The 57,671-nt window shown below is 48.8% G+C and carries 44 protein-coding genes and 1 tRNA gene (2 of these 45 cut by a window edge); 17 read left to right on the forward strand and 28 right to left on the reverse strand.

Annotated features, from left to right (window positions below; genetic code table 11):
- Nucleotides 1–535, reverse strand: partial view of a glycoside hydrolase family 32 protein gene (locus C9I98_RS07790; RefSeq protein ID WP_107271817.1) — the start only. The gene continues 980 nt to the left of window position 1, outside the view; 535 of the gene's 1,515 nt are visible here — the first part of the coding sequence; its start codon is at nucleotides 533–535; the stop codon falls past the left edge of the window.
- A 324-nt stretch (nucleotides 536–859) separates the two neighbouring features.
- Here C9I98_RS07790 and C9I98_RS07795 point away from each other — a divergent pair, with 324 nt between their 5' ends.
- Nucleotides 860–2,191, forward strand: coding sequence for an aspartate aminotransferase family protein (locus C9I98_RS07795; protein ID WP_036818704.1), 1,332 nt, complete (start codon nucleotides 860–862; stop codon nucleotides 2,189–2,191).
- Nucleotides 2,192–2,227: 36 nt separating this feature from the next.
- A complete protein-coding gene (locus tag C9I98_RS07800) occupies nucleotides 2,228–3,064 on the forward strand; it encodes a beta-keto acid cleavage family enzyme (RefSeq protein ID WP_036818706.1) in 837 nt (278 codons plus the stop codon).
- Nucleotides 3,065–3,099: 35 nt separating this feature from the next.
- On the opposite strand, the gene C9I98_RS07805 is transcribed toward C9I98_RS07800, so the two are convergent.
- The 12 genes from C9I98_RS07805 to C9I98_RS07860 form a co-directional block, all read right to left on the reverse strand.
- Nucleotides 3,100–3,996, reverse strand: a complete 897-nt coding sequence (locus C9I98_RS07805; RefSeq protein WP_036818708.1) for a LysR substrate-binding domain-containing protein — start codon at nucleotides 3,994–3,996, stop codon at nucleotides 3,100–3,102.
- Between the two features lie 215 nt (nucleotides 3,997–4,211).
- Nucleotides 4,212–4,403, reverse strand: coding sequence for a hypothetical protein (locus tag C9I98_RS07810; RefSeq protein WP_036818710.1), 192 nt, complete (start codon nucleotides 4,401–4,403; stop codon nucleotides 4,212–4,214).
- Between the two features lie 257 nt (nucleotides 4,404–4,660).
- Nucleotides 4,661–5,671, reverse strand: coding sequence for an OmpG porin family protein (locus tag C9I98_RS07815; RefSeq protein WP_107271818.1), 1,011 nt, complete (start codon nucleotides 5,669–5,671; stop codon nucleotides 4,661–4,663).
- Between the two features lie 222 nt (nucleotides 5,672–5,893).
- The gene (locus C9I98_RS07820) at nucleotides 5,894–7,033 is read right to left on the reverse strand and encodes an ABC transporter ATP-binding protein (RefSeq protein ID WP_036821907.1); all 1,140 of its coding nucleotides are present in this window, start codon (nucleotides 7,031–7,033) and stop codon (nucleotides 5,894–5,896) included.
- Between the two features lie 23 nt (nucleotides 7,034–7,056).
- Nucleotides 7,057–7,692: a beta-phosphoglucomutase gene (pgmB, locus tag C9I98_RS07825; RefSeq protein ID WP_036821905.1), complete on the reverse strand. Its 636-nt coding sequence runs from the start codon at nucleotides 7,690–7,692 to the stop codon at nucleotides 7,057–7,059.
- On the reverse strand, nucleotides 7,685–10,027 hold the full coding sequence (locus tag C9I98_RS07830; protein ID WP_036821903.1) for a glycoside hydrolase family 65 protein: 2,343 nt from the start codon (nucleotides 10,025–10,027) through the stop codon (nucleotides 7,685–7,687). The genes pgmB and C9I98_RS07830 overlap by 8 nt, the downstream gene beginning before the upstream one ends.
- A 15-nt stretch (nucleotides 10,028–10,042) precedes the next feature.
- Nucleotides 10,043–11,455, reverse strand: coding sequence for a carbohydrate ABC transporter permease (locus tag C9I98_RS07835; protein ID WP_107271819.1), 1,413 nt, complete (start codon nucleotides 11,453–11,455; stop codon nucleotides 10,043–10,045).
- Complete coding sequence (locus tag C9I98_RS07840; RefSeq protein WP_036825410.1) at nucleotides 11,448–12,542, reverse strand: carbohydrate ABC transporter permease; 1,095 nt, start codon at nucleotides 12,540–12,542, stop codon at nucleotides 11,448–11,450. Before C9I98_RS07840 ends, C9I98_RS07835 begins: the two co-directional genes overlap by 8 nt.
- Before the next feature lie 13 nt (nucleotides 12,543–12,555).
- Nucleotides 12,556–13,791, reverse strand: coding sequence for a type 2 periplasmic-binding domain-containing protein (locus C9I98_RS07845; protein WP_036825408.1), 1,236 nt, complete (start codon nucleotides 13,789–13,791; stop codon nucleotides 12,556–12,558).
- 178 nt (nucleotides 13,792–13,969) lie between these two features.
- Complete coding sequence (locus C9I98_RS07850; protein ID WP_107271820.1) at nucleotides 13,970–14,941, reverse strand: LacI family DNA-binding transcriptional regulator; 972 nt, start codon at nucleotides 14,939–14,941, stop codon at nucleotides 13,970–13,972.
- A 237-nt stretch (nucleotides 14,942–15,178) separates the two neighbouring features.
- Nucleotides 15,179–15,523, reverse strand: a complete 345-nt coding sequence (locus C9I98_RS07855; RefSeq protein ID WP_211318310.1) for a DUF202 domain-containing protein — start codon at nucleotides 15,521–15,523, stop codon at nucleotides 15,179–15,181.
- Between the two features lie 17 nt (nucleotides 15,524–15,540).
- Nucleotides 15,541–15,888, reverse strand: coding sequence for a YidH family protein (locus C9I98_RS07860; RefSeq protein WP_107271822.1), 348 nt, complete (start codon nucleotides 15,886–15,888; stop codon nucleotides 15,541–15,543).
- 172 nt (nucleotides 15,889–16,060) lie between these two features.
- On the opposite strand from C9I98_RS07860, the gene C9I98_RS07865 reads away from it, so the two are divergent.
- Nucleotides 16,061–17,011 carry a LysR family transcriptional regulator gene (locus C9I98_RS07865; RefSeq protein ID WP_107271855.1) on the forward strand — a complete coding sequence of 317 codons (951 nt, stop codon included), beginning with the start codon at nucleotides 16,061–16,063 and terminating at the stop codon, nucleotides 17,009–17,011.
- Nucleotides 17,012–17,303: 292 nt separating this feature from the next.
- Entirely contained in the window at nucleotides 17,304–18,320 is a 1,017-nt protein-coding gene (locus C9I98_RS07870; RefSeq protein WP_036821947.1) for a DUF1214 domain-containing protein, read from the forward strand.
- Between the two features lie 97 nt (nucleotides 18,321–18,417).
- Here the strand turns inward: C9I98_RS07870 and C9I98_RS07875 are convergent, their stop codons facing one another.
- Nucleotides 18,418–19,137 (reverse strand): hypothetical protein, encoded by a 720-nt coding sequence (locus tag C9I98_RS07875; RefSeq protein ID WP_051902171.1) that lies wholly within the window; start codon nucleotides 19,135–19,137, stop codon nucleotides 18,418–18,420.
- Nucleotides 19,138–19,426: 289 nt separating this feature from the next.
- On the opposite strand from C9I98_RS07875, the gene C9I98_RS07880 reads away from it, so the two are divergent.
- Entirely contained in the window at nucleotides 19,427–19,984 is a 558-nt protein-coding gene (locus C9I98_RS07880) for a YceB family lipoprotein (protein WP_036821949.1), read from the forward strand.
- Nucleotides 19,985–20,032: 48 nt separating this feature from the next.
- On the opposite strand, the gene trpB is transcribed toward C9I98_RS07880, so the two are convergent.
- Entirely contained in the window at nucleotides 20,033–21,256 is a 1,224-nt protein-coding gene (gene trpB, locus C9I98_RS07885; RefSeq protein ID WP_036821952.1) for a tryptophan synthase subunit beta, read from the reverse strand.
- Between the two features lie 310 nt (nucleotides 21,257–21,566).
- Here trpB and C9I98_RS07890 point away from each other — a divergent pair, with 310 nt between their 5' ends.
- Complete coding sequence (locus tag C9I98_RS07890; protein WP_107271823.1) at nucleotides 21,567–21,779, forward strand: hypothetical protein; 213 nt, start codon at nucleotides 21,567–21,569, stop codon at nucleotides 21,777–21,779.
- A 41-nt stretch (nucleotides 21,780–21,820) separates the two neighbouring features.
- On the opposite strand, the gene C9I98_RS07895 is transcribed toward C9I98_RS07890, so the two are convergent.
- Nucleotides 21,821–33,109 carry a T1SS-143 repeat domain-containing protein gene (locus C9I98_RS07895; RefSeq protein ID WP_107271824.1) on the reverse strand — a complete coding sequence of 3,763 codons (11,289 nt, stop codon included), beginning with the start codon at nucleotides 33,107–33,109 and terminating at the stop codon, nucleotides 21,821–21,823.
- Nucleotides 33,110–33,299: 190 nt separating this feature from the next.
- Between C9I98_RS07895 and C9I98_RS07900 the strand changes: the two genes are divergently transcribed.
- From C9I98_RS07900 to C9I98_RS07930, 7 genes are all read left to right on the forward strand, one after another.
- Nucleotides 33,300–34,667, forward strand: a complete 1,368-nt coding sequence (locus C9I98_RS07900; RefSeq protein ID WP_036832669.1) for an HlyD family type I secretion periplasmic adaptor subunit — start codon at nucleotides 33,300–33,302, stop codon at nucleotides 34,665–34,667.
- Between the two features lie 73 nt (nucleotides 34,668–34,740).
- Entirely contained in the window at nucleotides 34,741–36,051 is a 1,311-nt protein-coding gene (locus C9I98_RS07905; protein WP_081879163.1) for a TolC family outer membrane protein, read from the forward strand.
- A 10-nt stretch (nucleotides 36,052–36,061) separates the two neighbouring features.
- Nucleotides 36,062–36,670, forward strand: a complete 609-nt coding sequence (locus tag C9I98_RS07910) for an OmpA family protein (protein ID WP_051902752.1) — start codon at nucleotides 36,062–36,064, stop codon at nucleotides 36,668–36,670.
- 28 nt (nucleotides 36,671–36,698) lie between these two features.
- On the forward strand, nucleotides 36,699–37,358 hold the full coding sequence (locus tag C9I98_RS07915) for a transglutaminase-like cysteine peptidase (RefSeq protein ID WP_245907112.1): 660 nt from the start codon (nucleotides 36,699–36,701) through the stop codon (nucleotides 37,356–37,358).
- A gap of 13 nt (nucleotides 37,359–37,371) precedes the next feature.
- Nucleotides 37,372–39,348, forward strand: a complete 1,977-nt coding sequence (locus C9I98_RS07920) for a bifunctional diguanylate cyclase/phosphodiesterase (RefSeq protein ID WP_107271825.1) — start codon at nucleotides 37,372–37,374, stop codon at nucleotides 39,346–39,348.
- Nucleotides 39,341–41,530 carry a type I secretion system permease/ATPase gene (locus tag C9I98_RS07925; protein ID WP_107271826.1) on the forward strand — a complete coding sequence of 730 codons (2,190 nt, stop codon included), beginning with the start codon at nucleotides 39,341–39,343 and terminating at the stop codon, nucleotides 41,528–41,530. The genes C9I98_RS07920 and C9I98_RS07925 overlap by 8 nt, the downstream gene beginning before the upstream one ends.
- 452 nt (nucleotides 41,531–41,982) lie before the next feature.
- Nucleotides 41,983–42,702, forward strand: a complete 720-nt coding sequence (locus C9I98_RS07930; protein ID WP_036823709.1) for a PEP-CTERM sorting domain-containing protein — start codon at nucleotides 41,983–41,985, stop codon at nucleotides 42,700–42,702.
- Between the two features lie 82 nt (nucleotides 42,703–42,784).
- Here C9I98_RS07930 and gltS read toward each other — a convergent pair whose 3' ends face one another.
- A complete protein-coding gene (gene gltS / locus C9I98_RS07935; protein WP_420848096.1) occupies nucleotides 42,785–43,981 on the reverse strand; it encodes a sodium/glutamate symporter in 1,197 nt (398 codons plus the stop codon).
- A gap of 168 nt (nucleotides 43,982–44,149) precedes the next feature.
- Entirely contained in the window at nucleotides 44,150–44,719 is a 570-nt protein-coding gene (locus C9I98_RS07940; RefSeq protein WP_036823708.1) for a dioxygenase family protein, read from the reverse strand.
- 308 nt (nucleotides 44,720–45,027) lie between these two features.
- On the opposite strand from C9I98_RS07940, the gene cspE reads away from it, so the two are divergent.
- The 3 genes from cspE (at nucleotide 45,028) to C9I98_RS07955 (ending at nucleotide 49,130) form a co-directional block, all read left to right on the forward strand.
- Complete coding sequence (gene cspE / locus C9I98_RS07945) at nucleotides 45,028–45,240, forward strand: transcription antiterminator/RNA stability regulator CspE (RefSeq protein ID WP_036823707.1); 213 nt, start codon at nucleotides 45,028–45,030, stop codon at nucleotides 45,238–45,240.
- Between the two features lie 290 nt (nucleotides 45,241–45,530).
- Nucleotides 45,531–48,707 (forward strand): HD domain-containing phosphohydrolase, encoded by a 3,177-nt coding sequence (locus C9I98_RS07950; protein WP_036823706.1) that lies wholly within the window; start codon nucleotides 45,531–45,533, stop codon nucleotides 48,705–48,707.
- A 171-nt stretch (nucleotides 48,708–48,878) separates the two neighbouring features.
- Nucleotides 48,879–49,130, forward strand: a complete 252-nt coding sequence (locus C9I98_RS07955) for a hypothetical protein (protein WP_036823705.1) — start codon at nucleotides 48,879–48,881, stop codon at nucleotides 49,128–49,130.
- A gap of 96 nt (nucleotides 49,131–49,226) precedes the next feature.
- On the opposite strand, the gene C9I98_RS07960 is transcribed toward C9I98_RS07955, so the two are convergent.
- The 10 genes from C9I98_RS07960 to C9I98_RS08000 form a co-directional block, all read right to left on the reverse strand.
- Nucleotides 49,227–50,495: a CHRD domain-containing protein gene (locus C9I98_RS07960; protein WP_036823704.1), complete on the reverse strand. Its 1,269-nt coding sequence runs from the start codon at nucleotides 50,493–50,495 to the stop codon at nucleotides 49,227–49,229.
- Nucleotides 50,496–50,843: 348 nt separating this feature from the next.
- Nucleotides 50,844–50,934, reverse strand: a tRNA-Ser gene (locus C9I98_RS07965).
- A gap of 106 nt (nucleotides 50,935–51,040) precedes the next feature.
- Entirely contained in the window at nucleotides 51,041–51,733 is a 693-nt protein-coding gene (locus C9I98_RS07970; RefSeq protein ID WP_036823702.1) for a DUF4336 domain-containing protein, read from the reverse strand.
- 147 nt (nucleotides 51,734–51,880) lie between these two features.
- Nucleotides 51,881–52,051, reverse strand: coding sequence for a hypothetical protein (locus tag C9I98_RS26500; protein WP_158262670.1), 171 nt, complete (start codon nucleotides 52,049–52,051; stop codon nucleotides 51,881–51,883).
- Nucleotides 52,052–52,267: 216 nt separating this feature from the next.
- Complete coding sequence (locus tag C9I98_RS07975; protein ID WP_036828617.1) at nucleotides 52,268–52,909, reverse strand: HAD family hydrolase; 642 nt, start codon at nucleotides 52,907–52,909, stop codon at nucleotides 52,268–52,270.
- A gap of 62 nt (nucleotides 52,910–52,971) precedes the next feature.
- A complete protein-coding gene (locus tag C9I98_RS07980) occupies nucleotides 52,972–53,361 on the reverse strand; it encodes a VOC family protein (RefSeq protein ID WP_107271827.1) in 390 nt (129 codons plus the stop codon).
- Nucleotides 53,362–53,449: 88 nt separating this feature from the next.
- Nucleotides 53,450–54,217: a DeoR/GlpR family DNA-binding transcription regulator gene (locus tag C9I98_RS07985; RefSeq protein ID WP_051902234.1), complete on the reverse strand. Its 768-nt coding sequence runs from the start codon at nucleotides 54,215–54,217 to the stop codon at nucleotides 53,450–53,452.
- A 251-nt stretch (nucleotides 54,218–54,468) separates the two neighbouring features.
- Nucleotides 54,469–54,798 (reverse strand): AzlD domain-containing protein, encoded by a 330-nt coding sequence (locus tag C9I98_RS07990; RefSeq protein ID WP_036823412.1) that lies wholly within the window; start codon nucleotides 54,796–54,798, stop codon nucleotides 54,469–54,471.
- On the reverse strand, nucleotides 54,795–55,514 hold the full coding sequence (locus C9I98_RS07995) for an AzlC family ABC transporter permease (protein ID WP_211318311.1): 720 nt from the start codon (nucleotides 55,512–55,514) through the stop codon (nucleotides 54,795–54,797). The genes C9I98_RS07990 and C9I98_RS07995 overlap by 4 nt, the downstream gene beginning before the upstream one ends.
- 77 nt (nucleotides 55,515–55,591) lie before the next feature.
- Nucleotides 55,592–56,428, reverse strand: a complete 837-nt coding sequence (locus C9I98_RS08000) for an AraC family transcriptional regulator (protein ID WP_107271828.1) — start codon at nucleotides 56,426–56,428, stop codon at nucleotides 55,592–55,594.
- Between the two features lie 235 nt (nucleotides 56,429–56,663).
- Between C9I98_RS08000 and C9I98_RS08005 the strand changes: the two genes are divergently transcribed.
- Nucleotides 56,664–57,671: the 5' portion of a lactonase family protein gene (locus C9I98_RS08005; RefSeq protein ID WP_036820321.1), read on the forward strand. 27 nt of this gene lie beyond the right edge of the window; 1,008 of the gene's 1,035 nt are visible here — the first part of the coding sequence; its start codon is at nucleotides 56,664–56,666; its stop codon lies beyond the right edge, outside the window.

A 57,671-nucleotide genomic window follows, 5' to 3' on the forward strand; every position in this document is an offset into this window, starting at 1 on the left:
CAATATGCTGCCCGCATGACACTACCATTACCCATGCTTGAGAGGCTTGATGCCAAATCACTTTCGGGTCTCGGAAATCCGGATTACCTCGTGCAGGAATGATCGGTGCCCCATCCTGATATTTATGCCATACCAACCCGTCTTGGCTATAGGCCAGTGACTGCTGTTGAATGGGATCTTCGATTTCACGCCCGTCGGCCAGCACCACCTTCGGTTGGATGAAGGACGTATAAAATGCCAACAAGCCAGGTTTGTCCGTCTCGAACAAACCCGAGGTATTTTCCCAATCAACAATCGCACTGCCAGAAAAACACATCCCAGATTCATCGGGATATAGTGCGGGCTCCAACTCCTGCCAATGGATCAAATCCTGGCTGATCTTATGGCCCCAGTGCATTGGCCCCCACACCGTATCGTGCGGGTAGTACTGATAAAACTGATGAAAATACCCATTGAAATACACCAAGCCATTTGGATCATTCATCCATCCTTGGTCTGGCGTCATATGAAGTGAAGGACGGTATGCCTTTGTCATGTCTCGCTCTGCTATAAATTCAATCCATCTTGTGGGGTTGAATTATGCACCAATAACGTAAACGCTTACGTTAAACAGATCACAAGAAATAAGAACAAAGTAAAGAATTACGATAAAAGCATCACTTTTAGTCATTTACCTAGTAACAACAGCCTTCAGGCCGCCATAAATTAGGGAAAACATAACCAACAAACGTAAATTCAACGTAAAAGAATTTATTATTTTTTCTCATACCCCTAAAACTTTATTCGTTTGCACCATTCAGTGTTTGATCCAACAATCTTATGCATCGGTGTCACCTTTATCGTATACAAGGACAGACTTATGACGCATGTTTTCCATCGCCATTGCCATACCCAGTTACCAACAGTGGCTTGGGGAAGCGGTGTATACCTGATAGACAGCGAAGGTAAGCAGTACCTCGATGCTTGTGGAGGTGCAGCAGTATCGAATCTCGGCCACAGCCATCAAAGGGTAAAAGAGGCCATCTCGCATCAGCTGGCTCGCGTGCCTTATGCCCATTCCGGCTTTTTCACCAGTGAAAGCAGTGAAACCTTGGCGAAACGGTTAACGGAACTGGCCCCTTCCGATTTAAACCACGCCTATTTTGTCAGTGGTGGTTCAGAAGCAGTTGAAGCGGCGCTAAAACTGGCTCGGCAGTACTTTGTTGAAATCGACATGCCCCAAAAATGCCAATTTATCGCTCGCCGGCAGAGCTACCACGGCAATACCTTAGGTGCACTCTCGGTGGGGGGGAATACATGGCGACGTGAACCCTTTAAGCCTATTCTTTCAACTTCGCATCATATCGCCCCTTGCTACGCCTATCGTGAGCAGCTTCATTTTGAGTCAGAGCAAGCATACAGCCGTCGAGCGGCCGATGAATTGGAGCAAAAAATTCTTGAGCTCGGCGCGGAAAATGTAATGGCCTTCATCGCCGAACCGGTTGTTGGTGCTACTGCTGGTGCAGTGCCTGCCACCGATGGCTACTTCAAGCGAATAAGGGAGATTTGCAACCGCTATGATGTATTACTGATCCTTGATGAAGTGATGTGTGGTGTTGGCCGAACCGGCACCTTTTTCGCGTTTGAGCAAGAAGGTATCGAGCCGGATATTATCGCCGTTGCCAAAGGCCTTGGTGCAGGATACCAGCCTATTGGGGCAACTCTAGTGCATGACAAAATCTATGCGGCCATTGCCAATGGCTCAGGCTTTTTCCAGCATGGGCATACTTTTATGTGCCATCCAATGGCATGTGCCGCCGCACTTGCCACTATCGACACGATTATAGAAGACAATCTGCTAGCAGTCGTTCGCTCACGAGGAAGCCAGTTGATGGAAAAACTCCATCAAGCCCTTGGCTCCCTTCCCTATGTTGGTGATATACGCGGCAGAGGGTTGTTCATTGGTATTGAGTTGGTGGCTGACAAGCAGTCTAAGTCACCATTACCGGCAGCCTCAAAAGCCCACAAAGCTATCCAGTCAACAGCCATGGCAAATGGGCTCATGTGCTACCCGATGTCAGGCACGATCGATGGTCATCTAGGACACCATATTTTGCTCGCCCCGCCTTTTATCATCGAAGAGCACCAGCTTGATGAGCTCGTCGCCAAGCTGGAAAAGTCGCTGCTCACCGCTTCCACACACTGGATGTAGCGTATTAGTACCCTCACTCTAGGTTGGGATAAAACAATGGAAGAAAATACACAACTGGGCCAAACCGCCATTATCGTGGCCCCTAACGGCGCCAGAAAAAGCCGGGTAGATCACCCGGCACTGCCAATCACGCAACGACAGATAATCAATGAGGTTATCGCCTGTCGCGATGCCGGGGCTGCCATGGTTCACCTACATGCCAGAGATCATAATGGTAAGCACTCGCTGGATATCGACGATAACATCCGGCTCTACCAAGCGCTCAAAGAGCAGGTCGGCGATAGTATTATTGTCCAACTCACGACAGAAGCGATTGGCCAGTACTCACCAGAGCAGCAGATGACGTTAATTAAAGAAGTAAAGCCCGAAGCTGCCTCGTTTGCACTCAGTGAACTGCTTCCGGATGCCAGTTATCTTCACCAAGCCAGTGAGTTTTTCCATTGGGTAGCATCGGAACGGATCATCGCCCAATACATCCTCTACAGCCCCGAAGATCTAAAGCGTTACTTTCACTTGCTCACCCAAGGGAAACTCCCAACCAACACCCATCACCTGCTACTGGTGCTTGGTCGTTACCAACAACAGCAAACGGCGCTGCCAAGTGATCTAGCACCGTTTCTGCAACAGCAACTGTTTGACCACAAGCAGCGCTGGGCGGTTTGCGCATTTGGAAAATATGAACACCAATGCCTAGCAACGTCTATGCTTATGGGTGGTGATATTCGAGTTGGGTTTGAAAATAATCATTTGAATCATCTAGGTACGTTAGCAAAAAACAATGCTGAGCAAGTGGTTCAACTCAAACAGACCGCCGCACAGCTACACCTCAGCATCCTAGATGCAGATGCGTTTCGCCAACTCCTCATCACCTAGCCAATATGGCCTCTAGGGTCTGTTGTTTTATCGGGCTACTTCTCGTCAAAAGCTTTTTTTAACCACTGGGTAAACAGATATACCTTTCTTGAGTTCAATTTATAGTTAGGCACCATGACATAGTATCCGTAATGGCTTTCAAACTCGGCATGTAGCGGGTTTACCAATTGCTCCTGCTGCATTCGCTCTCTCACCATAAAATCAGGCAAAAGCGCCAACCCTTGCTGATGCTTCACCGCTTCTAACGACATGTAAAAATGCTCAAAGCCCACACCATAAAACTCGATATTATCTTCAATATAATGCTGGCTCTTTAATTGCTCCCAAAGCTGCGGCCTAGTCACTTGCGGTAGAAATACGTGCTTACCTAAGTCTGCGTAACACTGAATGGGAGCAGATTTAACTAACGCCTTCGATGCCACTAATTTTAGCCTCTCACGGCATAGCAACGTCGCATTCTCATAATGCTTGGCTAATGGCAGGCATCGGATAACAATATCATTTTCGCCACTAATATCGTGCAATGCCCCATCACCGGTTTTCAGGCTAACCTGAATATTAGGGTACTGCTCTGTAAAGCGATGAATGGCAGGAATTAGCCAAAGGCTTGCGAAAGAAGGCGTAACATTTACCGTCAGAATATCTTCTACCTGCTCCATCTGACGCAGGCTAGCCGTTGCATTTTGCAAGACCTCAAGCGCTTCCGCTATCTGTGGCAGGTATTGCTGACCAATGCTGGTTAGCTTGATACCGTTAAGATGGCGCTCGAACAAGGGTTGCCCTAACTGTTGCTCCAGTGCTGAAACTTGCTTACTCACCGCTCCCTGAGTGACCGATAACTCTTTCGCCGCTTTTGAAAAGCTTAGGTTATTTGCCACCGCAATAAAGGTTCTCAATGCCTTTATCGAAGGCAGTTCTTTTAAGTTGAGCAAGGGCGAATATCCTAATCCGGTAATGACTAGTTATTAATTTATGCCTTTAGTTATTCATATTCAATATATAGTTGCTATTTCGCTAGATAGCTTAAATAACAAGTCAGGGAGTAAATAAAATGGCTTTATACCCAAGTATCAGCATGAAGTAATACTCACTAAAATAACTTGGGTATAAATTGATTAAGGAATATTGCAGCGATGAATTAGAGTATTTATTGCGGTTTAACTAAACTACCGCCAGAGGCGTAGCACATATTGCGCTGCAACATCACAGCTTTGCCATCTAGGTAGCAAACCTGGTATGTTTCTGAATATTGGCCAGACTTACTGCCAGATGTTGACGAAGACGCAATTACTCCAAATGCTGGCAAAACTAACGCTAGGGCCACTAATAGTTTTTTCATTATACACCTCACATCCGAATAGTTGATGAGATTACCAACCTATTCATATTGTAGCGAACTAATGGATGTAAGTTTGACGTAAATTCAATGCTTTTCTGCGTAAATTACAATTCGTTGCAAATATCACTTTACGCATTTAACCTGATTCTATTGATTGTTTTCTCTATAGCTTTCAAGTTAACTCTCTATTTTTTCTCTAAATAGTTAAATCAGGCTGAGTAAACAGCCTGATTTAAGGATAGAAAAAGAACTAAAACTTAGAAGCTATAGTTAATGCCAATCATACCGAACGGCAAGTAACCATCAAATTCAGTTTTGTCGGTATTTTCAAATTTCACGCTCTTATAGCTCACTTCACCCACTAGGCGAAATTGCTTCGATAGCGGGTAGTTAGCAGATACCCCCAACTTCCAGTAGTCTTCTTTCCATAGGTGTGCACCGGTACGGTCGTTTTCTTTTTCAAACTGACCGAACTCACCCCAAAGCGAAGCACTCAACTTGCCAAAGCCATACCAAACACCCGGCTTGATAATAACTTCTGTTTCCACTTCCTTATCAAAGTCGCCGTTTGGAACCCATGTACCGTGCTGGTAACGGAAGTTCAGCCATGCACCCATGTTATCGGCAATCTGGTAACCAAAGCCAGGTTCAATTTCAAAGTAGTTAAAGTCACCATGACCGCGCTTGTGCTCAACGTGGTATAGGGCATAACCGTGTACATCCAGCTTGTCAGTAATACGGTAGGTACCAAAACCTTTGATTTCCGGCATCCAGCGGTCATCGGCACTTTCTGAGCCCAGCTTAACGCCCCAACCGATATTACCCCAGTCTTTGTTGTAATTACGGTTAGCGTAAACTTCTAGGATTGAGTTATTTGCTTGGTAGTCTTGATCAAACGGTTCGCCTTCAAAGATATCTTCGCGTGAGCTGTGGAAGCCAAAATCCCAACCAGGAAGATCGTCGTGACGGAAGTTACCTTCAGCCAGTACATACTTCAACTTACCGCCGTTACGCATACCTTCTTCTTTACTAGTATCGTCGTAACGCCATTGTTCTAATTCAATTTTTGAAGATAATGTACCGTGCAAGCGGCCTTCTTTTTTTGGTGGCGGGTTAACAGCGGTGAGCAAATCTGCCGTGGATACCTGACTTTCCAAGGCAGTTAAGCTAGGCGTCGTTTCTTTCTTTTGCTCTGTCTGTTCAGTTTCTGCTAAGGCGCTTGCAGAGAAAATAACTGCCAGAGACATCGCCACGACTGTTTTTTTCATAATTATTCCCTATTATAATTTTCGTACAGTAGATGTTTTGCCCGCGCCAACGGGCATTATGTCGTTGCCTGGCTGATTGCTAGAACGTCGGCCAGACAAATTTTTCAACTTGCGCCAACAAGTTGAGAAATACTTCAAAGCGATTTGTTTAAGCTTTGGATAAATAGCCCGCCGCCAAGCGGGCTTTTTATTTTGTGTTTCAGACGCTATTGCTTGGTGACACTAGCTCGCAGCTTGCTGCTTAAGTTGCGGTGGCAGTGTGATTAAGTCATCTAGCGTGAAACTGCGGGTAAATGCCTTGCCCTTGCTATCGAACAGGTGACATTTTTCAGCTGGAATATGAATATTGAGGTGCTGGCCTACCTCTACATGCACCGTGCCCGGTACACGCACCAATACTTCCTGCCCACCGCGTAACAGGGTGGTATAAAGCAGAGATTCCGTCCCCAAACGCTCCATACCCTCGACACGCACACCCACTCCCTCTTCCGATAAGTGGATGTCTTCCGGACGAATACCCAATGTCATCAGTGCGCCTTCAGTTGCTGATTCAGCATTTACTTCTGCAGCGAAGGTGTAGTCTCCCACTTCAACCGTTGCGCAATCCGGGGTGGCTTGCTTGAGTGTCGCTGGCAACAGGTTCATCTTCGGTGAACCAATAAAACCGGCAACAAACATGGTTTGCGGGAAGTAGTAAAGATCCAGAGGCGAGCCCACTTGCTCGACGACACCGCCTTTCAGCACCACAATCTTATCGGCCAACGTCATGGCCTCAATCTGATCGTGGGTAACGTAAATAACGGTAGACTTAAGCTTTTTGTGGTAATCCGCCAGTTGCAGGCGCATACGAACACGTAGCGCGGCATCTAGGTTTGACAGTGGCTCATCCAAGAGGAACAGCTTAGGATCGCGGACAATGGCTCGGCCAATGGCTACGCGCTGTCGCTGGCCACCCGAAAGCTGGCTCGGGCGCTGGTTAAGCAACGAGGTTAATTCGAGCATCTCAGCGACATTGTTGACTGCCTGCTCGATTTTCTCCTTTGGCTTTTTCGCTAGCTTCAAGCCAAACGCAATGTTCTCGTACACCGTCATGTGCGGGTATAGCGCGTAGGACTGGAACACCATACCAATGCCGCGATCGGTCGGAGAAAGCGTGTTCACCACCTCACCGTCGAGCAGCATCTCACCTGATGAGATCTCCTCAAGACCCGCCACCATTCGAAGCATGGTCGATTTACCGCAGCCGGATGGGCCGACAAAGACGGTAAACTCGCCATCTTCGATTACTAGGTTGGCATCCTTGATGATGTGTGCGCCATCAGGATAGATTTTATTGATGTTCTTAAGTTCTAAACGCGCCATTTTTTACCTCTAAATCCCTACGTTTACGCCAAAATTTGCGACACAATCAGCTTACTGGTGTCTTCGCAGACCCAATCAGCATGACCAACACGCTCTTTTGGACCGATGCCAACAACCTTCATACCGGCCTCTTTGGCTGCATCAACACCAGCTTCTGCATCTTCAACAACAATGCACTCGTCAGCATTGACACCCACTTGGCCAGCTGCGTGGATAAAGACATCCGGTGCAGGCTTTGAGCGGTTTACCGACCAGCCATCGCCGATTGCATCAAACAACGGTGTTAGGCCCAGACGGTGTAAGATAGGACGAGCGTTCTTACTGGCTGATGCCAACGCCACCTTGATGCCACGTGCATTTAATTCCAGTAGGAATTGTTCAATGCCCGGTAGCACGTCTTTGGCTGTGATCGTACTCAATAGCTCAACGTAGTAATTGTTCTTACGTTCCATTAGGTCAGCAATTTTCTCTTCGCTGATTTCGCGGCCATCAAGGATGATGTCCAATGAAGCACGGCGAGAAACACCACGTAGCTGCTCGTTAATTTCACGGTCGAAGTAGTAACCTTCCTCGTCAGCCATACGTTGCCAAGCTTGGTAATGCAGCTCAGCGGTATCGGTGATCACACCGTCTAGGTCGAAGATAAATGCCTTACACATTGAGCGTTACCTCTGTTGATTCGATGATGCGCGGCTCTCCTGCCACTTCGATTTCTAGCGCCTGGCCTGTGAATTCAGGGCGGGCAATATGCACAGTTTCTTGGTCTAGCGTGACTTCCAGACGTTCACCTTTCCAGTAAATAGGGAAGTTCAAGCTATCCCACTGCTTTGGGAGGTTCGGGTTAATGCGTAGGTTGCCGCCAAGCATACGTACACCACCGAAGCCATAAACCACACACTGCCACATACCACCGATAGACGCGGCGTGGATACCGTGATCAGAGCTCTTCATATTCTGGCCGATATCAATGCTCGCAGCCTGCTGGAACAGGTCGTAAGACAGCTCTGGGTTGCCAACATCTGATGCCAGAACCGAGTGCGTTGATAGGCTCAAAGACGAATCGTGCAGGGTCTTCGGTTCGTAGTAGTTCCAGTTCGCGAGCTTGGTTTCAAGGTCGAACTTATCTTCCTGCTGTAGGAATAGCACCATGATGTCAGCCTGCTTCGACACCTGGATATTGTTTACCTGTTCAAGGTTGTAGTCTTGGAACAGACCACCAACGAACGGCTGCTCTTTGTACTTGGTCAGGTCGATGATTTCTTTCTGCAGGTAAGTATCATCCTGAGGGATAACCTTATCTTCCTCACGTGGTTGAGGTAGGTAAATGCTGTCTACGCGCTCAAGCCATAGCTTGCGAGCTTCAATCAGGTTCAGCTTGTCAGACAGTTTCGCCAGTAGCGCCGGGTTCGACTGCTCAAGATCCTCAAAGTAGCGGATCGCCAGCTTAATGTTTTCCACCACCATGTAGTTAGTGAAGGCATTGTTATCGATGTGCTCTTTGTACTCATCTGGGCCAATAACGTTACAAATGCCCCACATGTTACGGTCTTCCAACCACTCAAGGCGGCTAGTCCAGAAAGTGGCAGTATCAAACATGATCTCGTAGCCCATGTCGTCCATGAACGCCTGATCGCCTGTGATTTGGTAGTACTGCCATAGGGCATAAGTGATATCACAAGTAATGTGCTGCTCAATAAAGCCAGACCAGATCTTGGTAGATTTACCTGTGATGATATCTACAGCGCCCCATACAGGTGTCACTTCTTCACCCGTTAGTGCAGATTCCCAAGGGAACTGAGCACCGATGTAACCATTGTCGCGTGCTTTCTTACGTGCACCATCTAGCGTTTTGTAGCGGTACTCAAGCAAGCTGCGGGCAACTTCCGGCATGGTGTAGATGAAGAACGGCAGCATAAATACTTCCGTATCCCAGAACGAGTGGCCCTTGTAGCCTTCGCCCGACAAACCTTTCGCACCGATACCGAAACGCGAATCGTGCATTGGGGTAAAGATGTTGAGCTGGTATTGAGCAAAACGGATAGCGAGCTGATCAAAGTCAGAGCCACCAATTGTGATGTTCATGCCAGCCCAGCGCTTGTCCCACTCTGCCGCACTGTCAGCTAGCAATTCGTCAAAGCTACGGTCAGCGTTCGCTTTCAGGTTAGTCAGCGCGTGGTCACGTAGTGCCTGTAACTCATAGCCTTCAACGTCAAACTGCTTGTCACGTGAAGTGTGTACCACACCCACTTTCTCGATGCCGAAGCTTTCACCTGCTTTTAGCTCATGGTGGATGTTCAGCCATACTTTACGGCGATCCATCTGTAGGCCCGGATCGATTTCTACTTCTTGGCCGTTAGCAAAGTAACGGTGAGACGTCAGGAAAACGAAGTCTACGTTGCTTTCAGTAGTGTGCTGTAGTAACTCAACAAAGCGCTTGTCGTAGATACGCTTCTCGCCTTCGTGGAAGTGCTGGGCACCAGAGTTGGACAACTGGGCGTCCACACCAGAGCGGATTTCAATTTTCGCATCGCTGTTAACGGCTTTAACTTGTACGTCAAACGCCATTAGGTGAAGGTTTGCTTGCGAGAAAAAGCGGCGGAAGCGCATCTCGAAGCTCTTGCCTTCGCTGTTGGTCCAAGTGAACTCACGGATCAGTTCGCCGTTTTTCACGTTCAAGCGACGTGAGTAGTTCGCCACTTCACCGCTTTCAAGGTGGAAGCGACGGCCATCGATAAAGATTTCGATAGCACTCATGTCAGCCGCATTAGGTAGCTCGGTCACTTCATCAGCATCAAACTTGTTGAAAGTACCAGCGACAAAAAGGTTACGTACCTGACCAACGTATTTTTCTTCCGTTGCACTACGGGCACCCATGTAGCCATTACCTTGGCTCATTACTACTTCACATTTGCCTTGGAATGCTGAGTCAAACGCGGTTTCCTCAACGATCCAGTTTTTCAGTTCGCCTTGACCAGCGTTGTAGTTCATAAACATCTTAAAAATTCCTAATTAACCTTTAACAGCGGAAGAAATATCGTTACCGACGAAGTAACGTTGGAAAATAATGAAAACTATCAGTACAGGGATCGTGGACAGGAAGGCCCCGGCCAAGATCAGGTTCCAGTCGCCCGCAACACCGTAAGCGTTACGAAGGCTCAACAAACCAACAGGAAGCGTATAGGCGTCCGTCGGGCTGTTGATAACCACCAGCGGCCAGAAGAAATCGTTCCATGCCCCTTGGAAACCCAAGATGGTGACCGACATGATTGCCGGCTTCGCCAATGGCATGAAAATTCTGAATAAAATAGTGGCGGGATTGGCACCATCAACGATGGCTGCTTCTTCCAACTCACGCGGCACACTTTCAAAGAACTGCTTCATGATCAGTACTTGTCCAGATGCCACGATGGCCGTAATCACCGCCCAAGGGGTATTCAACAATCCAATATCTCGATAAATCAGATAGTTTGAGATAAACGTCACCTGCCCCGGCACCATCATGCTCAGCAGCATGAAAGCAAACACAAAGCGGGCACCGGTAAACTTCAAGCGTGCCAAGGCATAGCCTGCGGTACAGGCAAAGAACAGAGTAAGCAGCACCTTACCGAACGCGATGAAGAATGAGTTCAGTGTCCAGCTCATAAATAGGCTCTTGCCGGTATCTAAGCTGACAGATTCGGTATAAACACGGACGTAGCTCTTGAACACATAGCCAATCACGCCCGGCGTCAGGTTATCCCACGCCGCAACACGGCCACGGCGCTCAAAGCGGTTTGGCGACAAGGTGCTATCCACCAGCACCTGGCCTCGCGGCGCGGTGATGTTCAATGGCAAGGTATCAACCACCGGACCATCGCCGTCATAACGAATTGTAAACTGCCATGTCGCACTATGGCCTTGCTTGGTAAGCTCGCGGCGGCCTCGCTTCTCGACAAAGGTAACGTCAGCGGCTGTCGATACCTGCTTTGGCTCAGACAACACAGCGTAGTCAGCTGCAAAATCTGTCTGGATAGCCGCAGCCATACCCGTACCGGCACGTCGACGCGGTACTTCGATTACCGGCACCGCCAACTCGCTGCCTGCTTCCACCGCGTAAGTGACCTCGAAGGTAATTTCCGAGCCCGGCGCAAAGCCACCAAACCATGGGGCATCATTGCCCGTATTACCCAGCTGGTATGCAGCACTCCAGTTAGCAGGCTGCACCTGAGCAAAGTTAAACTTAAACGGCTGCTCTAGCGGGTCATCTTTCAGGCTTGCCATGAAGGCCACCACGAAGGTACCCAACATCACGGTGGCAATCATAATCAATGCACCGTATACCCAAGCCACTTTGGCCCAACGACGACGAACGTGGAACTTGCTGATTTGATCCATGCTAACCGCAGGTGTTTCAGCCGGTTTTGCGAGTGACAAATCAGACATTTGCTTTCTCCTTCACACCAAAAATCTTCTGTATGTACACCACGACCAAGGTAATAAACGCCAGCACCAACGAAGCTGCGCTTGCCATACCGATTTGTGGTGAGCCACCCGGTGGGAAGGCATTGTGGTAAACGTAGTAAGCCAATGTAATTCGAGATTCCAATGGCGCAGCCGAGCCAAGCAAGGCGACCTGGTCAAACATCTGCAAGGTGCCGATGATGCCGAAGGTGATCACCACGAAGGTAACCGGCGCCAACTGTGGGATCGTGATATGCCAGTGCTGTTGCCACTTATTCGCACCGTCGATGCGTGTTGCCTCGTAAAGCTCTTCAGGGATCCCCTGCAGACCAGCGAGAAACAGCAACATAAAGGTTGGGATCGTGGTGTAGATGTTCTGGATAACAATTGCCCACAACGTCAGCGGCATCGGGCCAACTTCTTCACGGGTATTCAGCCAGTTCACCTCAACAACATGGCCAGCGGCCTCTACCCAACCCATCATGCTGGCGATTACAGTGGCTACACCGGCCAACAAGCAAGATAGAATGGCCCAAGCAGGATCAAACCAGCTCGCAGGTAAACCACGTAAACGATCGCGCCATACCAGCACCAATTGACAAATCACGGCCGTAATCACATAACATGTCAGGTACGGCGAGTTCGCCGCCACCGAGGTCAAAAACCCGTTTAGATAGCCGTTTTTCTGGTAGAACCAAATAAAAATCAACGTAACAGCGGCACTCGACAAAATACTTGGAAGGTAAAAAGCCGTACGGAAAAAAGCCTTACCGCGTATTTTGGCGTTCACCAAAATTGCCAACCCCAAGGCCAGCACAGTTTGAATTACAGTGACGATGGTAGAGAAGGCAATGGTGTTACCCAGAGCCAACAAGAACAGGTCGTCTTTAAACAGAGCAACAAAGTTTGAAAATCCTACCCATACCGCCTCGGAAAACAGATCGTATTCCGTAAAACTAAAGTAAACGGTACGAATCAAGGCATACAGGAAGAAAACGACCAAGGTTAATACGAATGGCCCAGCCAGGAGCCACCCATATACCTGCTCGCGAAAACGCAGGGAGTTCATGGTAAAACCTCGCTTACTTGCCAGTCATGGCATCGTATTTCGCCTGAGCCATCTTGATAGCTTCTTCAGCTGTCATCTGCTCAAGCAATACTGCATTTAGCGCTTCATTGATTGGCTGCATCCAGCTTGAACCGTGTTGGCCAAACGCAAATGGCATTACGTAACCACTTGATGCACCTTCAAAAACAGTTTTAGCCAACTGATTTTCTTGGTTGTCTTGCTCGAAATATTCAGACTCTGCAAGCTCAGCACGGCTTGGTAGGGCTAAGCCTGAGTCAAGCACCCAGCTTTGTGCTTTTTGGCTAGTAAGGATCTCAACGGCCTTGCGGGTCGCTTCAACATTCGCGCCGTCGGCATTAATGCCCCAAGCGACGGTGAATAGAAGGTTGCCACGCTTGCCCGTTTCGCTATCAATCGGCATCAACGAAGTGCCGTATTGCATGTTTGGCGCCTTATCGCGTAAGTAACCGCTGATCCAGTTGCCCTCAATGGCAATGGCCGTTTCTTCCGTACCTAAGCAACCGCCTCCCCAACTTTGACCGATATCCGATGCCAAGATACCCACGCCTTCCGCTTTCAAAGAGGTGTAGAATTCAAAGGCACGGCGGAAGTCGTCGTCCAGTACGGTTTCACCGTTTTCGTTAAATGGCTGCCAGCCAGTCGATAGCGCAAATGGCGCGAAACGGGCGTAATCCGGCATAACACAAATGCCGGCCACTTCATCACCCAGCTCCGCTTTTACCCCTTTAAGTTTAGTCAGCAAGTCTTTCCATGAGTCTTGGTTTGAAGGGTAATCGACACCTGCATCGTCAAAGATATCTTTGTTGAATTGAACAGCTAACGTATTGAAATCTTTAGCAACACCGTATTGCTTACCGTCAATGGTAAATGCGTTATTCAAGTTTGGGAGCATCGCTTTTTCAGCAGCCGAAAGTGCCGGTGTGTTTGCTGCTACCTTACCTGAGTTGACCAACGCATCGACCATAAGTACGTCGATATAAAAAGCATCAGGTGCAGTACCAGCAGAAAGACCGTTAATAAGAAACTGGCTAAAATCACTTTCGACCGGCATGTAGTTTATTTTGATCCCAGCCGCTTCGAAGTCTTCGGTCAGAACGTCATTAACCAACTTATTCATGGCAACCACATCGTTACCACCCCACCCAGCAATCTTTACTTCCGTCACTGCTTGAACGGTAGGTGCAACACCTGCTATCACCAGAGATAACGCTAATGCACTTCTTTTCATTGTTATCCTCACAATCTTCCTAACCCGTAAAATCTGAGTTGAGTTTACGATCATAACGTAAGCGTTTACGTTATCAAGATCACAAAACCGTAAAGGTTAAGCGTTAGTATTCGACAGACATAAAAAAAGCGTGACACTAGTCACGCCTTTGTCAAGATTGGGAAGGAAAACAAAGAAATTAAGAGCTTTTTCCTTGCTTTAGGGTAACGGGGATCATCGCACCACGCGGCAATTCACCTGCCATCGCAGCTTCCAACAGCTCAGAAACCTTTTCAGCTATATCGTGAGGGTCTTGTATAATCGTGGTCAAATCCTTGGAAACACCTGGTAAACCATCGTAACCCACGACCGAGAAGTCGCCCGGTACCTGATAACCACGGTCTTTTAACGCCGCAATCAGCCCAATTGCAGTTTCATCACACTCACAGACAAAGCCATCAAACGCTTCGAGTAACGGTTTTTCCATATTCAGGAAGTAACGGTACGCCGCAATTTCACCAAGTGGTTCACTGGTTGTGCGCAACTCCCTGACAGGTAGGCCTTTACTTGCCATCGCAGACATATAGCCTTGATACCTGAACTGGTAACCGCCACCGTAAACCGTTGGCGTAACAAAAGCGACCTGGCGACAGCCTCGCTCTAGCAAGTGCTCGGTAGCCAACCTTGCACCATTGAAGTCATCCGGTGCTACCCAAAAGATATTATCCCCGCAACCAATTGAAACAAAGGGAATTTCCATTTCTTTCAAGTACTCAGCCCGGGGATCGTTATCTTCGACACCAATGAGGATCGCACCACTGACCTTACTGATATCAGTGTCTTGCTCAACGGGCAGTAAATTTTGCCCTCGTTTACGTATTTCTGCCGACAGCGCAGGCCAAAGCATGCCAAGGTAACGTGAAGCGACAAAGTCATGCGGTCCCATCGAAATGGCGATGGTATTACTGTGCCCACCTGTCAGCTCCCTTGCTGACGTGTTAGGCACGTAATTTAGCTCGGCACAGATGTCTAGAATTCTTTTACGTGTTTTTTCGCTGATACCCGGCTTATTATTTAAAGCACGACTCACCGAAGCGATAGAGACACCCGCTCTTTCAGCCGCTTCTTTAATGGTGGCTTTTGGTATCTCTACAGGATCCATTACGCTCATTTTCTCCCCCAATGCAATATACCCTTCTATTTTCGTAAATTTTACGTAAATAGACAAGGGAATATTCTTTGATGTACAGCTAGTTTTCAGCATAAAACCTGAAATAACGACTAAAAAAGTATCTATTTCACAGTTATTTAAGCACAGCTATCAAGTGGTTAATACATTGCGTAAATGAATACAAGAAGGGGAAAAGCGTAAATCGGCTTACGAGACAGGATTAAATCCACATCCAATTTACCCACCACGCAAAAGCAAAGCGACAATATAACAGCCAGCAGAAGCGGCAACCGCTACCGAAAAGAACAGATTCATACCGACACTACGCAAATTTAATAGCGGGAGGGTAAAGCGGTAATCAATACGACGTAACTCGATGAGGGCAAGCAGGGCAAAGGAGGCAATTGACACGGCGCCAGCCACCAGCAACAGCGCCGGCACACCTTTGGTCCAGCCAACTTTAACCAAGACCAAAGCGTGGAGAAATAACAGCAGAACGGTTCTCGACCACGATAGCAAGGTTCGCTCAGGCTGAAGGCCTACATCCCTTTCTCTTAGTGATTGGCTATTTTCTTGTGCCACCGTCCCCCCCACCCTTTTTAGAACAGCTGCAGGATCAATATCATGATGACGGCTACCAGCCCCATCATAACAATGCTGACCCATTTTAGGTGACGGGTGTAAGGCAGCGGCTCGCTACTGCGCATCGCCATTTCGTTACGACGCCAACGGCGATAAGCCAGAATCGATAAATAGGCCGATACACTCGCCAAAGTGACAGACAACACGAGCCGTAATTGGGGGTTGGCAAATTCAGGTGTAAGTTGATCCAAGGCAATCGCCGCCGCTAAGAATGCCAACGCGGTGCGGATCCAGGCCAAGAAGGTGCGCTCATTCGCCAAGGTAAAACGATAGTCTGGCTCCTGCCCTTCTTTTGTCCACTTCATATTGCTCCCCACCCAATCATTCAAACTTGGCACCACAATAACAGCAATTGGCTTACTGACAATATTGCCAAGCTTAAATTGCGATTAAAAAACATAAGAGTTGCCAATGGTGGATTTTTATACCTATGTTTTCAATACAAAACATAATATTAATAATGGATTGGCATATAGTATGGTAACGCTAGAACAGCAACTCTCACGGCTTGACCTCAACTTACTCGTGTCTTTAAGCGTTTTGATTAAAGAACGTAACGTCACAAGGGCTGCACAAGTGCTCTATTTATCCCAGCCAGCAATGAGCCGCACTCTAGGCCGCTTGAGAGAACTGTTTGATGACCCTCTCTTTTACCGTGAATCTAATGGCTTAGTTCCCACACAAAAAGCCCTAGACCTACAAGCCCCGCTTGAGGAGCTGCTTCGCAATACCCAAGGCCTCATTGCTCAAACGGCTTTTTCACCCAATACATGCGATCAAACATTCGTCATCTCGCTACCACCACTAATGAGTGGACTTATCACGGCCCCACTGGCGTTCGAGCTCGCCAAACAAGCCCCAAAAGCAAGCTTGGTTGAATTCCCGGTGGCTAAAAACCCCATTCAGCAGCTTCTTTCGCGCGATGTCGACTTCTCTATTCATATCCATACGCCAGACAATGGCATGGAGTTCCCCTATGAAAAAATGGGCAGTACTTACCCTGTCTTCTACGTTGCCAAGCACCACCCACTTGCCACAGCCCACCAAGTCACATTGGAAGATTGCCTAAAATACCGTTTTGTCGATATGAGCTTGGATATTCGCTCCCCCTTTGGTTTGGACAACCCGGTTGATAATCACCTTTCGCAGCTGGGCATTGAACGAGACGTGTTTTTTAAGAGCGGTCAGTTGCTGACGCTTGTTGAACTGATGCAACACACCGACACAATAATGGTTTCATCCGATAAGCTCACCAACTTGATGGACATCGAGGATAAGCTTGTTCCAATATTTTCTCTTGGCAACAAACCTGAGCTTCACGTTAACCTCTACCTTATAGAACATAAGAGAACCACGACCAGCGCCGCTCACAACTGGTTAAAGCAAATCATCCTGACCACTATCGGCAACAATGTATTCAATCATTAGCTGCAAACCACCTCCCCTAATCTATTCCCCTCAACAGCCCCTTCGTCATTCCGGCAAGTGAAATGCGTTTGGTGCATATCTGTTATCAGATCTTATGATTTCAAGTTATTAGCTATGGCCCGTATTATGGTTACCAGTTCGCTAGCAAGTGACTTTGATAGAGAGAGTTATCTCGAGGTTGGTACAAGTCGTTAAGCGGCGGATTAAATTCATCATTCACTGTAAGTTCATAGAAAACGGATTTTCTTAGTTGCCTAAGCTGCCAAGGAAAGGGCTACCTAAGAGAGGTCTTATGAAAGCAGTAAAACTAACCGTATTAGCACTGGTTGCAGGTTCTATGATGGCTGGCTCTATCGTTCTGGCTCAGCCTCCTAAGATTATCAGAGTAACAGAAGAAAACTTTTCTCATGCAGAAACGGCACGTAACTTCCGTAACTGGATGAGCAAAGGTGCTACCCACCAATTTGTCAAAGCCTCTGAACTGCCGCCAAGGGGCAAGGCGGCACCAACAGTGCAAATGAACGATGACACCCTATACGGTGTAGCCATCGTGAAAGCGGTGAATGGCTATGTTCATTTTTCCATCCCTAAGACAGGCAATTACCTGGCCGTTCAAGTCATTAATGAGCAGGGTCATGGCGAGCATTATGTTGTTGAAGATGGCGAATACAGCCTACCTGTAGAATCTGACTATGCCTTTGTTATGTACCGCTCAGGTACAGAAAATGGCATCGATGATGCAACAGCAGCCCTAGATCAAGTGGATACGGCTAGTTTGAATTTTGCGACCGACTATCAAATTCAACCCTATGACTATAATGAAGTCGAAAACTGGGTAAACGCCTACACGAAAGAAGTGAACCAAATGGATAAGTTTACCTATACCTTCCCGCGCCATAGCGAAGACGTCACGGACCTACATCAGTGGAACCTAGAAAATGCGGCGGGTTGGGGAGGCGCAAGCCCTGAAGCGTTTGTCGGGAACATGTATGCCAACAGCTCAATCATGAAGGCAAACGTCTGTTATTCGACAACATTTGAAGACCCGCACAATAAGTTCTTCACCTCGATTACTGCCTATGACGCGGATAAATACCTCATCGAAGGGGTACGTAATATCAACTCGCACTCATGGGACAAGAATGCCGACGGCAGTATCACGGCGTCATTTAACTGCGGCAAAACAGCCAAGAACAATATAGATACCAAGGGCAATGACTTTACCATTACAGCCCGCCACTACGGTGTGAGCCCTAGCGTGATGAATAGCGAACAAGACCCAATCATTGCCGAGCTTAAAACCCTATAAGCCTAGATTCGATAAACCCGGCCTGACAAGCCATTAAAAACAAAAGCCACTGCTTGATATTCTCAAACAGTGGCTTTTGTATTCGAATTAAAACCAACTAATCGACCAAGTTGTTTCGCTTGGCAATCAGCCTTTCGCGTTCATTGGTAGCCCGGGTGCGAATTTCATGCATGACGTAAGTGAGGTGATCTTGCGTCCATTGCTGGCCTGATTCAGCATCGAAGCGGTTTGGCATCTCAACACCTTCTGGTGCATAGGCATCAATCCCCACACCTTTCGCGGTATCGATAGTGCGTAAACTGTGTTCGTAGAATGCCACGACCAGTGTTTTTCCCATCCCACTGACACCACCAGCCAGCTCAATCGCACGCTCTGCCACGCCCTTGGTACATAAGTAGTCAATGGTACCCTTGGCCGTTAGCCGCGGGTAGATGGCAAAAAGATGATGGCTAGGAATACGATCCCCAACTGCCTGAGCGACTTCCCATTGGGCATACACCGGCTTATTGGTCTGTTGGAACAATTCAACGGCTACATCAGCCAAATCTTCATTCATAGGGCCAGGCAGCTGGTTGCCGTTCGGCTCGATACGGTTACCAAATGCAAAGGCCAATATACTATCCGCACAGGCAAGCGGGAGGGTCCGGTTCTGCCAAGTTAATATATGCGTCATTAAAAAAGCTGCGGTGCTTGCCGCAACCTCTTTGTCTTTCAATTGGCCAGTCAGCTTCGCTGCAATCGCCCGCTGTAGCTGCTCATCACTGATCGCTTGCTCTTGTTCCGCTCGGCTATCTAACGGGTACACCATCGCTGCCATAATTCACACATCTCTCAAGTCGCTAACCATTACTGCCGTATCATCACCAAACTAACTGACTTTAGTGACGACTTGATTGCTAGATCACTGCCGTTTGGTGACAGTAACTAGAGGATAGCCAAGGTCGCAGGCGTGAGACTGGGTAACTTTGGGTTATCTTAATTTTGATACAGCTTTTATAACCAATTAGCAGGACAAATAAATTATTCGCCACACATGCATTTTTGGTATTACTGCTAAATTATGTACAATGTACATTAATTAAGAACTCGAAATAGAGTCGATTTGAATGATAAGAAATACTACTAAGCAATTTATTCTGGCTGCAGCAGCCCTTGTGCTTGGCGGCTGTGCCAGCTACAGCATCACAGAACAAGACATGACCAAATACTTACAAGACTCCGTCAGCTTAGAGCAGTCGGTTGGCGTCGAAAATGTCATGTACGCCCAAGTCGCCGTTGACGATCTCGAAGTCAAAATAGGTCGGGCTGACGCTGATCGCGTTTCAGTTTTCGCCAGCACCAATGCTCAGGTGCAAATGCTGTCCATGCAAAATATGGGGTTGGACTTGGATGTCGAGTTCAGTGCCATCCCTGAGTACGACAAAGAAAGTGGTGAGGTCTATCTAAAGTCACTTCGCTTGGAAAACTTTAGCGACGGCAAGCAACAGCTTCCGCCTGAAGTCAAAAAACTGCTAAAGCCTGCCGTCTCCATGATTGGCTATGCCCTATCCCAACAACCGGTCTACAAACTGGATAGCTCCAAGGTACAGGAAGCCTTGATAAAATCAGCAGAGCCTAACCTCGTAATTAAAAACAATAAGCTCGTGATTGAGCTATTGAACTAAGAAAAAAGCCAGTGAGTGCCGCACTCACTGGCTTTCGTTTAAATAGCTTTAGATCAACGACTCGATGCCGTATTCCTTGCCGTAGTTCTCGACCACAAAGTCGATATCCTTATCGCCTCGACCCGAAAGGTTAATCAGTATCGAACCCTTCTCACCCTGCTTCGCCAATTTCAATGCATAAGCCAAGGCATGGGCAGATTCGATAGCTGGAATGATACCTTCCAGACGTGATAGCTCGAAGAAGGCATCAATGGCTTCTTGATCATCGGCAGTACCGTAGCTTACCCGCCCGAGATCCTTCAAATAGCTATGCTGAGGGCCAACCGACGGGTAGTCCAAGCCACTCGCAACAGAATACACTTCCTGCGGTTCACCTTGACCATCTTTTAGCATGTAAGACTTAAATCCATGCATCACGCCCGGCTCGCCCAAGGTCAGCGTTGCGGCATGCTCACCCACTTCGGCCAATGAACGCCCAGCGGGTTCCACACCGTGGATAGCAACGTCTTGGTCATCCAAAAATGCGGTGAACAAGCCCATGGCATTCGAGCCGCCACCCACGCAAGCCACCAGGTTATTTGGCAAATTTCCAGTCATTTCCTTAAATTGCACCCGGGCTTCATTACCGATAATCGATTGGAAATCACGTACCATCATCGGGAATGGGTGCGGGCCAACAACCGAGCCGATTGCATATAACTGGTTCACCGGATCTTTCAGGTAGGCTTCAAATGCAGCATCAACGGCTTCTTTGAGGGTTTTACGGCCATGGGTGGCAGGGATCACATTCGCACCAAGAATGCGCATGCGCACTACGTTTGGGTGCTCCTTGGCAATATCCACTTCACCCATATAGATATCACACTCCAATCCCACCAAAGCCGCAGCGGTCGCTAGCGCTACCCCGTGCTGGCCCGCGCCGGTTTCAGCAATCAGCTTCTTCTTGCCCATTTTCTTGGCAACCAGTGCCTCGCCAAGGCAGTGGTTAATTTTATGCGCGCCGGTATGGTTAAGATCTTCGCGTTTAAGATAGATAGGTGTACCGTATTTCTCCGACAGGTTATCGGCATGAAAAATCGGGCTTGGGCGACCAACAAAGTGCTTATAGAGCCTAGCTAACTCTTCCTTAAAAGCCGGGTCTTGACGGCACTCTTCATAAGCAGCCGTAATTTGCGCCATCACCTTTTGTAGCTCTTCAGGAATAAAGCTCCCACCGTATTCACCAAAATAACCTTCTGCATTTGGCAACGCGTGATCAAACGAGTTTTTCATGGCAATCCTGTCCTATTCAATGAGTACACATATACCCAAGCCATCTTAAAGACTTAACTCACCTGATTGAATAGCAACTACATGAGCATGTTTGATAATTGTGATCTTGATATAAGTTCAACGTATTTTAAACAAAAGATAAATGATTCAAAATGATAAGTTTAAATCACCAATATATTTACATTGCTAATTACTTATTAATGCTCATAGATAAGCACTTGCAACAGCACCAATCTATGCTCGATAAATTAAATTTATTAAAATATAACTCTATGAGTTTATAACTATCAAACTAAAGAACGAAACATACATGAGTAAGATTCAATATAACTGCACTTGCTGCGGTAAACCGGTAAATGAAAAAGAAGCACTAGAAGCTGAAAAAATCATGCTGGAGACTAAGCTTTTAAGACCAAAGTTAATTCTCGACATAATAAAGACACTTCTGAATGCAGCTTTAATAGTAATAATTTTCACTTATCTACCTGATATATTAAAAGCTATAAATACATTAAATATATAATCCTGAACCAGCCTGTAAACTTAAAATTCATTAATTGGGTATCAATCAACAATAAACACCCCGTTATTGAATAATTCAGTGATGATTTCACTTGATGTTGAGCCAACGCCCAGACCGAGTGATGCAACATCAATGTTTTCGACAACGATGTGTTGCTGCAGCGTCTCGCTTGCCGATACGGCTAGGTTCACAGCCTCGTCGGCATCAATTTCAGCGGTAATATTGTTGATCAAACGATCAAGATCCTCTTCGCCGCTATCAGGTAAGATCTCGGCGATATCCAATTGATCGAGGTTGATTTCAAAGTCCTTCACCGTGTCGGTGTACGTGGTGGAGCCATCGCCAAGATCATCTAGCTGCCAGGTAAACACATCGCTTGCGCCGTCACCGACGGCGTTGCGCTCACCGCCCCAAAGCTCATCGTTACCTTCGCCTCCAAACAGCTCATCCTCCCCGTTGCCACCAACCAAGATATCGTCAGCCAGCCCGCCAAACAGGGTTTCATCAGCGTCGCTGCCCACAACAAGGTTTTCCGCATCCGAGTCGCCAACGCCAATTTGGTTGCCTGTCTTTGCCAGGTTATCAATCCGTACGCCAATCACTATTTCCGTTGATTCCGCTTCGCTACCATCGATTTCCTGGGCGATCGCGACAAGCGTGAGGCTATTCTCCCCTTCGGCCAAATCAGCGACAAACAAGTCATCTAACTGGGCGACGGGCACGTGCCAGCTGCCATCACCATTGTCTGTGCCAACCTCGCCACCATTGCCATCAACCAACCGTCCATCACCTAGGTTCCTGACTTCTACAAATAGGGTTTCATCGGCATCGACAGGCGTAACAACTAGCCCAATAAGAGGCACCAAGGTGCCTAAAGCCGCACGGGTATTAGAAAGCTGAGGAACCGACAAGGTGAACAACGGCGGCTCGGGCTTAGGCGTCACGGTAATATTAATGGCAATATCATCTTGCAAAGGTCCGCCCGTACCGACATTGCCATTGTCATTCACACTGACGCTCATGACATCGTCGCCTTTAAAATCAGGATCGCCCAGATAGGTAACGCCAGCATCAAATAGGGTATTTATGGCCTCGATACTGCCTTCAATCTGCAGGCTGTTCGTTCCGTTCCCCGTAATGCTCAAGCTACCGTCATCGACCACAGTGAGCTGCCCGTTTGTCACCGATAGCGACACGCTCATCACGCCTGTCGTCCCCGCTTCATTAAAATCAACGTCGGTTACCGTAATACCAGTGATCACCAAGGGTGTATCTTCCTCGACGGTTTGATCGTCAATATCGGGCAGTTCAGGGGCGTCGTTAACCGCTTCGATATCAAGCGTGATGGTTTGGAATACCGCGATATCATCGCCAGCCACGTCCGTTTGATCGACCGCCCGGATATCTAATGCCAATTCTCCATCCCAATTGTTGTTATTCGCATTGCCGGGAATAAACACCAGCCGATCCAAGTCAGGAGCTGCCACCGTCACTAGCCAACTGCCATCATTGTTATTTATGACAGTACCCGTCACCCCATCTGGCAATGCAATTTGGCTAGAATCAGGCACGTTACTGACGATAATTTGCAGGGTTTCAGGTGGGTTTTCATCAACGTTGGTGCCAGTGCCGGTATAGCTGTCGCTATCATCAAACGCTTCTATATTGAGGATTAAATCAATCGCGGCGTCTTCCGCTCCCTCGGCGGTTGGTGTGATATCAGTATCCACCCTGTCGGCTATCGGGTTCACCACAACGGTAAAGTTACTAGTAAATTCGGCAGGTAAGTCTAGGCTTTGCTCTTTAGAGAACACCACAATACCCAATTCAACCGAGCCACTAAAATCTTTAGGCGGGATCAGCCCCAGATTTGCCAAATCAAAGGAAGTGCTACCCGGCGCAATAGCAACGCTCCATTCCCCACCGCCATTGTTGGCTGCCCCGTCAATGATGAATCCTTCCGGTACATCGACAATTTTTAGCGACAGGATAGACTCCGAACCATCAATATCGACCACCGACCCACCGATCCCCGCAAAGCTAATGGCACCGGCGTCCTCATCGCCCACAACCGGTGTCTCCACGCCTGTAAATTCCACTTCGTCGTTTACCGCGATGATTTCGAACACCACATCTTGGGCAAAGCTATTGGCACTGTCTATTTCAACATTCTCACCAGCAGACTCGTCAAACACCGCAGTATCGATAATGTTCAGCGCCACATTGACCGCCACATCACCACTGAAGTCTTCAACCGGAATATATTGGATATTGTCTAGCTGGGTTAAATCAGTCACGGTGAGCGTTGTGACCTGCTGGCCTGTTTCATCAATCAAGAAACCGCCTGCGCCACTGACATCGATCACCACAGATTCAATGGTTTCGAGCCCTTCCTCCAACGTCGTACTAATATCGGCGACTGCCGCCGTCACATTCAGGATAATAACACCGTCTTCCAACGCGATACCGGGATAGATAACCTCTGGCTCTCCATCCTCGATTGGCTGCCTATCGGCATCCAGTCCTTGGGTTTCCACTACCGTTATGCCAATATCCGGCACCCGCTCGTTGTCTCCTGTCCGCTCCGGTATATCAAGTACCGGTGAAATTCGTACCGGAATGTCATCGTTCACTTCTTGGGTATCACCACTGGCGGTATCGGTATTGACGTACTTCACTGGCAAAATAAAGTCGCCAGCAAAATCCAAAGGCAGGTTCAGGGTAATACCCGATAAATTCAGCGAGCCATCGGCTTGGACCGGCACTTTAATCACATACTCGTCAGTGACAAAGTTAAAGTCCATACCTGAAATACTGGCGCCATTCGGCAAGTCAGCAGCACTGATCACCAAAGAAAATTCATCATCAAGCTGGTTATCATCATCAGTATTAATACTGACAATTTGATTGAGGAAATCCGCCAAATCTACAGCCGTATCTTCTTCACCCGTCACGATAATGGTGTCGTCAGTGATGATTTCCCCGGCTAATTGATCGTTGAGGGCACCCGCTAAAAAGTTAATGGTGATTTCATCGCTAACAATCACCAACGTACTCACATCCCCATCGTCACTTTGGTCTTGCACTTCGGCATCTAATTGAACCGTCACTTCGCCTTCAAATCCTACCGGGGCCAGGATCTGAATATCATCAAAGCTCCCGCTTGGGATCGTCCAACTGCCATCGCCATTGTTGATCCCGCCGATCACCACAAACCCCGTTTCCGGCTCGCCGGGGAAGGTAATCACGATCGATTGAATATTTTCGATACTGCTTGGGTCAAGATCGGTAAAGACAATTTGCCCATCAGAGCCGTCACCGCCAGATAGGTCAACCGAGCCATCTGCCGACTCGAGACTATCGACAAACTCACCGTCCACTTGTACTCCCAACTCACCATCGGGCTCAACCACCGCACGAATGATGACATTGAGCGTGCCGTTAATGTCTTGGGTATCGGTGGCATCGGAATCAACATCTTCTTCTGTGACCGTCACCACGGTGGTTAGGGCCGTATCACCGGTAAGGTTAAGATCCGAGTCTTCCGGTGCTAATAGCTGCAATTGGGCATTGGCCAGTAACAACGCCAACTCGGCTTGCGATAATGTCACTGAGCCATTTTCATCAATCGTAAGCACAGTGATTGTGCCACCGTCGTTGATCTGCAATTGATAATCGGCCCCGACATTTTGGATCACCAAGCCGGTGATTTGCTCTTTGTCATCGGCTAGGTTTGGTCGCCAGTTCAAGTTGATGAATTCATCTTCCAAGCCATTGCTCTGCAAGGTATAATCGCCTGCATCCACCACAGGTTCGATATGAATAATAAGCTGAGCATCAAAGCTTGCCTGATCACCATCGTTTTCCGTCACCACAATGCTGGCATCGAGCACAATATCGGTAGTGCTGTTCTCAGCAGGACGAATAGTGATCGCAACGGGTTGGTCTGGATCGCCAATCGCTTCGCCATCCAGTTTAACTTCGTAGCGAGGTAAACCGGTATCCGGGTCAAAGCCAACAAACACCAAGGTTTGTTCGTTGCCGGCAGCATCAAATATCTGGGCGCCTTCCGGTATATTCGAGATAACAAAGGTCAGGGTTTCTGAATCATCCAAAGGCGCATTGGCAAATTCTCCCGATACCAGCGTGAAATCCAACGTTGCATCGGTATCTTCATCAATGGTGATTTCAAGCCCGGGTTGGCCATCAGGCAATGGTGTCCAATCGGTGCCATCGACAATAAAATCAGGTTCATCAACCACACCGGTTAACTCAACTTCAATCGTCTGGGCTGGGGTAACCAACACGTCTTCCACGATTGTCGTCGTGCCATCCTCAAGAGTGATGGTGACCTCGTCTTTAACGACACCTTCAACCGTGATATCAAAATCAATATTGCTTTCTGGTACGGGGATAAGCTGCACGAGAGGCAAATCGTCAAACAAGATTTCGTATACGCCATTTTCATCAGGTGTCAGCACAGTGCCGTCTTGCTCAAGCACTGCGCCTTCTGGTAAATCAGAAATCCTAACGAATAAGGTTTCAACCCCGAAATCGTCATCGTTATCATCCAACTTAATCAAGTCAATCAAAGGCGCAAGGGCGATTGGCTCGTCCTCCAGCGACTCTACCCGACTAACTTTAAGCTGAGCGTCGTCAGCAACAGGGAGCACATTAACCAATAGTTCAATGGTTGTTTCTGCGGTTTCAAATTCGGGAACAAAGTTACCGCGCTCACGACTCTGCGCCGTTAGGTTTAACCGAATATCACCACTAAAGTTTGGGGCAGGATCGAGCTCGACAGACGCTATCGAATCGACAGGCACTTCAAAAATACCGGAGCCCGGCGCGGTTTCCGTGATGCCATCACCAATGATTTGGCCCTCACCTTGCGTAATGGTGATAAAGTAAGTCAGGACTTCCGAACCATCCAGATCCTCTAACATGGCTTGAAAAGATCCTGCCAAGCTGATGTTGTCGCTGTCTTCCAAACCATCGCCATAATAAGTCACGGTGGTTTCGGCAAAGCTTGGTGCATCGGCAATCCCCAGCACGTCAATCGACAAAGTACCGGTTTGCAATGGGTGATTAGCACCATCATTGGTCACCACCTGCGCCGTTACGGTAAAATCAAGCAAGTCATCGGGTTCATCCAGGGTCGAATAGTCGATATCTGAGACAAAGGTTACCCCCTGTAGCTGATATACCCCGTCATCGTCAGGATCGGTAAAAGCGGTTGCCGGGATCAATACCTGGTTGCCGTCTGGCACCAATAGCTCACCGTTTAGATAAAAGGCTCCATGTGGCTCGGCAGGAAGTTGAATGAAGACCTCGCCGATTTGTTCGCCCCGATCTTCATCCCCGACATCAATCGTCATGGTGATTGGAATACCCAGTGCCGGATCGTTTAACGATTCATCAGGGTTGCGTGCCTGATCTTCCTCACCTTCAACCTGATCAACAATAAGCTCCGGCGCTTCATCCGTAATGGTGATGGTCAACGTGCTGGTGCTAATGTCGTTATCACCGTCTGTGACTTCAAAATCCACAGTGGTGAAAATGTTTGGTTCAGTGCTAGGCACAATATTTGAGACAAAGAAGACCTGCCCTTCGGGCGAGATAAACAATTCCCCTAGCGCTAAGCCATCTTGTTCAACGGGAAAAATGAAAAATCCCTCAGGGTTGGGATCACCCGTTAGCTCCAATCTTTCCTCGTTAATAATCACCGCCGTCACCACGGCATCATCTGCCCCTTCCTCTGGCACAGTCAGCACATCAAGGGTCTCGGTTGTGCCGCCTTCCTCAACCGGGGAAAACTCGGCATCGGATGTTTGCGGAATATCATCAACCACAGTCACAACCAGACTTTCTGGGTTACTGACATCACCATCAAAATCTTGTGCACTGACAATAAACTCGAGTTGTAGCTCATCGTCGTTATCGGGTTGCTGATGATCCAGCGCGCCCAACAGTTCAAAGGCGTAGCTATGCCCAAGCGAAGAGCCCTGATTGGGCATGAACGTCAGCACAAAAACCGCCACGCCGTTAACCTGCCCCTCGTAGCGGTTATTAGCGGTGTTCACCAACACAACTTGCTCACCACCTGCGGTGAGGGTACCGGTATTGGCTTGGTTAAAGGCGTCAACATCCACCAAAAAAGTTTCAATATTGTCAGAGCCAACATCGATACCGACATCGTCACTGTCGGTTTCGCCGTCACCGTCAGGATTTGAGCCGGGATGAAAATCCCCCCCCTCGTCTATATCGCTTTCCAGTACGGTTAACGCCGGAATAGCATCAATTTCAGGGTCGACTCCGTCAGTGATTGTGGATGTGATCAATACAGGCGTAGTCAGGCTATCACCATCGGTATCCTGTAGTTGAATTGGCCAGTCGATCTCGATGGTATCGTCTTGCTGGCGAACCAAGCCGGTAGCCTCGCTACCGTTATGATCCAATGGCAGAAACTGAGTAACAGCGATAGTGAGATCAACTTGTTCGCCATCAGGGTTTTGCACCGCTGATAACGCGGCGGTCAGCACCGTTTCACCATTTGCAGTCAGCGTTAATGTATTGGTATCCGCAGACCAAATGGCAACAACAGCGATCCCGCTAGCTGTCACTTCAGTTTGCAGTTCGTTGATTAGGGTATCGACCTGGTCTGGATCTAAGGCTATCGTGGCAGGATCAAGCCGATCGACACCAGACGCTATAGTCAATGAGGCGGAATCTGAGACGGGGTAACCCAAAGCAGGATCATCGGGCGTGAGATCACCTTCGGTAAAACCAAGATCGGCCGTATTGCCACCTTCGGGATCAACACCATCTAAAATAGTGACATTGATAATACCCTGTTCGCTGACATCGCCATCTCGGTCTTCAGCACGGATAGCCAAGGTAAGGTTATTGTTATCGGGTGGGTCAAATTGGTCTAGCGGCCGCAACTGAGTGACAGTGTAACTTCCGTCAAGTCCAATTTCGATATTCAATACTACACTATCTGGATCACTCGCTAATGTGACGCTTACCTGATTGCCGTTAATTTGCGTTACGGTGGCAAATCCATTACTTGTTAGCCCTGTTAAGCTTGGTTGGTCGGCTTCGAAAACCAGGCTAACAATATCATCACTGCCGGTAATGACCTCAATACTCCCATTACCCGATGCAATACCATCAGCACCTTCATCCAATTCCACCCCACTGTCGCCACCAAAGGCTGGATCGTCCCCATCTTCGACGGCGACAGTAATCACGCCGGTATTGGTATCACCATCATCGTCGCTGATCACAATATCCAGCGGCAGGGAAATCACATCACCGTCGAGATGATCCAAATTATTGCTGAGTAGTACTTGGTAGCTGCCATCGGGTTGGATCACCACAGACAAGACCGGCACTTGCTGGTTGTCCTGCTCAATAAATGCATTGAGCGTGTTGCCATCCACCACTTCAAAACTGACTGGCTGGCCGTCACTGAATAGCCCCGCCAAACTGGGTTGCTCATCAGCAAAGTGGATAAATGCAACATCATCACTGCCGATATCAACTTCAATATTGCCATCGGTCGGCGTGTTCAGATCAGCCGTTTCATTGACCTGCACACCGCTATCGTCACCCAACGCCGGGATAGCGCCATCATCGATAATGGCCGTTCCCGTGATAGGGAAAACCAAACTATCGCCATCCGCATCTTCAAGTTGAATAGGCAAGGCAATTGAAATCGTATCGCCATCGACAAACACGAAACCTTCGCTATTGCCATCAAGCGCATGATCCAACGGGGCAAACTGAGTAACTGTTAGGGTCACCTCGGCATCATTGCTATCGACAACTTGTTGGGCACTCACCGCCACACTGAGTACTAGCAATCCCTCAGGGCTGCCATCATCTAACCGGCCTTCGAGCAAACCGGTAGCGACATCATAGCTAAAGGTGAGTGGCTCACCGCCTGAGGCAAGCTCCAACTCAAGTTCGGCCAAAATCTCAGCCAAGGCCGATGGTTCTATTTGAACACTCTCGGGTACCAAACGATCTGATCCCGCAGGCACGGTGATCGTCAGGTTACTGGTGGCAGGGTATTCATTAGGCACAAGATCAGGCTCAGTGAAGCTCACATTGATCTCACCGCCCCCCTCCGGGTCATCGCCATCGGTGACATCAATACTAATCTGGCCATTGGTTTGGTCATTATCGTTATCGGTGATCACCACATTGAGCGGCAACGTCGCGGTATCGTCGTCAAAATGGTCAATCGTGCCTGTAAGGGTCGCGGTAAACTCCCCGGCATTGATGCCACTACTGGTCATTGTGACGACCAAGATGGTGTTGCCCAACTCATCTTGCAATGACACTTGCGTTCCAAGCGGATCGCCCTCCACCACCCACGTCAATGCACTGCCATCGCTGGTGAAAAGGACTTCGGGCTGATTTTCGGTAAACACTAAGTCGCGGATATCATCGCTGCCTTTGTCGATATCTATCGAGCTACTGACTGGCTGGCTGTTATCGTCCGTCTCATTAACACTCAACCCTGCCCCTTGCTCCAAGGCCGGGAACTCACCATCGGTAATCGTGGTAGTCACAATGGCTGGCGTGGCCAAATCATCGCCATCAGTATCTGTTGCCATGATTGGCAACGAAAGGGCAATCTCAGTACCCGTCGTGTTGATATACGGCGAACTCTGGCTCGCCTCTAGGTGATCGAGGGGAACAAACTGAGTAACCATGACCTCACCCTCTACCCCACGCCCATCACCTGCTTGCGCTGCAGATAAGGCCAAGGTTATCGCAAGGGTGCCATCCGGTAACCGTCCCTCCAGCAAGCCTGTGCTTTCATCAAAGCTGAAGGTTATCGCTTCACCAGCCGAAGTTAGCAATGTCTGGAAATCAGTAATCACTGCATCTAGCTGAGCCGGGTCGATGGTAAAGCTATCAGCCACTAACCGATCTGAACCTGCAGCCAAGGAAATGGATGCTGTTGCGCCAGCTGGGTAGTCATTGGGCTCTAAATCCGGCTCGGTAAATCCCGCTTGGGCAGTCTCGCCGCCAGCAGGATCGCTACCGTCTTCCAAGGTAACCGTAATTTGGCTTTGGTCGCTGTCACCATCATCGTCCGTTACCCGTACCTCAATCGGTAACACTATTTGATTACTATCGACAGGCTGGTCAAAGGCATCGCTCAACACCACTTGATAGCTTCCGTCTGTATCGATGGTCACGGTAAGGACTTCCTGTCCCCCGCTATCAATAATACTCAGCTGGTTCTGGTTTACCTGATAGCTAACTGACTCACCATTGCTGCTGAAGCTATCAATCACATCGGCCAGTGCCGCGTTATCGATGATCACCAAGCTATTAATATCATCACTGCCAACATCTAGCTCGATTTCACTATCGGCAACAACGGGAGCGGCGCCTTGGTCAGGGTCAATCACTGTTGCCCCTGCATCGAGACCAAAAGCAGGGAACTCACCGTCAATGATGGTTAAGGTCAGTATTGCTGGCTCATCAAGGAAATCACCATCAGTATCATTAGCTTGGATAGGGATGGTAATGACTATTTGCTCGCCATCCACGGTTACCCGACCGCTGTTATTACCAGATTGCAGGTGATCGAGCGGTAGCAACTGCGCGAGTGTTGATGTCAGGGTTAAACCAAGTCCATCGGCGCTTTGCACTGCTGTAATGGTTAGCTGTAAGGCAATATCCCCATTGGGTAAAGCACCGCTCAACACACCGGTTGCAGGATCATAGCTAAAGACCAACGGCTGGTTACCCGAACTCACCTCATTATTGAGCTCGGCAATTAACGCATCGATTTCCAGCTCGTCAATGCGAACACTATCCGGATCAAGCCTATCGACACCCGGCTGAAGGTCAAACTCGTCACTGCCATTCACGGGGTATTCATTGGGAATAAAATCGGGCTCGGTGAAAGTAATCGCCCCTTCTTCGCCACCGGGGGGGCTGTTGCCATCAATGGTAATAAGCACCGCAATGCCTGGGGCAATATCACCATCAAAGTCCGTCGCGGTTACCCCTATCGTCAGTACCAACTGCGCGCGGGTGAGTTGATCCAGCGGCAGCATCAAATTGGCAACATAACTGCCATCGGTTTCTATGGTTAATGACAGCACTGTCTCGCCACGGGAGTCCACCAGCAGCAATTGATTACCCGCCACCAACACTTGGGTTTCAAAGCCATTACTGGTGATCCCTTCAAGATCAGGCTGGGTAGGATCAATGATGATCGTGCTAATCTCATCACTGCCCAAATCCAGTGGAATCGCCCCGTCGACATCAACACCCAGCGAGTCCGCTTCATCGATAATGGTGCCCGTATCGATGCCAAATTGAGGGTCGATGCCATCAAGCATGCTACTGCTTACCAGGGCTGGCACCGTGAGCACATTGCCAGCCAGATCCGCCCCCTGAATCGCTAACAGCACGGATAAGTTATCATTGCTGTTAGTCACCAGCCCCGAGGTATCCCCATTCGGTAGGTGGTCGACCGGACGTGCCAACGTGGTGGTTACCGTAACGGAGACATCCCTCCCCTGCTCGCTGGATTCAACCAAGAAGCTAACCACCACCTCACCGCTGTTGGTTTGCCCTGCAGCCACCTCGCCAATGATACTGTTGCTTGCAGGGTCAAACCTGAAATCCACCGCTTGTCCGCTTGATGTGATCTCACTGCTAAGCTCAGCAAGCAATGCAGAAAGCGTTAGCGGGTCGAAGCTAAACGATGACGCATCAAGCGGCAGTGAGCCGGCTGCAACCAGTATGGTTGTCGACGACGTTGAAGGATAAGTATTGGGGTCAAGATCCCCCTCGGTGAGTTGCATTGCCCCGCTTTCACCGCCAATAGCAGCAAAAATAGGCGCAATATCCTCAATAATCTCGCTCGCATCGGGGGTAAATGCAGTGTCGAAACCCGCTTCGGTCAGGGTGCTGTCCTCATCATAAGTCACCACCACAAACCCACTATTGGCACTGTCACCACTGGCAACCCCCGCATTACCCGCGGCAGGCGCTGCCAAAATGTCGATAGGGTTACCGCCCGCTAAAATAAGTGCTTGCAGCTCTGCTAATTCGCCTGCACTTAAAGCGCCGTCTTGTGGGTTTACCGGGAAGTTGCCGAATTGGCCACTTGCCCCTTCCTCAACATCGCTTTTAGTGGCGGAAGAAATCAAGACACACTTTGGACACGGCCAATCAACCAGTACGGGTTCACCGTTTTTCATCACCACATAACGGGCACTGGCATCTTTGACCTGAATATGGGTCGCGGTTTGAGGGAAAGACACAGAACGCTGAGAAGGATCGGCCATAGCACTTACTACACTCTAGGGTTGAATGAAGTGTAGTCTCAAAATCAAGCCAACTGGTCTCAGCTTTTAGAATTCCCAATCTAGCAACAATGCTCCCACGCTTGTTTGCCTAAGATCTAATTCCGTATTCCTGCAGTGTTACCACCCCATGGACTGATGTTGGCTAGCCTGCCTTTGTATAAGAGTAGCGATGAAGGCGAAAAGCTCAGTAAATCAGAAGCATATCGACTATATGGATGACAGCAGCTCGGCCTTGCTTTTACAAGCACCTAAAGGCGCGAGTGTTCTGCTGGGGGTCGTCGTTGCATTTATTGCCCTTGCCTTTATTTGGGCCGCCAATGCCGAGCTGGAGCAAGTCACCCGTGGTCAAGGGAGGGTTATCCCTTCCCAGCAGCTACAAGTGGTGCAAAACCTAGAGGGCGGCATCGTTAAAGAGATTCTGATCGCCGAGGGTGAAAAAGTTAGCCCGCAACAACCACTGATATTGATCGATGACACCCGCTTTCGCTCTGATTTTGATGAGAAGGCCATCGATTTAGCGGGCCTCCAGGCCGATGCGCTTCGCCTGGGGGCATTGCTTGAAAGTGTTCAAACCAACAAGCAAGCCGTGACCATCAGCACTGATAAACTCACCTATACCGATGCCTTTGCCACGCAACATACCGATCTCGTCAAGCGCCAACGCAGCGAATACCAAGATACCCTCGCCAACCTATCAAACCAACTGTCGGTCATCAGCCAACAAATACAGCAAAAAAACCGCGAGCTCGACGAAGCCAAGGCAAGGCTGGCCAACCAAAAACGCAGCCTGTCACTGGCCAGCCAAGAGTACCGCATTACTAAGCCACTCGCAGACGAAGGGGTGGTGCCCAAGGTAGAGCTTTTGAAGTTGCAGCGGCAAGTCAACGACAGCCGCCGCGAAGTCACATCGACTGAAATGAACATGCCAGTACTTAAAGCGGAGCTAAGTGAAGCCAAGCTCAAACGGCTCGACATCGCGCTTAAGTTCCGGGCCGATACCCAAGCAGAGCTCAACCAAACCGCCGATAAGCTCGATACCCTAAGCCAAGCGAGCATCGGCCTTGAAGATAAAGTCACCCGCACAACCGTGGTTTCCCCGGTTAACGGGCGCGTCCATAAACTCCATATCAATACTGTCGGTGGCGTGATCCAACCCGGCATGGATCTGATCGAAATTGTCCCCACGGAGAGCAGCTTATTGGTTGAGGCGAAAATCGCGCCCAAAGACATTGCATTTCTGCGCCCCGGCCTCAAGGCTCGGGTTAAATTCACCGCCTATGACTTTACGGTATACGGCGGTTTAGAGGGCATTTTGGAGCATATCAGTGCCGATACCCTCACCAATGAGCAAGGGGACAGTTTTTATCAAATTCGGATAAGAACCGATGAACCCCACATGCTCGATAAAGATGGCAGCCAGTTACCCATTATTCCCGGCATGACGGCCGCAGCCGACATCATCACTGGGCATCGGACTGTGCTTCAGTATTTACTTAACCCCGTGCTTAAAGCGCGGCACACCGCACTGAGGGAGTAGTTTTATGAGCTGTAAACGACTACCTTGCTATGCAGAACATGTCCCCGCAATGGACAAGATTGGCAAAAAGGCCATGCTGAGCGTATTCACCAGCTTCGGGCTGTGGGCTTTAGGCTTTGGGCTTTGGCCAACCAGCGTTATCGCGCAATCATTGGAGCAAGCGGTCGCCGACACGCTTGCCTCAAACCCGGAAATCAAGCGGGCATATAACGAGTTCATGAGCCGGAACCAAGGCACACGGGCAGCCGTCGGTGACTACCTGCCCTCCGTCGACCTCAGTGCTGGCGCAGGGTATGAAGACTACGACAATAGCACCAACGATACCGGTGACTACGACCCCCTCGATGCGAAAATCAGCCTGCGCCAATTGATTTGGGATGGCTCCATCACCTATCACGATATCCAGCGCAATAAAGCGGAATCCGAAGCCCAGCGCTACCAGCTGCTCGCGGATGCCCAAGACAAAGCCCTCAGGGTGGCGGAGATCTACCTTGATACGCTAGAAGCCCAAGAGGTATTGAGCCTGTCGCAAAACAACTATCAGGTGCACCAACGAATTTTCACCGATATCAAAAAGCGCACCGATGCCGGAATAGGCTCAACGGCTGATCTCGCCCAAATCGAAGGCCGCCTAGCTCGGTCGCGATCGAACTTAATTGCAGCCGAAAGCAACCTCCAGGACAAAGTCACCGCCTTCTACCGTGAAGTCGGCAGTATGCCCGCAAACCTGGTGAAGCCCGAGGTAGACCAAAACTATATCCCCGACTCGTTGGATGGCGCCATTGCCCAAGCCAAAGAAAACAACCCGGTATTGCTCGTGGCGAGCAACGATATCGATGCAGCCCAATACCAATACAAGCAAGCAAAGGGGAACTTCTACCCTACCTTCACGATTGAAGCGTCCCAAGAGTGGGGAGAAGATTTAGAGGGCACGCCCGGCCACACCGATGAGTTCAAGGCTGGGATCAGAATGAATTACAACCTCTACAATGGTGGCTCTGATCTGGCGAAAAGCCGTGAGGCTGCCTACCAAATCAGCCAATCCAAAGACGTAAGGGATCGCGCCCATCGCTTATTGGAGGAAAGTACCCGCTTGGCGTGGAGCGGTATGGAGCTGGCTCTGAATCAAACCCAATACCTCCAAAGGCATGTCGATGCGTCGGCTCGTACCGTCATAGCCTATGAAAAACAGTTCAAGATCAGCAAGCGCACTTTGCTCGATGTCCTCAATACCGAAAACGAGCTTTTTGAAGCGAGGAAAGCCTATCTGGACGCCCACTATGCAGGCATTCTGGCTAAGTACCGAGTGCTCAATGCCACGGGACAGCTCCTTGAAGAAATGCGAATCGATGTCCCTACCCAATGGACATCATCGGTAAGATAGGAGGCTGGCAATGACAGGAAATACGATCCAGAAACGACTCACTGCATTGGCACTCGCCCTTATGCTTGTCGGGTGTACGACTGACGCAGAAAGCCCACCTGTGGCTGAACAATCTAGGGACTTATTCGATGACGATAGCGACGGGGTGATCAATGCCCGCGACAAGTGTCCCGGCACACCGCTTTCGGCAATCGTGGATAACGATGGCTGTCCAACCTATGTCGAGCGCAGCGAGTCGAATGATTTGCATATCCTATTTGCCAACGATTCCACGGTGATTCCCGACACCTTCTTAGCGCAAATCGAGAAAATGGCTCGCTTTCTTGCCCAATACCCAGAGGCCCGCATTGAGCTAAAAGGTTATGCCAGCCCGGTTGGGGCGGTCGATTACAATATCGGCCTGTCGCAACGGCGTGCCGATGTCGTCCGTCAGCAATTAATCAGCTATGGGGTCAGCAATGCTCGGATCAAAACCCTCGGTTTTGGCGATACCGAGCCCGTTGCAGCCAGTACGCCGGAGCAAACCAATACGCTTAGCCGGCGGGTCACCGCTAGGGTCAGGGGGGAGCGCGGCAACGTGCTCGAAGAGTGGACCATTTTCTCGCTCCGTACCGACTAGCCATGGCGCAATGATGAGGAGGCTTCCAATGATGCTTTGCCTGCTTGCCTTGCTGATACCAACAGGATCAGCCAACGCCCTTACCCCGTCAGAGCAACAAAGTATCAAGCTGATCCGTGATGCTTATGGGGAACGCGCAGGGCTTAGGGTCGAAGCTTGGCGCCAACTATTAAAAGATATCCGCCAAGATGATGAAATGCGCTTACTTGAGCAGGTAAACGACTTTTTCAACCAACTCCGCTTCCTTGATGACATCGAAATATGGGGTAAAGAAGATTACTGGGCGACACCACTCGAATTTCTTGGTGTTGGCGCCGGTGATTGCGAAGAGTTCAGTATCGCCAAGTACTTCTCCCTGCGGGAACTGGGGATGGATGACGAAAAGTTAAGATTGGTTTACGTCAAGGCCCTTGAGCTCAACCAATTCCACATGGTGCTGGCCTATTACCCGACCCCGTCAGCGGTCCCCCTGCTGCTCGATAACTTAACGCCAGATATCGTTGTCGTGAGCCAACGCCCCGATCTCCAACCAATTTTCAGCTTCAACGGTAGCAAGCTTTGGTTAATTAAATTACAGGGGAAGGGTGAACTGGCGGGCGATGCCAGCCAAATTAAACAATGGAATGACCTACGCAGCCGCTTCAGCGGCCAGCAGTTGGCTCAGCCAATCATCAGGCTAAACGAGTAGAGGAGAAACAATTATGACTCTCTACCGCCGCTTGTTCATCGGAATGCTGTTACTGTTTATCCTGCTATTGGCGGGGATTTTTTCTAATCAGCTTTCCACCACCCAAAGCTTCCTGATGGAACAGCAATCGGTAGAGATGCGCAATGCGATGAATGCCGTTGGCCTAGCCCTTTCTCCCTATCTGGAAGAGACCGATCCTGTGGTGATTGAGTCGGTGCTCAATGCCATTTTTGACGGTAGCTTCTATCAGAGCGTGACCCTAGAGGTATTCGAGCCCAAACAGGTACTTGAGCGAACATACCCCGTTGCACCTAGCCACGTGCCAAATTGGTTTCAGCAATGGTTCACAATCCCTAGCACCACGGAGTCCAACACCATCACCAGCGGATGGCTTCAGCTTGCCAAAATAACCGTCACCAGCCATTCGTCCATCGCTTACGGTAAGCTTTGGCAAAGTGCCCAACAGCTATTATGGACTGTTGGTCTCTGTTTTTTGATCGGCATGGTGGCGCTCAAGTTCCTGCTCGACCGCATAGTCAAACAACCACTCGGCATTATGCAGGCAAAAGCCAAGGCCATTGCTAGCAATAACTTCGGTGAAGCATTGGCCGAGCCCAGTACCCGAGAACTAAAAGATTTGGTGGTCGCCTTCAACCACATGTCCCATCAACTTAAGCGCCATTTCAGCCAACAAGCAGCCGAAGCGGACATTCTCCGTAAGCGAGCTTATCAAGATCCCGAATCCGGTTTAGGTAACCGGCGCTTATCGCTGCTCCAACTGGAAGAATGGTTAGCAGAAGAAGCGGCGTCTGAGCAAGCAGGGGTGATGATCATTGCCATTCCGGCTTTGAGCCAGCTGCGCCAAGCCAACCAGTATGCCGAAGCCAAACAGCTCGCCAAGGCGGTAGGCGATAGACTGACACTACTGGTAACGCCAAGCCTGCACATAGGCCGGCTTAGCCATAGCGAATTTATTCTGATCAACCATGACTCGCTTGCCAATGACATCCCCCTTGGGCAACTGGCGCACACACTCCGTGCTGACATGATCAACCTTGCCCAGGCAACCTTTTCTCACCAAGAAGCACTACAGGCAGATAACGAGGTGATTATCGGTGTAATTTCAAAACAAGGCACTGACATTGACGGCCACACCTCGTTAACCCATTTTCTGGCCCAATGTGACAACATCCAAACCGTCGCCAGGCAGCATGTTGATAAAATCGCCGTCGTTGACCGACCACCAGCGAAACAGGCCACGCCTTTTTGGGGTAAGCAGCAATGGCTTGAACTGGTAAGGTTTGCGGTGGCGGAAGAGCAAATTAACTTTAGCTACCAAAAAGCCATTAACGGCGCTGGCAAAGAGTTGCACCGAGAGCTTTTTACCTCGGTTCAATACCAGAACCGCACTTACAACGCCGGGCAATTTTTCCCACCATTGGCTGCGCTAAACAGTACCAGCGAAATCGATCGCTATATCATAGAGAAAGCCATTGAAGCCCTGCGCAACCGGCATCACTTTGTCGCACTCAACCTTGCCTCCACCACGGTGATTGACGGCGGCTTCACGCACTGGCTTGATAACCTTCTGGCAGCTCAACCCACGTTAAGCCAACAGCTGCTATTTGAGCTGCCCGAAACCGTATTCATTCACCACCCAGAGCAAACCCGGCTACTGTGCGACATTATCACCCAGCACCAATATTCATTTGGCGTCGATAACTGTGGTGCCCATTTTAATTCCAGCTACCTGCAAAATTTCCGCCCCCGTTATATCAAGTTGGACTTCACCTACACCCGCCAACTTGACGAAGAGGTCAAAACCGATGCCCTTCAGGCCATTACCCGTGCAGCAGCCAACCTTGGCATCACTTCAATCGCCACCCGGGTAGAAACCAAACAGCAGGTTGAAACCCTTGCTAAATTCGGGGTTGAAGGCTTCCAAGGCTATGTCGTGGCTCAATATACCAAGGGGGATGACGATGAATGATCCCCTACTCGCCGCTCTAACATTGGTCTGTCGCCATTACGGTCAGCATTGCTCAGCCAAAAGCTTGACTGCCGGGTTACCCTTACCTGACGGCATACTCACTCCGCATTTATTTCCCCGGGCCGCCAGCAACGCGGGGTTATCGGCCATTCAGGAAAACATCCCACTGTCGCAACTCTCGCCCCTGTTGCTCCCCGCTGTGGTGCTGATGGAAAACCGCCAAGCCTGTGTCGTCCTGGATATCAACCCCCAAAGCCAACAAGCCCATGTCGCCCTCAATGTCAGCGGTGAAAGCAGGCATGAAAACCATTATGAAAACAAGCATGAAAACAATCATAAATTCATCAAACAATGGCTGCCCATCAATGAGCTTGAAAAGCAGTTTCTCAATACCCTCTTTCTGCTGAAAAAGCCCTACCAATTCGATGAGCGTAGCCCTATCAGCAGCGAGTCGGCCGACAAAGCTGGCTCACATTGGTTCTGGGATACCATTTGGCAATCGAAGGCTATCTACCGTGATGTCTTCATCGCCTCTATTTTGCTCAATTTGTTTGCCGTCGCCCTGCCACTGTTCACCCGCTTGGTGTATGACAAAATTGTGCCCAACCAAGCCTTCGATTCGCTTTGGGTGTTAGTAAGCGGGATGGCGGTCATTCTCTGCTTCGACTTATTACTTAAAGTACTGCGGAACTACTTCATTGACATTGCGGGCAAGAAATCAGACATCCTGATGTCATCGGCCATATATAGCAAAGCCATAAGCTTAAAGAGTGCGGCACGTCCACCCTCGGTAGGGGCTTTCGCCCGTCACCTGCAAGAGTTCGAGGCCATTCGCGAACTGTTTACCTCCTCAACTATCGCCGCCGCCATCGACTTACCTTTCGCCCTGTTTTTCATATTGGTGATTTGGTTGATTGCAGGCCCGTTGGTGATCATTCCCATTGCTGCCGTGCTGATCTTGATTGTTTACAGCCTAATCGTGCAAAAGCCACTGCAAACCAGCATCGAAGAAGGCTCGAAGCTCGCCTCGCAAAAGCAAGCCAATCTTGTTGAAAGCTTGTTTGGGTTTGAAACCGTCAAGCTATTCAATGCCAGCAGCCAATTCCAATACAAGTGGGAACAAGCGGTCGCCCATATGGCCAACTGGGGTATCAAGTCCCGCCGCCTAACCGATTCGGTTGGCAGCGTTGCCAGCACGACGCAACAAGGTGTGTCTATCGCGGTTATCGTATTCGGGGTCTACCTGATTGCGGCCGGCGAGCTCTCCGTCGGCGGCTTGATTGCCACCTCTATGCTGACTAGCCGTGCCATTGCTCCCATGGTGCAACTGTCGCAGCTCTCAACCCGTTACCAGCAGGCCAAGTCTGCCATGGGGATCATCAACCAGCTCATGGCAAGCCCAAGCGAGCTAAACCCGCAACAGGGCTATCTATCAAGCGTGAGTCTTAGCGGTGCTATTTGCTGTGACCACTTGAGCTTTAGCTACCCTTCGTCCTCAGCCCCTTTGCAAGGCGCAAAGGATACAAGTTCAAGCACCAAGGCGCTCGATGGAATCAGCCTGACTATTCAGCCGGGGGAGAAGGTCGCCATTATTGGCAAGATAGGCTCGGGCAAATCCACCCTGCTTAGGCTTATCATGGGGCTTTATCCGCCGACTGACGGCGCCATCCGGCTGAATAATACCGACATCCACCAATTCAACCCCGTTGATATTCGCCATCAGATAGGCTGCGTACCGCAAGACATCGTGCTGTTCTTCGGCTCTATCCGCGACAATATTATCCTGGGCCAGCCACAGGCAAGTGAGCAGGCTATCCAACGAGCATGCGAACAATCTGGCGTCAGCCATTTTATCCAGCACGAACCATCGGGACTTAACCGCCAAATTGGCGAAAACGGAAACCAGTTGTCAGGCGGGCAAAAACAAGCCATCGCCATTGCCCGGGCCTTGGTTTCGCAACCCAACATTTTACTGCTGGATGAGCCCACCAGCAGCATGGACAACCGCGCCGAACAACATTTCAAGCGCTACCTGACTTCGCTTGATAAGCACCACACCCTGCTTTTGTTCAGCCACAAGTCCAGCATGCTAGAAGTCGTCGATAGAATTATCGTATTGGATAGGGGCAAGGTCGTGGCCGATGGGGACAGGGAACATGTACTTAACCAGCTAAAGAGATAGCCGCAACCAGCATGCTCTCAATGTAAATTAATCCGACATGCTTCAAGTCTTAATGAACTCACAGACACCATTGATTGCAAGTTAAGACAAAAGTTGCACGATGAGTCTTAAAACAAAAACGCCAATATCTGATGAAACAGGCAGTTTTAGGTAAATTTAACCAATTAGCCGACACATTGCTTCGTATTCGGTTTACTTTGTCAGCATTTTTCTCAACGTGATAGCCTAATAATGCACACAAAATATCTGCCAGTAAAATACCTTTCCAATATTTACCATATAAAACAAAAGCTTACCAAATAAACCCAAAGACTTAACACTCATAAGGTATACAGTTTTTATTAATATCGACAATGGTGGACATAAGTCATTGATAAAATAGTGATAAATTCTTGGCACATAATTTGATAATTCTTCATACACCTCTTAGTTATGATGGAAGCGGAGTTATCATGAAACTATTACCCACACTTGCAGCAACAGCACTACTGACCACCAGCTTTTACTCCAATGCGCTGGTCATCGACTTTACCGACTCAACAAAATGGGGAACGCCTGCCTCCCCTCAAACACAGAGCTATACCTCAGCTTCTGGTATGACTTTCAATGTACAGGTGCAAGCATTCCGAAATAATGGCAATCCAACCAATTACACCTTCAATGCAGGCGAAGCCCACAGCAGCTGTATGGCTGTAACGGGTCTTGCATGTAATGGTGATGGCCTGGGTGTAAGAAACGACGAGATTTCTGGGGGTTCTAACAACTTACAGAAAATAGAAGTTCGCTTCTTTGATGAAACAAACAACCCGCTTAGTCTTGATTTTCTCAACGTCCAGTTTCTCGATCTGTTCGCCAACGAAGGCCAAAACAACAGCCAAGCCGAAGTGGCAACTATTTTGTTTGATACCCCTCCAACTACCAGTGTGACTGGTACTGCAACGGATCGCCTTGGCTTTGCTTCTTATGATGCATCGGGCACGAGCTCATCAACACTTACAGCCCTGGTACTTGATATAGCAGACACTGGCTTTATGGACTTTTCACTGGCGGCAATTACGATTGACGAAGGCTCGGATGCTTTCAAAGTAGCGGAACCCGCTTCACTGGCGCTGTTCGGTTTAGGGTTACTGGGCTTTGGCTATTCCTCTCGCCAGCGAAAACCTAATGCATGAAAGCCTCACCACAATGAGATAGCTAGGTAACCAACACCTCGGTTACCTAGCTTCTAATAGAAAATGGCTTTAAACGCATCCTTTAAAAATTCGCCAAGAAATAAGGGATGATCAGCGCATTGGCAATATCGATAAAGAAAGCACATACCAGCGGTACGATGATGAAGGCCAAATGAGAATTACCGTAGCGCTGAGACACTGCCGACATATTTGCCATTGCGGTGGGTGTTGAGCCTAACGAGATGCCACCAAACCCCGCACAGATCACAGCCGCACCATAGCCTTTCCCCATAACCGGAAAGACAATAAAGATATTAATTAGCACCGCGACCACAAACTGGGCCGCCAGGATTGCAAAAATTGGCGCAGCCAAATCAATAAGTGTCCAAAGCTGCATGCTCATAAGCGACATGGCCAGGAAGGTACCCAAAGAAATATCGGCGATAAGTGCAATGGCTGGTGTCCGTGACGGCCACACCGCCCCGGATACACGAGGATAAGAGTCAGGGATCACATTGGTGATCACTATCCCGGCAAATAAGCAGGTCACGAACAAGGGCAACTGCAAGCCAAACTCAGCAATCGCTTCATTTAATAAAAAACCAACAATGACACAAATATGAATCGCGTAAATGGCATCGAGAAAATCATAAGCCGTGATTGGCTTTCCACCGCCATTATCATCACTGACACCAACGTCCAACTGCTCCTTGGTGGAAGGCGTTAGCTGGTGACGAGTGATCAAAAACTTGGCGATGGGTCCTCCCATCAAACTGGCCAAGATCAAACCAAAGGTCGCACTGGCGATACCAATTTCCATCGCATTGGAGATACCAAACTCTTCAGCAACTCGCGGCGCCCAGGCAATGGCGGTACCATGACCACCGATGAGCGAGATACTGCCGCCCAACAGGCCGACGGCGGGATCTAGGCCGAACATACCCGCTACACCAATTCCAGTGAGGTTTTGGATAATCATATAGCCGATGGTGATCACCAATAGAATCACCAATGGCATCCCACCGCGAAGCAAGTCTTTAAAACTGGCGTTGATCCCAATCGTGGTAAAGAAGTACACCAGCAAGACATCACGGGCCATTAAATCAAATTCAATTTCGATGTCGGTAGTGGCATAGACGAGGGCAATGAGTAACGAAAACAGGATCCCGCCGGTGACTGGCTTGGGAATGCTGAACTCTTTCAATATGGGTATCAGGCTGTTTAGCCTTCGTCCGACAAACAGGACAAGAATCCCCACCGTTACAGCAAAAAAAGCCATTTAGTTGGAGTACACCGTTAACCCAATCCATTTCCATAAGCCGCTACCCACTGAAGTAAGTCATCAATACCAAAGGAATTTCCATGCATTGCTAACCATAGCAAAACATCCTTTGCTTGATGGGATTACTCAATCAGAAGTACGACTAAATTCACTGAGGTCATCGATTCAAACCACAAAATCATAAATTGCGGAGTATTGGCCCGACGCACTCTTTTGCGGTGACATTTGCAACAAGTCCCGGTTCTTGCCCCACCATTCGTTGCCGGTTTGGCCTTTCAGGTACAACTGGGTAGTGAGCAGTTCACTATGGCCCCGCCAAAGCTTGACATGAATATGCGGTGGTCGCCCGGTATAAGGGACAGGGTACAGGGTGCGGAACTGATAGCGGCCTTGCTCATCGGTGACCACTGCACCATTTCCGGCAAAATGGCTATCATGTTTTTCGGTGTTGGCCTGCCTCGGGTGATGGTAAATACCCGCCCCGTCGCACTGCCAGATCTCGATTTTCATGTTTGCTAACGGTTGGCCCTGCTGATCAAAAACACGCCCACTTAGCACCATCGGCGATCCATTTAACCCGTTTTCTTTTAGGATCAGATCCTCACGAAGTGGTATTACCTCAACAGGATAAAAAGGCCCTTCGGCATCTTTGGGGGTAAGCGGCTTGCGTCCTGACGCCCATGAAGGAAAAATAAATGCCAATGAAAACAGTTCGATAAATCGTCTTCTCTTCATAACTGCATCTCCTTTCAGCTTTGCAACATCGCTCTGTTTCCATGCCGTAAGTGTGGCAGTCAATCTCGATTTTGTCGCATTAAGGTACTTTTCAAATAATCGCCTTTACTTCTTAATATTTTCAGGTACTATTCATCTCGCTCTGAAATACAGAGTTATTAATGAAACATCAAGTAATAAGTAGAACCCTCAGTTACATTTGCGTTATCGTGTTTGTCCTCAGTGTTTCCCTTAGCTTTACGTGAAAGTTAATAATTCAGCTTACAGCGCAACACTATTTATTTAATTGAATTAAAAAGGGGCATAACATGTCTGCATCAAACACTGGTACTGTTAAGTGGTTTAACGAAGAGAAAGGTTTCGGTTTCATTTCTCAAGACAACGGCGGCGCTGACGTATTCGTTCACTTCCGTGCTATCGCTTCTGAAGGCTTCAAGACTCTTGCTGAAGGCCAGAAAGTGTCTTTCGAAGTTGAACAAGGCCAAAAAGGTCTTCAAGCAGCTAACGTTGTTAAGCTTTAATTCTTAGTTAAGAATTAAACGATGAAAGGTCGCCTAGGCGGCCTTTTTTGTTGCCCGTCACCCAGCCTCCCCCCGCCTTCACTATCCCGCATAGATAATACACCATACTGTTTAACGACTTATATGCTACTATTTGCTATTAAAGTCGATGAGCTTTCTTGGTGCTGACATTCATAAATCCAATACTCATAAAACTAATATTCATAAAACACGGCCAGCCCCAAACAAGCAACCATAAGAAAAGGCTTTAAAACAGGACGTTTGCTAACCTATTCATGGATTGAGTCGGTATGAAAAAATTCAAGATCTCCCTTCGCCTTACTGTTGGTGTAATGTTCGTTATCGCGACAATACTGACAGCGCTGGTGGCTATTTCCCTGCAATATCATTTCAGTAAAAAGATGGCAACAGAGCACGCGCTATCCACGCTGGCAATGTCATCTAGCGAGTTAAGTGACTATATCCACACCCTCAATGTCGATGCCAATCACACCATTCGTCTGCTGGCAGCAGTTAACCGTGCCATTGATGCCCCACTGACCGAAGTTGAAATACGCTCAATCCTGACCGAGGCAATTAAAGACAACCCGTTGTTTTACAGTATCTATGTGGCTTCGGAAGACGAAAACTTCTATCAGGTAATCAACTTGGATTCCTCCCCTGTCGTCAGGGATAGGATACGGGCAAAAGCCATCGACCGTTGGGTGGTCATCAAGATCACCGGTGATAAAGATAACCGCATCAGAGAAACCGCCTACTACAGCGAAACCTTCAACTTACGCACCAAGAAAACCACCGAAAGCAACTATTTCCCAACAGAAAGGCCGTGGTATACCTCGGCCAGTTTCGATTCGGTAACCAAAACCGCCCCTTACCTGTTCAAGCACTTAAAAATTACCGGCCAAACCTATTCCTACGCATTCATCAGCAACAAGCAAGTTAGCAGCAAGCGACATGTACTGGGTATGGATATCGCCCTGTCATCCGTTGCCTCGAAAATCGGCGCGACAGCGCTTGGACTGGAAGAAAATCCAGAAATAGAGTCTTACCTTCACTTGGAAACCGGTGAGATCATCGCGTCCAACCAGGCCGCGCAGCCTTCGCAAAGGATTCCGCTATCCCAACCACTACTATTATCGCCAGAGCAGAAACAAATCATTGCCAACACACCGTCGATTAAAATCTCTAACCAGAATGCTTGGGCGCCTATGGACTTTGCCATATCAGGGCAACCACAAGGCTATGCGGTTGAGGTCATCCAACTAATCGAGGCGATGACAGGGCTACATTTTGAATTCATCAATGGCTTTACCTGGCAGCAGCTCGTTAACCAGTACCATCTAAAGTCGTTAGATAGCCTGCATTCGCTGCAAAAGTGGGATAACTCGGGCATCGAAGGGCACTACACCAATCCGCTCTATACGCTGCCATTTGCCCTTATCACCAAAGATAACCGCCTAGACATCAGGCAGCTGGCTGAACTGGATAACCAAACTATCGCCATCTTGGCTGGATGGTCGATAACGCCACAGCTCATCAAAGACTACCCCAGCATCACCATAAAAGAAGTTGCCGATTTAAAAACAGGGTTCGAGGCCGTACAAAACGGTACTGTCGATGCCTTAATCGATACCCGGGCAGTATTGGCCTATGGCCTAAACCAATACTACTACCAGAACCTTAAGCTCCATGATGGGCTCTCCGACCTTGATAGCCGCTACCCTAACCAGTTTTACCTTGTGCTCCAACCTGAGCACGCCGCCCTGGTACCTATCATCAATGCCGCCTTGAACAACATCAGCTTGCAACAGCAACATGTCTTAAGCCAAAAATGGCTGGCTGAAAAAATAGAGAAAAGCGACACGGTTCTCCCCTACCAAGCCTTGGTCGACCTCTCACTCAACAAGGCTGAACACGGCAAGATTGTGACGCGCACAATCAACGGCAAAAAGCGCTTCATCTACATGACACCAATCAGCCGCGACTCGGGCAGCAACGAGTTGCTTTCCGTAATCATTCCCGAACAGGTGATTTACCATGACGTATCGGAGAAGGTTGCCACGGCGATCATTATCACCGTTGTACTCATGTCATTGACACTACCGATCGCTTGGTTTTTTGGCGCCCCTATCGTGAGGCCAATCCAGCAGTTAAGGCGAGAAACCAAGAAAATCAAAGCTCGGCAATACCATGATGTCGCACTAATCGATACTCCCATCAAGGAAGTCTGGGAGCTTTCCCGCGATGTCAAAGACATGGCGCAAGCCCTCGAAAAACACGAAGAAGCCCAAGAAGCATTTGTTGAATCTTTCATCAAGCTGATTGCTCAAGCGATCGATGACAAATCGCCCTATACCGCAGGGCACTGTAACCGTGTACCAGAGCTGGGCTTGATGCTGGCAGAAGCTGCCGAAAAAAGCGATACGCCCCCATTCAATCACTTCCAATTCAAAAACGATGACGAAAGGCGCGAATTCAGGATTGCGGCATGGCTACATGATTGTGGCAAGATCACCACGCCGGAGCACATCGTGGACAAGGGCACAAAGTTGGAAGCCAACTACAACCGCATCCATGAAATCCGTACCCGCTTTGAAGTCTTGTGGCGTGATGCAGAAATCGCTGCGCTGCGGCATATCATGGCCTCACCCGAAGAAAGCGAAATGGCAAAACAGGCCCTAAAAAGCAAGCAACAGCAACTTAAGGAGGACTTTGCCTTCATCGCCCAAGCCAATGTCGGTAGTGAGTTTATAAGCCCTGAAAAAGTCGACAACATCGAACGTATCGCCGCCCAAACTTGGATCCGCCACTTCGATGATCGGCTGGGTTTATCCCCCATTGAGGAGATCGCCATTACCGATACACCACAACAAGTGCCAGTTACTGAAACCCTGCTTTCGGATAAGCCACAACACATTATCCACCGCGATCGTGATGTAGAGTTTGACCCTAAGTTTGGTATCAAGATCGATGTACCGGAGCACCTGTATAACCTTGGCGAAATCTACAACCTATCGATCAGCCGCGGCACGCTCACCAAGGAAGACCGCTACAAAATCAACGAGCATATGATCAGCACCATCAAGATGCTTGAAAACCTGCCGTTCCCAGAAGAACTCAGCCGCGTCCCACGCTATGCGTCCACTCACCACGAGACCTTAAAAGGCACGGGCTACCCAAGAAAGCTAACGGGTGACGACTTGTCGATCCCTGAGCGCATTCTGGTGATCGCCGACATCTTCGAGGCGCTGACTGCCGCTGATAGGCCATATAAAAAAGCCAAGCCAGTGAGCGTGGCCGTCGATATCATGTACAAGATGGCGCTTGATCAGCACTTGGATATCGCCCTGTTCCGCCTGTTCTTGCAAAGTGGGATTCACCAGCAATACGCCAAGTTATACCTCAAGCCAGAGCAGTGCGATGAAGTCGATGTAGAAAAGTACCTCAATATCGAAGATGCGGCGTAGGCTTAGGTTGCTTCTAAGGCAATTGATACCGACATGGTTTCAATCCTGCACTATCACCTGTAAAGTACGGCCAACATTACCGTTTAGCAGTACATCTACCAAAGGGCATGAGAGTACCTTATGCTTTAACTAAGTAGGTAGGTTTACCAAGTTACAAAGAGTATTTAACCCATGAACAATGAACTAGATATCATCGACAACCTGGAAGAGCTAGAGCGCTTTTTGATCTCTATCGAAGATGGCGGCCTTGGCCTGAAAGACGTTGCAGGTGTCGCACTGGCAACCAACAATACCGATGGCCGTCCGTTTATCGCAGTACTCGACGATAAGCACCAACTGCTTCTAGGCCGCTGGGTTAGCCAAGAAGTTTACGAGAACGGTAAAGACTTGGTTCGCAACGGCCCTAAGCGCACTAAGCACTAGTACCTGGGCACTAAGTCCATGCTTTGGACTTACTCTGCCAACCTCGATACTCACAAAAAAGCCGCTGAACGTTGATGTTCAGCGGCTTTTTGCTTACTAGTCGATCTGGCCTCGCACTTCACCACTAGGGACCTCAGGGGTATGAACATTGATATAATGCCCCCCGGCCAACAAGGTATTCGCGGTATCCTCATCGAGTGTGACGTTGTCTGGGCTGCGCCATACATTCACATCACTGCCATCTTGCACCAATCCAACCACTACACCACCATTGGCACCAACCTCTCCTTCATGGACATGCGCTGCCGACGCACCTTCCAGGCCGGATGTAATAACCAGTACTGACAACACGCTGGTAGAGCGGTCAAACCAAACATAGCCATCGCCAGAACCATCAGTGACAACCGGCGGGACTTCTTCATCACCACTTAAACCAAATGCAAAGATCTTGACCATCTCATTGACAATCTGGCCACGGATCTCACCACTCGGTACGCCCGGGGTATGGACGTTGACATAGTGCCCGCCCGCAAGCAACGTATTGGCGACATCAGCCTCAAGTGTCGTATCTTCCGGTGTTTGCCATACCGTTGGGTCCTCTGCATTTTGTTCTAAGAACACTGCCACGCCACCATTGGTACCAATTTCCCCCTCATGGATATGCGCCGCTTCAGCATCATCAACACCCGTTGTAATCACTTTCAAATCAAGCTCATAACTTTCGGTATTTAACGTGGCATACCCTAGCCCACTGGCATCGGTATCAACCGCTGGCACTTCTTGGTTGCCATCAAGCACAAACGCCAGTATTTCTGTATTGGCATCGACTATCTGCCCTCGTAGCTCACCCGGTGGGTTCTGCTGGGTATGGACATTAAGATACCATTCGCCGTTCATCAACATATCTGCTTGTTCCATGGTGATTTCGGTACTTTCAACACTCATGGTGCCATCGCCATTGTCAGTAAACTCGAAAGCAACTGGGCCATTTGTCCCGATACTACCTTCATGGATATGAACAGACACCACATTGTCGACATTAGACACATCAACCTCGGCACTTAGGGTGTAAGTATCCCCCTCCCCTGGTCCTGGATCAGGATCTGGGTCGTCATCCTTGTGCTTATACTTATGTTCGTGTTTCTGGGGTGGGTTCTTGTTCGTAGTCGAGGTTAGGGTAACAAAATGCTCTTCATCACCCTTTTCAACCAGCAAGGTTACCGCCCCGCTGGCCGTTGCCATTGTTTCCACCGGCGGCACTTGCTGCGCCCCCGATAAAGTGACATCAAAGGTAAACTCTTCATCATGACAGCCAACCAAAGATACAACTGAGATCAACAATGCCCAAATCACATGTTTACTCATACTCTCCTCCAACAGACGTTGCTGCACTGACAGGAAAGTGTAGTTATACCTGCTCAGCTAAAACCTTATACATTGTCTTAGCTTTAAGACAGGCGCCGCCTATCTAAGACTTAGCAGCGCAATACATTGAAAAGTCACCCTAAGGCCAAGCGATGTGGTGAAAATAATTATTTTTGTATGGCGAGGCTCTAATATGGCGGAGTGCTTCGAGGGTATTGCGGATTTACTTCGCCCTACGGGCCGTTGCTTTAAAGCGCCTTCGGCTAGCAACGTTGTCTCGCTTCGCTCGGCTGAACCCTAGATTCAAATGTAAAAAAGCCCAGCACTTCTGCTGGGCTTTTTTGAATGTGGCGGAGAGATAGGGATTTGAACCCTAGATACGCTACAAACGTATGCCGGTTTTCAAGACCGGTGCTTTCAACCACTCAGCCATCTCTCCGTAAGTGCGGCAAATAATACGGAGGTTTGAGCAAGCTGTAAAGCCCTAATTTAACCCAATATAACTAAGTGCTCACTATCGCAACAACATGCTTAGCAATAAGACTTTACTTTAGAAAGCGAGCAGATATGTCTTTGAAAACACCCTGGGCATCGTCGGCAATAATCGCACCGTGGGTCACCACTATTTGCGAGAAGTCCCAGCTTTGGATCTCACGAATAAACGTGCTGAAGGCTGGCTTATTCTTGATAGCAAATCCCATTTTCAATGGCGGCGCGACACACTTCCCTTTAAAGCCAATTGGCTCAAAGATGTAATTATTCATAAAGCCTGCCAATCCTGTCGCTTTGTTTTCTGGGTGGTTTTGGATCATATCGGTCACAATCAGCGAGCCCGATTTTTCATGGAAAAAGACGGTTTCATTAAAGAAGGGAACCGACGGCATGGTTGCCCATATCAAATCGTCTTGCCAAGGGTTTTCCATCCCCTGCTGAATAATATGGTAGTTGGATAACGGAACTTTTCGTGGGATACCCGCGCTCACATACGCATCTGCGTCGGGGTATGCGTCGCACCATTCTTGTAGCCATTTGCTATGGTTGTCGCTGGCGGCAACAATCGCCTTCACTGGGCCAATTGCATCGATTTGCTGTTTCAACTCATCGGATAATGCCGTTGGTGAGTGCAGCCACACACTCCCGTCTGATAAACGAATGATGGTCATCCGAAGCCCAAGCTTAGATCCCATCATTTTCATTGAATCTTCACGCGCCCAAATGTTCTCGCCAATCTGTTGCATCGCCGCCTCGCTAGTTGCTTGTTTCTAATCAACTCTTGCCTCTAAACAACTATAGTGCCAGAGCAAAAAATTAAGACATCTTGGTGCGATCACACATTGAAATAACTAGCACGTGAAACATTGATCCAACTCGCAGGTGCCACACATTTATTTGTCTGATTCGGTTAAGACGATAGAGAAATCCAGCCCATCGTCAAAGAAATCGACATTACCCACCTGCACCATTCGGTAAAGAGACCAAACTGCAACGATAAGTGTCGCAAGGATCAGGTGAAGCAATGGTGGCTTCAGGTAATGCTTAGCCGTTGATTTTTCCATGTTATCTCTCCTCATCGCCCTGGGGTTGCTAGGGCAAGGGGGAGGATAAAGGCAGGTGATAATTAATTAAATCTTATTATTTTTACCACTTGGTTAAGCAGTAATTAACATTAGCGAAATTGGTATTCAATCGGTCTGATAATTGAGAAAGAAAGAGAAAACTCATGCCCCAGCTATTATTCGCAAAACTCGCCAGGGCACAATTTGATTTGATCGCTATAAATACGCTTTAACGTCTGATAATGACGTCACAATGGCCATCGCCCGCTCGGCCACATCAGCAGCAGGTGATAGCAAATCAGGGATCATCACAGCATGGCAACCTGCATCAAGACCAGCACGCATACCATTGTTGGAATCTTCCAACACTAAGCAATCTGCTGGTGCAATATCTAACTGCTCACAGGCCATTAGATAACAATCTGGCGCAGGCTTTCCGTTAGTCACATTCTCGGAGGTAATCACGACATCAAACTGCGCTAGGTAACCGGAGTCGGCAAAGTGGTGCTTCACTTGCGCCAATGCTGACGAAGTCACCAGGGCACACTTCAAGTTTTGTTGCTTGAGAAAAGCAAAAATCACATCAAATCCCGGTTTGTAGGCAACACCTTTTTCACGCTCGGCAACCACCATCGCATCACGAACCTGACGGAAGCGCGCAAGATCCAGCATCTCGCCAAACTGGTTGACTAGGCGGCGCTCGCATTCAGCATCTTGCACACCAATGAACGACTGGTAATCATCATCACTTAACAATAATTCCTGTTCATCCGCCGCATACTGCCAGCAAGTTTTGTACAAACCTTCGGTATCGAAGATCAGGCCATCCATATCAAACAACACAGCTTTAATGTTCATTTCACCTTCCTATTGCACCAAAACAAATCAGGACGACATACGCCCCTTCACACCCTCAGCCGCTAGGAAGTTAGCTCCAAGCGGTTATCTTCTGGATCAAGCACCACGCTTTCATAATAGCCGTCTCCGGTACGTCGCGGGCCATCAATCACTTTATACCCGTCGTTAGCTAAACGTGCGGTTAATGTATCGACGGCTTGTTCAGAGCCCAGCGATACCGCCAAGTGAATAAAGCCAGTAAACTGCGCAATAGGGTCTTGATTAGAAACAGGAATACTATCGTTATGCATGATTTCCAAACGTGCACCGTTATCAAAACTTAGAAAATAGGATGAAAAGCCTTTCTGGGCATTCACATACTTATCATTGGCATCAGCTGCGAAGTAAGTTTGGTAAAACTCTCGCATTGTTTCCAAATCACGTACCCACATTGCCACATGTTCAATTTTCATTTTTACCTCTATCTATTACATCAACCTGAAATACCAATCGCCGCCGACTACAGAGAGACGGATGTTACCTACTGTATGAATTAAAAAATCACACCGTCATCACTTCAATGTCACTTGCCACAAACTCGCCAAGGCGACTGTCAGCATTGGTCACCAGCACATCAATGTTTGCTATTGGCGTAACTAAATAAGGTGAGCGTAAATGAAGTTTGTCTTTACTCGCCAGCAGCACCGTTTTACGTGCTTGTTGCACCATCGTCCTTTTGACATCGGCTTCATCCAAGTCATCGGCTGATAACCCAAAATCACAGTCGAGGCCGCATACGCCCAAAACAGCCATATCAGCAGTGTATTGGCCGATATCCCTTACCGTATTGGCCCCAGTGGCTATCGCCCCCAGCGGCCGAAGCCTTCCTCCCAATAAGATGGTATCGACTTGGCGCTCCAGTAGATGGGAGGCAATCACAGGTGACGGCGTGATAACCGTTATCGAACTCCCAACAGGAATGGCTTTCGCAATGGCGAGCGTAGAAGTGCCACCATCAAGAAACAGCGTTTGCACACCATTGAGCAATGACTGAATCGTTACCTGTGCATCAGCAAGCCAAGCATTCGCTTCATTTAACCTGTCGAAAAAAGGCTTCGCCGGAACAGAGGCTGGGACAGCCCCGCCCTTTACCCGTTTTAGCAGCCCTTGCTTTTCTAGCGCAATCAAATCACGGCGGATCGTATCCAGTGAAACAGCCAACTCCCCGGCGATATCTTTCGCGACTAAATTTCCGCCTTGCTGCAAGCGAGTGACAAGTAGGCTCTGCCTTGTATCGGGATTATTTAGATCAAGAGGTGTCTCAGCCATGGTTTTTCCTATTCATGCGCTCTTAGTTAATGAGTGCATCATAATCTGCAAAAAAACGCAGATCAATGCAAATACCCGCAAAAAAACAGGAACAAATTTCGGCTTTAAATTGCACTAATTAGCAATTTTGTGCATTTTTTTGCAATTATCTTTGCAAGATAAAGGGATAATGGCGTGAGCCACCAACCTAAACACCGTGTATTTAGGTTGGTGGCAATGCCGCTAACGGGCGAGAAATTAAAAGGGGGAAATTAAGCCGAGGGCGTGAATACCACTAAATTCAACACTAAGAATACCGCCATGCTCGCTACTGTTGTGAGCAACACGTTCTTGGTTTTCCATGCCAGCAACGCTGCCAATCCAGCCGACCACAAGTATGGATTATCCAGTGCTAACCACAGGCCTTCACCCTCGGGCATGAACACAATGGGCGCCCAAATTGCCGTCAGTACTGCCGGGCTGGAATATTTCAGCAGGCGCTGGAACTCAGGGTTAATCTTCAATGGAAGCCGCGGCTCCAAGAATAAATAGCGGCTCAAGAACACCAATGCCGTCATAGCTAAAATAGACAAAATGATCATCCCTGCTCTCCTCGCCACTTCTCGATACCATAGCCAGCAACCATGCCACCCAAGCTTGCTATCATCAATGCGCCCTCAACGTGAAAGTAGTTCAGGGAGATTGAAAGCCCCAGCGCAACCAACACTGCACCCAAAACGGGAAGACTCAACACATGCGGCACCACCAAGGCAATGAAGGTCGCCGCAACGGCAAACTCCAGCCCCAATTCATTTAATGCCGGGATGTAGCTACCCGCCACAATACCCACCAAGGTGGCCGCATTCCAAGCAAGATAAAAACTCAGCCCCGCCCCAAGCGCATACCAACGGTTGAATTGCTTTTTTGACTGCTGACCACAGATGGCAAACAGTTCGTCAGTCAACAGAAAGCCCAAGCCTAAACGCCAACGAAGTGGCAGCGAGCTGATTTTCTCTCGCATTGACACGCTATACAGCAAATGCCTGGAGGTGATAAAAAAGGTTGCCAGCAGCATAGACAGCAGCCCCGCGCCGGCCTTGAACATGCCTGTTGCCACCAGCTGCGCCGAGCCCGCAAATAAAATGGCCGACATTGCCTGGCTTTCAAATGGGTTGAGCCCGGCATCAATCGCAAAAGAGCCGGCAAGCAAGCCCCAAGGGATCACAGCCACGCTCAATGGCAGCATTGCCAGGGCACCTTGGCCAAATAACCTTGCAGGCGTCGTCATTTCAGGGGTATCCACTAATGTTGTATCCATAACTTATCATCTTGTGTCATCATGACTTTATCTCGCCATAACGCCACCACTAATACTTGTACAAAATTGTCCAAAGGCTAAGTGAGTGACTGTGTATATTGCCTAGGGGTTACACCCATCGCCCGTTTAAAATGGCGATGGAAATGGCTCTGATCATGAAAACCGGCTTCTTGCGCCGCATCAGAAATATGGTGGCCTGCACGAAGCAGTTTTTTGGCAAACCTCAGGCGGCTCTGTATTTGGTATGCATGGGGAGGAAGCCCAAATTCCTTTTGAAACGCCCGGACCAAATAATATGGGCTATAACCCGCCAAAGCCGCCAACTCCTCAAGGGAAACATCTGCTTGCGGAAAATCATCAAGGAATGTCTTAACCAGTAGTACTTGCTTTTGGCTTCGGGTTCGGGGCTCAAATTCGTTTCGGCTACGGCTGTGCCTTGCCATCAGCTTGACGAGAGCACCGTAAACCAGCGTCTCCCGTAATAAGCGATTATCTGAATTTTCTAGCGTAGAAAAAACCAAGCGAAGTTGCTGTGCCACCTCAGGGTCATGCACAACTGGCTCTGGGAAATAGGGAACTGAAGGATGGGCTCCCAAGCCTTCGGTCATTGCACCAAATTGTTCGGGTAAGGGATACATTGCTTTATATTCCCAGCCACCTTCCGTTGCGGCATGGCCGGTATGCACTTCATCGGCATTTACCAAAATAATATGGTCTTTAGGTGCGACATGATTACTACCCGTACGATAAAAGCGCTGTGCCCCTTTTTCAATCACGCCAATGGTATACCCCTCATGGCTATGGCGTGAAAAGTTTTGCTGCTTATATTTCGCCTGCAACAACTCAAGCCCGCCTAGTTCGTCGGCAACCGTAAATCGCGCATCTTCTTTAAATTGTTTCGTTTTATCTGGCATTGCTTACTCACTATTCCCTGTGATGCCAGTCTAGCTTATCTACCTTTGAAGATTTTGTACAAAATTGCGCTTTTATTCATACCCGAATAGTGCCCCAAATGTGTTTTGTTTCATTCCTTTTTACCTACAAGGTAACAACATCACACTTTAACCAATTGATTAATAATAAGGATTGCCGTCACCACTCACTGGCGGCATGGTATGGGCAGTTTATTCAATATTGACAAGGTTCTTCATGACAGCGAACAGCCACCTGCATTTTTACGTTGGCACTTACACCGACGCACCGAGCAACAGTTCGGGCATTGCCCACATCACTTTAAACCCGGAGACAGGTGAACTGACACGCTTAGATGATGCCATCACTTTGCGAAACCCCTCCTATCTGGCTGCAACCAAACAAGGCGTGTACGCATTTAGCGAAGTGGCAAGGGAAGAGGGCGCCGCCCTTAACTTTATTTCATCTGCGACCAGCCAAGCATTACCTATTGCGGGTGACTACCCTTGCCATCTCGACATCAAAGCGCCGTATCTGGCTGTTGCCAATTACGGCTCCGGCAATGTGAGTGTTTACCAACTTGATGGAAACGGTGGGCCGTTAGATGCCATCGGTGAATTGTATGTAGAGGGTAGTGGCCCAAATAAAGATCGCCAGCTTTCGCCCCATGCCCACCAAGTGACGTTTCTTAAGAGCTCAAACCACCTTGCCATAGTTGATCTTGGCACTGACTCTGTTCACTTCTTTGGCTACAGCTCTGATGCTGACAAACCTGCTTTCGCGTTAGATCAAAGCATTGCCATGCCTGCGGGCTCTGGCCCCCGCCATTTGGTCTTTAATCAAAGCGAGACAACGGCCTACGTCGTCTGTGAATTGTCAGAAACCTTGGTAGTACTGACCAACAGCAAAACTGGCTGGCAAGTCACACACCAATGCGATTTGTTAGCCGAAACGCCCAATGGTGAAGCCGCATCTGCGATCCGCCTGAGCACCGACGAGAAGTACCTGTACGTGTCATGCCGAGCCCAAAATAAAATCAGTCATTTTAACGTTTCCGGTGAAGTACCACGCAGGCTGGCTGCCTATGATTGCGGCGGGGCGTTTCCGCGAGACTTTATTATTTCGGCCGATGGGAAGTGGTTGCTCACCGCTAACCAGCACTCTAACAATATCGCGAGTTTTCACCGAAACAGTGAAACGGGCGAATTAGCCCCAACCGGGTACCAGTGCAATGTCGATGCACCT

The sequence above is a fragment of the Photobacterium sanctipauli genome, from assembly GCF_003026495.1.
GTDB lineage: Bacteria > Pseudomonadota > Gammaproteobacteria > Enterobacterales > Vibrionaceae > Photobacterium > Photobacterium sanctipauli.

Excerpts from the sequence above, each read along its gene's own strand:
- C9I98_RS07960 (WP_036823704.1), bottom strand. The coding sequence starts at position 50,495 with ATGAGTAAACATGTGATTTGGGCATTGTTGATCTCAGTTGTATCTTTG.
- C9I98_RS07940 (WP_036823708.1), bottom strand. The coding sequence starts at position 44,719 with ATGAAGAGAAGACGATTTATCGAACTGTTTTCATTGGCATTTATTTTT.
- C9I98_RS07975 (WP_036828617.1), bottom strand. The coding sequence starts at position 52,909 with ATGAACATTAAAGCTGTGTTGTTTGATATGGATGGCCTGATCTTCGAT.
- C9I98_RS07870 (WP_036821947.1), top strand. The coding sequence starts at position 17,304 with ATGAAAGCAGTAAAACTAACCGTATTAGCACTGGTTGCAGGTTCTATG.
- C9I98_RS07995 (WP_211318311.1), bottom strand. The coding sequence starts at position 55,514 with ATGGATACAACATTAGTGGATACCCCTGAAATGACGACGCCTGCAAGG.
- C9I98_RS07795 (WP_036818704.1), top strand. The coding sequence starts at position 860 with ATGACGCATGTTTTCCATCGCCATTGCCATACCCAGTTACCAACAGTG.
- C9I98_RS07970 (WP_036823702.1), bottom strand. The coding sequence starts at position 51,733 with ATGCAACAGATTGGCGAGAACATTTGGGCGCGTGAAGATTCAATGAAA.
- C9I98_RS07930 (WP_036823709.1), top strand. The coding sequence starts at position 41,983 with ATGAAACTATTACCCACACTTGCAGCAACAGCACTACTGACCACCAGC.
- C9I98_RS07905 (WP_081879163.1), top strand. The coding sequence starts at position 34,741 with ATGCTGAGCGTATTCACCAGCTTCGGGCTGTGGGCTTTAGGCTTTGGG.
- C9I98_RS07845 (WP_036825408.1), bottom strand. The coding sequence starts at position 13,791 with ATGAAAAGAAGTGCATTAGCGTTATCTCTGGTGATAGCAGGTGTTGCA.
- C9I98_RS07860 (WP_107271822.1), bottom strand. The coding sequence starts at position 15,888 with ATGAAGTGGACAAAAGAAGGGCAGGAGCCAGACTATCGTTTTACCTTG.
- C9I98_RS07920 (WP_107271825.1), top strand. The coding sequence starts at position 37,372 with ATGACTCTCTACCGCCGCTTGTTCATCGGAATGCTGTTACTGTTTATC.
- C9I98_RS07890 (WP_107271823.1), top strand. The coding sequence starts at position 21,567 with ATGAGTAAGATTCAATATAACTGCACTTGCTGCGGTAAACCGGTAAAT.
- C9I98_RS07985 (WP_051902234.1), bottom strand. The coding sequence starts at position 54,217 with ATGGCTGAGACACCTCTTGATCTAAATAATCCCGATACAAGGCAGAGC.
- C9I98_RS07950 (WP_036823706.1), top strand. The coding sequence starts at position 45,531 with ATGAAAAAATTCAAGATCTCCCTTCGCCTTACTGTTGGTGTAATGTTC.
- C9I98_RS07865 (WP_107271855.1), top strand. The coding sequence starts at position 16,061 with ATGGTAACGCTAGAACAGCAACTCTCACGGCTTGACCTCAACTTACTC.
- pgmB (WP_036821905.1), bottom strand. The coding sequence starts at position 7,692 with ATGTGTAAGGCATTTATCTTCGACCTAGACGGTGTGATCACCGATACC.
- C9I98_RS07880 (WP_036821949.1), top strand. The coding sequence starts at position 19,427 with ATGATAAGAAATACTACTAAGCAATTTATTCTGGCTGCAGCAGCCCTT.
- C9I98_RS07800 (WP_036818706.1), top strand. The coding sequence starts at position 2,228 with ATGGAAGAAAATACACAACTGGGCCAAACCGCCATTATCGTGGCCCCT.
- C9I98_RS07810 (WP_036818710.1), bottom strand. The coding sequence starts at position 4,403 with ATGAAAAAACTATTAGTGGCCCTAGCGTTAGTTTTGCCAGCATTTGGA.
- C9I98_RS07820 (WP_036821907.1), bottom strand. The coding sequence starts at position 7,033 with ATGGCGCGTTTAGAACTTAAGAACATCAATAAAATCTATCCTGATGGC.
- C9I98_RS07850 (WP_107271820.1), bottom strand. The coding sequence starts at position 14,941 with ATGAGCGTAATGGATCCTGTAGAGATACCAAAAGCCACCATTAAAGAA.
- C9I98_RS07915 (WP_245907112.1), top strand. The coding sequence starts at position 36,699 with ATGATGCTTTGCCTGCTTGCCTTGCTGATACCAACAGGATCAGCCAAC.
- gltS (WP_420848096.1), bottom strand. The coding sequence starts at position 43,981 with ATGGCTTTTTTTGCTGTAACGGTGGGGATTCTTGTCCTGTTTGTCGGA.
- C9I98_RS07900 (WP_036832669.1), top strand. The coding sequence starts at position 33,300 with ATGAAGGCGAAAAGCTCAGTAAATCAGAAGCATATCGACTATATGGAT.
- C9I98_RS07875 (WP_051902171.1), bottom strand. The coding sequence starts at position 19,137 with ATGGCAGCGATGGTGTACCCGTTAGATAGCCGAGCGGAACAAGAGCAA.
- C9I98_RS07840 (WP_036825410.1), bottom strand. The coding sequence starts at position 12,542 with ATGAACTCCCTGCGTTTTCGCGAGCAGGTATATGGGTGGCTCCTGGCT.
- C9I98_RS07895 (WP_107271824.1), bottom strand. The coding sequence starts at position 33,109 with ATGGCCGATCCTTCTCAGCGTTCTGTGTCTTTCCCTCAAACCGCGACC.
- C9I98_RS07910 (WP_051902752.1), top strand. The coding sequence starts at position 36,062 with ATGACAGGAAATACGATCCAGAAACGACTCACTGCATTGGCACTCGCC.
- trpB (WP_036821952.1), bottom strand. The coding sequence starts at position 21,256 with ATGAAAAACTCGTTTGATCACGCGTTGCCAAATGCAGAAGGTTATTTT.
- C9I98_RS07990 (WP_036823412.1), bottom strand. The coding sequence starts at position 54,798 with ATGATCATTTTGTCTATTTTAGCTATGACGGCATTGGTGTTCTTGAGC.
- C9I98_RS26500 (WP_158262670.1), bottom strand. The coding sequence starts at position 52,051 with ATGGAAAAATCAACGGCTAAGCATTACCTGAAGCCACCATTGCTTCAC.
- cspE (WP_036823707.1), top strand. The coding sequence starts at position 45,028 with ATGTCTGCATCAAACACTGGTACTGTTAAGTGGTTTAACGAAGAGAAA.
- C9I98_RS07815 (WP_107271818.1), bottom strand. The coding sequence starts at position 5,671 with ATGAAAAAAACAGTCGTGGCGATGTCTCTGGCAGTTATTTTCTCTGCA.
- C9I98_RS07955 (WP_036823705.1), top strand. The coding sequence starts at position 48,879 with ATGAACAATGAACTAGATATCATCGACAACCTGGAAGAGCTAGAGCGC.
- C9I98_RS07980 (WP_107271827.1), bottom strand. The coding sequence starts at position 53,361 with ATGAAAATTGAACATGTGGCAATGTGGGTACGTGATTTGGAAACAATG.
- C9I98_RS07835 (WP_107271819.1), bottom strand. The coding sequence starts at position 11,455 with ATGTCTGATTTGTCACTCGCAAAACCGGCTGAAACACCTGCGGTTAGC.
- C9I98_RS07925 (WP_107271826.1), top strand. The coding sequence starts at position 39,341 with ATGAATGATCCCCTACTCGCCGCTCTAACATTGGTCTGTCGCCATTAC.
- C9I98_RS08000 (WP_107271828.1), bottom strand. The coding sequence starts at position 56,428 with ATGCCAGATAAAACGAAACAATTTAAAGAAGATGCGCGATTTACGGTT.
- C9I98_RS07830 (WP_036821903.1), bottom strand. The coding sequence starts at position 10,027 with ATGTTTATGAACTACAACGCTGGTCAAGGCGAACTGAAAAACTGGATC.